50 protein-coding genes (2 of these 50 only partly in view) are annotated in these 56,530 nt (G+C 65.2%); 26 read left to right on the top strand and 24 right to left on the bottom strand.

From position 1 onward, the window contains the following. Positions 1-378: the 5' portion of a MarR family winged helix-turn-helix transcriptional regulator gene (locus BM190_RS09180; protein ID WP_092253743.1), read on the bottom strand. 201 nt of this gene lie to the left of the window's left edge; 378 of the gene's 579 nt are visible here — the first part of the coding sequence; its start codon is at positions 376-378; the stop codon falls past the left edge of the window. A 657-nt stretch (positions 379-1,035) separates the two neighbouring features. Here BM190_RS09180 and BM190_RS09175 point away from each other — a divergent pair. Then, positions 1,036-1,923 carry a dienelactone hydrolase family protein gene (locus BM190_RS09175; protein ID WP_092253741.1) on the top strand — a complete coding sequence of 296 codons (888 nt, stop codon included), beginning with the start codon at positions 1,036-1,038 and terminating at the stop codon, positions 1,921-1,923. 64 nt (positions 1,924-1,987) lie between these two features. On the opposite strand, the gene BM190_RS09170 is transcribed toward BM190_RS09175, so the two are convergent. Continuing rightward, positions 1,988-3,256, bottom strand: coding sequence for a serine hydrolase domain-containing protein (locus tag BM190_RS09170; protein ID WP_092253739.1), 1,269 nt, complete (start codon positions 3,254-3,256; stop codon positions 1,988-1,990). Positions 3,257-3,376: 120 nt separating this feature from the next. Further along, positions 3,377-4,225, bottom strand: coding sequence for an SDR family oxidoreductase (locus BM190_RS09165; protein ID WP_092253737.1), 849 nt, complete (start codon positions 4,223-4,225; stop codon positions 3,377-3,379). A 146-nt stretch (positions 4,226-4,371) separates the two neighbouring features. On the opposite strand from BM190_RS09165, the gene BM190_RS09160 reads away from it, so the two are divergent. Next, on the top strand, positions 4,372-5,115 hold the full coding sequence (locus BM190_RS09160) for an HAD family hydrolase (RefSeq protein WP_092254002.1): 744 nt from the start codon (positions 4,372-4,374) through the stop codon (positions 5,113-5,115). A 24-nt stretch (positions 5,116-5,139) separates the two neighbouring features. On the opposite strand, the gene BM190_RS09155 is transcribed toward BM190_RS09160, so the two are convergent. Both BM190_RS09155 and BM190_RS09150 read right to left on the bottom strand, forming a co-directional pair. After that, positions 5,140-5,547 (bottom strand): nuclear transport factor 2 family protein, encoded by a 408-nt coding sequence (locus BM190_RS09155; RefSeq protein ID WP_018318475.1) that lies wholly within the window; start codon positions 5,545-5,547, stop codon positions 5,140-5,142. Positions 5,548-5,645: 98 nt separating this feature from the next. After that, positions 5,646-7,130, bottom strand: a complete 1,485-nt coding sequence (locus tag BM190_RS09150) for a mannitol dehydrogenase family protein (RefSeq protein WP_177236978.1) — start codon at positions 7,128-7,130, stop codon at positions 5,646-5,648. A 144-nt stretch (positions 7,131-7,274) separates the two neighbouring features. Between BM190_RS09150 and BM190_RS09145 the strand changes: the two genes are divergently transcribed. From BM190_RS09145 to uxuA, 6 genes are all read left to right on the top strand, one after another. Next, positions 7,275-8,087: a FadR/GntR family transcriptional regulator gene (locus tag BM190_RS09145; RefSeq protein ID WP_092253733.1), complete on the top strand. Its 813-nt coding sequence runs from the start codon at positions 7,275-7,277 to the stop codon at positions 8,085-8,087. Between the two features lie 82 nt (positions 8,088-8,169). Continuing rightward, the gene (locus BM190_RS09140; protein ID WP_409362392.1) at positions 8,170-9,135 is read left to right on the top strand and encodes a sialic acid TRAP transporter substrate-binding protein SiaP; all 966 of its coding nucleotides are present in this window, start codon (positions 8,170-8,172) and stop codon (positions 9,133-9,135) included. A gap of 132 nt (positions 9,136-9,267) precedes the next feature. Beyond that, a complete protein-coding gene (locus BM190_RS09135; RefSeq protein WP_092253731.1) occupies positions 9,268-9,846 on the top strand; it encodes a TRAP transporter small permease in 579 nt (192 codons plus the stop codon). A gap of 4 nt (positions 9,847-9,850) precedes the next feature. Beyond that, positions 9,851-11,257: a TRAP transporter large permease gene (locus BM190_RS09130; RefSeq protein ID WP_018318480.1), complete on the top strand. Its 1,407-nt coding sequence runs from the start codon at positions 9,851-9,853 to the stop codon at positions 11,255-11,257. Beyond that, positions 11,254-12,303, top strand: a complete 1,050-nt coding sequence (locus BM190_RS09125) for an L-idonate 5-dehydrogenase (protein ID WP_092253729.1) — start codon at positions 11,254-11,256, stop codon at positions 12,301-12,303. The genes BM190_RS09130 and BM190_RS09125 overlap by 4 nt, the downstream gene beginning before the upstream one ends. A 72-nt stretch (positions 12,304-12,375) precedes the next feature. After that, on the top strand, positions 12,376-13,566 hold the full coding sequence (gene uxuA, locus BM190_RS09120; RefSeq protein ID WP_092253727.1) for a mannonate dehydratase: 1,191 nt from the start codon (positions 12,376-12,378) through the stop codon (positions 13,564-13,566). A 33-nt stretch (positions 13,567-13,599) separates the two neighbouring features. Here uxuA and BM190_RS09115 read toward each other — a convergent pair whose 3' ends face one another. Next, on the bottom strand, positions 13,600-14,289 hold the full coding sequence (locus BM190_RS09115) for an aspartate/glutamate racemase family protein (protein WP_092253725.1): 690 nt from the start codon (positions 14,287-14,289) through the stop codon (positions 13,600-13,602). Between the two features lie 1,142 nt (positions 14,290-15,431). On the opposite strand from BM190_RS09115, the gene BM190_RS09110 reads away from it, so the two are divergent. From BM190_RS09110 to BM190_RS09095, 4 genes are read left to right on the top strand one after another with little or no spacing between them, the layout of a single operon-like run. Next, entirely contained in the window at positions 15,432-17,093 is a 1,662-nt protein-coding gene (locus tag BM190_RS09110; RefSeq protein WP_092253723.1) for a thiamine pyrophosphate-binding protein, read from the top strand. A 3-nt stretch (positions 17,094-17,096) separates the two neighbouring features. Continuing rightward, complete coding sequence (locus BM190_RS09105) at positions 17,097-18,362, top strand: NAD(P)/FAD-dependent oxidoreductase (protein WP_092253721.1); 1,266 nt, start codon at positions 17,097-17,099, stop codon at positions 18,360-18,362. A gap of 9 nt (positions 18,363-18,371) precedes the next feature. Further along, positions 18,372-19,115: an aspartate/glutamate racemase family protein gene (locus tag BM190_RS09100; protein ID WP_092253720.1), complete on the top strand. Its 744-nt coding sequence runs from the start codon at positions 18,372-18,374 to the stop codon at positions 19,113-19,115. A 39-nt stretch (positions 19,116-19,154) separates the two neighbouring features. Then, the gene (locus tag BM190_RS09095; RefSeq protein ID WP_092253718.1) at positions 19,155-19,934 is read left to right on the top strand and encodes an SDR family NAD(P)-dependent oxidoreductase; all 780 of its coding nucleotides are present in this window, start codon (positions 19,155-19,157) and stop codon (positions 19,932-19,934) included. 4 nt (positions 19,935-19,938) lie between these two features. Here BM190_RS09095 and BM190_RS09090 read toward each other — a convergent pair whose 3' ends face one another. From BM190_RS09090 to BM190_RS09080, 3 genes are read right to left on the bottom strand one after another with little or no spacing between them, the layout of a single operon-like run. Beyond that, positions 19,939-20,733 (bottom strand): IclR family transcriptional regulator, encoded by a 795-nt coding sequence (locus BM190_RS09090; RefSeq protein WP_018318488.1) that lies wholly within the window; start codon positions 20,731-20,733, stop codon positions 19,939-19,941. 17 nt (positions 20,734-20,750) lie between these two features. Next, entirely contained in the window at positions 20,751-22,484 is a 1,734-nt protein-coding gene (locus BM190_RS09085; protein ID WP_092253716.1) for an FAD-dependent oxidoreductase, read from the bottom strand. Positions 22,485-22,491: 7 nt separating this feature from the next. After that, entirely contained in the window at positions 22,492-23,706 is a 1,215-nt protein-coding gene (locus BM190_RS09080; protein WP_092253714.1) for an ABC transporter substrate-binding protein, read from the bottom strand. Between the two features lie 386 nt (positions 23,707-24,092). Between BM190_RS09080 and BM190_RS09075 the strand changes: the two genes are divergently transcribed. The 3 genes from BM190_RS09075 to BM190_RS09065 all read left to right on the top strand — a co-directional run bounded on the left by BM190_RS09075 (position 24,093) and on the right by BM190_RS09065 (position 26,826). Next, the gene (locus BM190_RS09075; protein WP_092253712.1) at positions 24,093-25,394 is read left to right on the top strand and encodes an MFS transporter; all 1,302 of its coding nucleotides are present in this window, start codon (positions 24,093-24,095) and stop codon (positions 25,392-25,394) included. Positions 25,395-25,503: 109 nt separating this feature from the next. Then, entirely contained in the window at positions 25,504-26,295 is a 792-nt protein-coding gene (locus tag BM190_RS09070; RefSeq protein ID WP_092253710.1) for a fumarylacetoacetate hydrolase family protein, read from the top strand. Between the two features lie 147 nt (positions 26,296-26,442). Then, positions 26,443-26,826 carry a hypothetical protein gene (locus tag BM190_RS09065; RefSeq protein WP_049814890.1) on the top strand — a complete coding sequence of 128 codons (384 nt, stop codon included), beginning with the start codon at positions 26,443-26,445 and terminating at the stop codon, positions 26,824-26,826. 46 nt (positions 26,827-26,872) lie between these two features. On the opposite strand, the gene BM190_RS09060 is transcribed toward BM190_RS09065, so the two are convergent. Continuing rightward, complete coding sequence (locus tag BM190_RS09060) at positions 26,873-27,724, bottom strand: HpcH/HpaI aldolase/citrate lyase family protein (protein ID WP_177236977.1); 852 nt, start codon at positions 27,722-27,724, stop codon at positions 26,873-26,875. Further along, the gene (locus BM190_RS09055) at positions 27,724-28,227 is read right to left on the bottom strand and encodes a MaoC family dehydratase (RefSeq protein WP_338313716.1); all 504 of its coding nucleotides are present in this window, start codon (positions 28,225-28,227) and stop codon (positions 27,724-27,726) included. Before BM190_RS09055 ends, BM190_RS09060 begins: the two co-directional genes overlap by 1 nt. Before the next feature lie 181 nt (positions 28,228-28,408). Between BM190_RS09055 and BM190_RS09050 the strand changes: the two genes are divergently transcribed. Beyond that, on the top strand, positions 28,409-29,575 hold the full coding sequence (locus tag BM190_RS09050) for an acyl-CoA dehydrogenase family protein (RefSeq protein ID WP_038951120.1): 1,167 nt from the start codon (positions 28,409-28,411) through the stop codon (positions 29,573-29,575). 33 nt (positions 29,576-29,608) lie between these two features. On the opposite strand, the gene BM190_RS09045 is transcribed toward BM190_RS09050, so the two are convergent. The 3 genes from BM190_RS09045 to BM190_RS09035 all read right to left on the bottom strand — a co-directional run bounded on the left by BM190_RS09045 (position 29,609) and on the right by BM190_RS09035 (position 32,659). Further along, positions 29,609-31,180, bottom strand: a complete 1,572-nt coding sequence (locus BM190_RS09045; RefSeq protein ID WP_092253706.1) for an AMP-binding protein — start codon at positions 31,178-31,180, stop codon at positions 29,609-29,611. 33 nt (positions 31,181-31,213) lie between these two features. Then, complete coding sequence (upp, locus tag BM190_RS09040; RefSeq protein WP_092253704.1) at positions 31,214-31,849, bottom strand: uracil phosphoribosyltransferase; 636 nt, start codon at positions 31,847-31,849, stop codon at positions 31,214-31,216. A gap of 69 nt (positions 31,850-31,918) precedes the next feature. Continuing rightward, complete coding sequence (locus BM190_RS09035) at positions 31,919-32,659, bottom strand: crotonase/enoyl-CoA hydratase family protein (protein WP_092253702.1); 741 nt, start codon at positions 32,657-32,659, stop codon at positions 31,919-31,921. An 86-nt stretch (positions 32,660-32,745) separates the two neighbouring features. On the opposite strand from BM190_RS09035, the gene BM190_RS09030 reads away from it, so the two are divergent. Then, positions 32,746-33,327, top strand: coding sequence for a TetR/AcrR family transcriptional regulator (locus BM190_RS09030; RefSeq protein ID WP_092253701.1), 582 nt, complete (start codon positions 32,746-32,748; stop codon positions 33,325-33,327). On the opposite strand, the gene BM190_RS41595 is transcribed toward BM190_RS09030, so the two are convergent. Genes BM190_RS41595 through BM190_RS09020 form a run of 3 tightly spaced genes read right to left on the bottom strand, consistent with a single transcriptional unit; the run spans position 33,324 to position 34,144 of the window. Next, entirely contained in the window at positions 33,324-33,452 is a 129-nt protein-coding gene (locus BM190_RS41595) for a hypothetical protein (RefSeq protein WP_256375091.1), read from the bottom strand. The genes BM190_RS09030 and BM190_RS41595 overlap by 4 nt on opposite strands. A gap of 5 nt (positions 33,453-33,457) precedes the next feature. Continuing rightward, positions 33,458-33,649 (bottom strand): hypothetical protein, encoded by a 192-nt coding sequence (locus BM190_RS09025; RefSeq protein ID WP_092253699.1) that lies wholly within the window; start codon positions 33,647-33,649, stop codon positions 33,458-33,460. 27 nt (positions 33,650-33,676) lie between these two features. Next, positions 33,677-34,144 (bottom strand): hypothetical protein, encoded by a 468-nt coding sequence (locus tag BM190_RS09020; RefSeq protein WP_092253697.1) that lies wholly within the window; start codon positions 34,142-34,144, stop codon positions 33,677-33,679. A gap of 326 nt (positions 34,145-34,470) precedes the next feature. Between BM190_RS09020 and BM190_RS40320 the strand changes: the two genes are divergently transcribed. The 7 genes from BM190_RS40320 (at position 34,471) to BM190_RS08990 (ending at position 42,791) form a co-directional block, all read left to right on the top strand. Then, a complete protein-coding gene (locus BM190_RS40320) occupies positions 34,471-34,629 on the top strand; it encodes a hypothetical protein (protein ID WP_177236946.1) in 159 nt (52 codons plus the stop codon). A gap of 11 nt (positions 34,630-34,640) precedes the next feature. Further along, positions 34,641-34,730, top strand: a complete 90-nt coding sequence (locus tag BM190_RS09015; protein ID WP_049814895.1) for a K(+)-transporting ATPase subunit F — start codon at positions 34,641-34,643, stop codon at positions 34,728-34,730. Between the two features lie 112 nt (positions 34,731-34,842). Then, positions 34,843-36,546 (top strand): potassium-transporting ATPase subunit KdpA, encoded by a 1,704-nt coding sequence (gene kdpA / locus BM190_RS09010; RefSeq protein WP_092253695.1) that lies wholly within the window; start codon positions 34,843-34,845, stop codon positions 36,544-36,546. Between the two features lie 18 nt (positions 36,547-36,564). After that, positions 36,565-38,679 (top strand): potassium-transporting ATPase subunit KdpB, encoded by a 2,115-nt coding sequence (kdpB, locus tag BM190_RS09005; RefSeq protein WP_092253693.1) that lies wholly within the window; start codon positions 36,565-36,567, stop codon positions 38,677-38,679. A gap of 56 nt (positions 38,680-38,735) precedes the next feature. Next, positions 38,736-39,341, top strand: coding sequence for a K(+)-transporting ATPase subunit C (locus BM190_RS09000; protein ID WP_092253691.1), 606 nt, complete (start codon positions 38,736-38,738; stop codon positions 39,339-39,341). A gap of 40 nt (positions 39,342-39,381) precedes the next feature. After that, positions 39,382-42,105 carry a DUF4118 domain-containing protein gene (locus BM190_RS08995; RefSeq protein WP_092253689.1) on the top strand — a complete coding sequence of 908 codons (2,724 nt, stop codon included), beginning with the start codon at positions 39,382-39,384 and terminating at the stop codon, positions 42,103-42,105. After that, positions 42,102-42,791 (top strand): response regulator, encoded by a 690-nt coding sequence (locus BM190_RS08990; protein WP_092253687.1) that lies wholly within the window; start codon positions 42,102-42,104, stop codon positions 42,789-42,791. Before BM190_RS08995 ends, BM190_RS08990 begins: the two co-directional genes overlap by 4 nt. A 135-nt stretch (positions 42,792-42,926) precedes the next feature. On the opposite strand, the gene ku is transcribed toward BM190_RS08990, so the two are convergent. Continuing rightward, a complete protein-coding gene (gene ku, locus BM190_RS08985) occupies positions 42,927-43,811 on the bottom strand; it encodes a non-homologous end joining protein Ku (RefSeq protein WP_018318512.1) in 885 nt (294 codons plus the stop codon). A gap of 118 nt (positions 43,812-43,929) precedes the next feature. Between ku and ligD the strand changes: the two genes are divergently transcribed. Next, positions 43,930-46,617, top strand: coding sequence for a DNA ligase D (ligD, locus tag BM190_RS08980; protein WP_092253685.1), 2,688 nt, complete (start codon positions 43,930-43,932; stop codon positions 46,615-46,617). 139 nt (positions 46,618-46,756) lie between these two features. On the opposite strand, the gene BM190_RS08975 is transcribed toward ligD, so the two are convergent. Then, entirely contained in the window at positions 46,757-46,921 is a 165-nt protein-coding gene (locus BM190_RS08975; RefSeq protein ID WP_018318514.1) for a DUF3309 family protein, read from the bottom strand. Between the two features lie 180 nt (positions 46,922-47,101). Between BM190_RS08975 and BM190_RS08970 the strand changes: the two genes are divergently transcribed. Continuing rightward, entirely contained in the window at positions 47,102-47,419 is a 318-nt protein-coding gene (locus BM190_RS08970; RefSeq protein WP_092253683.1) for a polyhydroxyalkanoic acid system family protein, read from the top strand. Positions 47,420-47,421: 2 nt separating this feature from the next. Here the strand turns inward: BM190_RS08970 and treY are convergent, their stop codons facing one another. The 5 genes in view from treY to treS are tightly spaced (at most 3 nt apart) and all read right to left on the bottom strand, a layout consistent with a single transcriptional unit that may run on beyond the window. Continuing rightward, positions 47,422-50,208: a malto-oligosyltrehalose synthase gene (gene treY, locus BM190_RS08965; RefSeq protein ID WP_092253681.1), complete on the bottom strand. Its 2,787-nt coding sequence runs from the start codon at positions 50,206-50,208 to the stop codon at positions 47,422-47,424. A gap of 1 nt (position 50,209) precedes the next feature. Then, positions 50,210-51,958: a malto-oligosyltrehalose trehalohydrolase gene (treZ, locus tag BM190_RS08960; protein WP_092253679.1), complete on the bottom strand. Its 1,749-nt coding sequence runs from the start codon at positions 51,956-51,958 to the stop codon at positions 50,210-50,212. Then, positions 51,955-54,033, bottom strand: coding sequence for a glycogen debranching protein GlgX (gene glgX / locus BM190_RS08955; protein WP_092253677.1), 2,079 nt, complete (start codon positions 54,031-54,033; stop codon positions 51,955-51,957). Before glgX ends, treZ begins: the two co-directional genes overlap by 4 nt. A 3-nt stretch (positions 54,034-54,036) precedes the next feature. Continuing rightward, positions 54,037-56,184 (bottom strand): 1,4-alpha-glucan branching protein GlgB, encoded by a 2,148-nt coding sequence (glgB, locus tag BM190_RS08950; protein WP_177236976.1) that lies wholly within the window; start codon positions 56,182-56,184, stop codon positions 54,037-54,039. Beyond that, positions 56,177-56,530, bottom strand: the final stretch of a protein-coding gene (gene treS, locus BM190_RS08945) for a maltose alpha-D-glucosyltransferase (protein WP_092253673.1). Its footprint extends 2,940 nt past the window's final position; 354 of the gene's 3,294 nt are visible here — the last part of the coding sequence; its start codon lies off the right edge, out of view — the gene reads right to left on this strand; the stop codon is at positions 56,177-56,179. Before treS ends, glgB begins: the two co-directional genes overlap by 8 nt.

Raw genomic sequence — 56,530 nt, 5'->3', positions numbered from 1 at the left:
GAACGTGTCGCGGAAACGGATCTTGACCTCGTCGTCGAGGACGGCAATCGCCTCGATGAGAACACTGACGGGGTCGCGTACCAGGAACTTCTTGCCCTGCTGCGTCACGCTCAGCATCACCGAGCGCTTGTCGGTGGCCGAGCGTTTTCGCTCGATGTAACCCAGCCGCTCGAGCTCCCCGATGATGAACGAGGCAGTGCCGCGCGTGGTGCCGACGTAACTTGCGAGCGCCGAAGGCGTCCGGGAAAAACGGTTGGCGCGGGAGAGGAAGCGCAGCGCCATCCACTCGCGGTCGCGCAAGCCGTGCTTGGTGCCTTCGAACCACAGGATTCGTGCGACTTGCTCCAACAGTTCAATCGATTCGCGAGCCAAATTCATTTCAATTCCAGATCGGATAAAGCTTTATTCAATTGAGCCTTGGGGTGCGCAATCTGTGTGGACGAGAATGAAGTCCTCGCGTGACCCTTGGTCCGTTGCCGGACGGCGGACCGCGCGTGGGGAAGAAGCTCTCGTTGCAGAGATGGAACTTCCGGCCGTGGAACTAGGGCGTCACAAAGAAAGTTCGAGTAAATCGCACGGCTCAAGTCCGCTGAAAATTTCAATCAAATGACGACGGCTCGCACGTGATTGACGGTGATGTGCCGATGCGCGAGCAACATGATGTGTCATTATTGCCGCTGCGGTGTCCATTTGTTGCGGGTGAGCGCGTCGAATGCGCGCACATGCGCATCAGCCGCGGCAATTGGCGGTGCGGGCAGCCGTGAGAGAACCGTCTTTTTCGGTTAATGGATGTTGCGATGCAGTGCAGCTAGACGGTTAAGTCCGGCGCACGAGCGATGGGAATGTCAGAGTGTCGTTTGGACTCGAAATAGTCAGCGCCATTCAACGTCGTGCAGCATTGGCAGCCACGGTCGCCTGGCACGGTCTGGCCTGAAAGCGCGCGTGCTCGCAGGCTGGTGATTTGCATCTCGCCGGCAACTATTGGCGAATGCGTCGCCCCCGGGGGCATCAGTACAGGCAGCAAGGGATAGACCGATGAGCTTCGAAACCACCATGACATCCGACGTCGTCGGGTTGACGAAAGCCGCCCCGGTTTCGCGCCGCGGATTCATGAGCGCCACCGCGGCCGTCGCCGCCGGCTACACGCTTGCGGCCGGGCCCGTGCGCGCCGAGGCGATCACGACCGACGCCAATGGTCTTCAGGTCGGTGACGCCAGGATCAAGGTCGGCTCCGAAGAGATGCCCGTCTATTTCGCCCGTCCTGCCGGCAATACCAAGGTGCCGGTGATCATCGTGGCGATGGAGATCTTCGGCTTGCACGAATACATCAAGGACGTGACGCGGCGCCTCGCCAAGCTTGGTGCGTTCGCAATCGCGCCTGACTATTACTTCCGCAAAGGCATCGATCTGACCAAGGTCGCCGAGGTCAAGGATCTGTTGCCGGTGGTCAATGCCAAGCCGGACGCGGAGCTCATGTCCGATCTCGACGCGACGGTGGCATGGGCAGGATCGCAGGGCGGTGACACGGTCAAGCTCGGCATCATCGGCTTCTGCCGGGGCGGTCGCACGGTCTGGGAATATGCCGCCCACAGCGGCGCGCTCAAGGCCGGCGTCGCCTTCTATGGCACCTTGGTCGACCCCGAAAATCCGCTGTTGCCGAAGAGCCCGATGCAGCTCGCCCCCGAGATGAAGGCGCCGGTGCTCGGCCTTTATGGTGGCGCCGATACCGGCATTCCCGTCGCCCAGGTCGAGCAGATGAAGGCCGCGCTCGAGCAGAGCAAGAAGACGGCCGAATTCAAGATCTACCCCGAAGCGCCGCACGGCTTCCATGCCGACTACCGCGGCAGTTACCGCAAGGACGCCGCGGAAGATGCCTGGAAGCAGGCGCAGGCCTGGTTCAAGAAGTACGGCGTGTTGAGCTGAGCGCTGGGTCAGAACAAAAGGGCGGCCCGATCGGCCGCCCTTTTTCGTTCAGTGCGCGCCGATCTCACTTCACCATCGCACCATAGACGATGTCCTGAACCTGCTCGCGATAATACTTTCTGAGCTCGCCCGGCGCAGCCGTTCCCACCACGACGACGAGACGCTCCTTCGGGTCGCAGAAGAATTGCGTTCCGTAGGCGCCGTTCCAGGTGAACTCGCCGGGATTGCCGGGGACCGACGACAGCCCTTCGCTGGTGCGAACCGCGACCGAAAGGCCGAAGCCGAAGCCGCCGCGATGCGGCTCGACATTGGCCACGTTGTTCTTGATCTCGGGGCCAAGATGGTTGGTCGTCATGTGATGCACGGTCTTCGGACCGAGGATGCGCTGGCCGTCGAGCTCGCCGCCGTTGAGCAGCATCTGCCCGAAGCGGGCGTAGTCGCCGACCGTCGCAAACGAGCAGGCGCCGCCGCAGTCGAACTTGGTCGGGGTGTCGAGCAGCTTGATCGCCTGCGGCTTGCCGGTCAGCGGATCGTTGGCAAACGGGCGGGCGAGGCGAGGGCGCTGCGCGTCGGTCGGATGGAAAGTCGCGTCCTTCATGCCGAGCGGCTGCCAGACATTGGCGGCGAGATACTCGCCGAGCTTCTGCTCGCTCACCTTCTCGACGACGGCGCCGAGCACGTCGATCGAAAAACCGTATTCGAACTCGGTCGAGGGCTGATGCGCCAGCGGCAGCTTGGTGATGCGGTCGATGAAGGCCTGGGTGTCGCCTTCGATCGCGGGCGCGACGCCGTCAGGATATTGCCGGGCCACCGGGCTCGAACTGTCTGGCCGGCCGCCATACATCAATCCGGAGGTGTGCCGGTAGAGATCGTGGATGAAGATCGGCGAGGCCTGCGGCTCCAGCTTGAGCGAACCGTTGGCCTCGGTCACGCCGACCTTCATGTCGGCAAAGCCGGGATAGTAATCGGACAGCTTGGCCTGGAGGGGCAGCCGACCCTGCTCCATCAGCGTCAGGCCCGCGACCGCGGCCATCGGCTTGGTCATCGAGGCCAGCGCGAAGATCGCATCGATCGGCATCGGCGTGCCCTTGTCCGGATCGAGCATGCCGTAAGCCTTGTAGTGCACGAGCTTGCCGTCGCGCGCGATGGCGACCACCGCGCCGGGGACGCGCTTGGCGGCGATCTCGCGAGCGAAGAAATTGTCGAGGCGCGCAAGGCCCTGACTGGAGAAGCCGACATCGTCGGGTTTGGCTTCGGGCAGCGGCGCGGCGATGGCCGTGCTGAATGTGATGACGGCAGCCGCCGCCGCGATCATGGCGATCGTCTTGTTCATTATGTCCTCCCGCACGAGCTCGTTGTGTGAGCGGCTCGTTGCACGCCTAGATCACGACTGCACCGGCGCGAAGTCAAGCGCGGGCAAAGCATGTCTGGGACGCGCCGGGACGCCGGAACCCTATCGTGCTTCGCCTGCATGCCACAGCGCATCGAGGCCGTGCCGATAGGTCGGGTGGACAAGCGTGACGCCGAGCTCGCGCTTTAGTCTCGCATTGGAGACGCGGGCGCTGCTGGCATAGAAGCTGCGCGCCATCGCCGACATCTCGGCGGTGGCAAACGCCTCTTCCGGCGGCGGCGCAACGCCCATCAGTTTCGCCGCATAGGCGATCACGTCCTGCGGCGGTGCCGGCTCGTCGTCGCAGACGTTCCAGGTCCCGCCGCCCCTGTGCTGAATCGCGGCCATGATCGCGCTCGCGATGTCGTCGACGTGGATGCGGTTGAAGACCTGGCCGGGCTTGATGATGCGACGCGCCGTTCCCGCTCGAAATGTCGCCAGCGCGTTGCGGCCGGGGCCGTAGATGCCCGCAAGCCGCAGGATCGCGGCATCGCCGTGCGCAATGTCCATCCAGGCCTGCTCGGCAGCAATCCGCATGCGGGCGCGGTCGAGCGTTGCCTGCGGCGGGGTACTCTCGTCGACCCAGCCGCCGCCGTGATCGCCGTAGACGCCGATGGTGGAGAGATAGACGATCTTGCGGCGGCCCGCCGCCAACACGTCGCCGAACGCCGTGATGGCGGGATCGCCGCCGCTACCGGGCGGGATCGACACCACAAGGACGTCGGCATCGCGGACCTGCTCGGTCGTCTCGCGTGCGAGGGGCTCGCCGGAGAAGGCGTGGACCTCGATGTCGGCAAGGCCGTTCCGCTGCGCGGGATCGCGCACGGTGCCGGCGATATGCGAGAAGCTGCCGCGATGTTTGCGGACGAAATGCCGGGCACTATAGCCGAGGCCAAGGATGAAGAGCCGCATGCGTCTCCCGTGCAGGTCGAAAGTTCCCGTCCGCGCCGTCGCGCGTCGTTTGCTCATAAGAGATTTTTGGGTCCGGCAAAAGATATTGCGATTTGTCTCGCCTTCTGCCTCGGGCGATGTTCGCCTGTCACAGGGAGGCATCGATCATGCAGGCAGAGGCGCTCGCTTTCGCCCCGGCGGATGCGCTGATCCGGCGCGCGGCCGCGCTGATCTTCGACGTCGACGGCACCCTGGCCGAGACGGAGGAACTGCATCGGCAGGCCTTCAACCATGCCTTCGCCCGCCACGGTCTCGACTGGCAGTGGGACCGCGCTCTCTATAAGGACCTGCTGCGGGTGACCGGCGGCAAGGAGCGCATGCGCGCTTACCACGAAAGATTAGGGATCAGCCCGTCATTGCCGGACGAGGCCATCGCCGCGCTTCACCACATCAAGACCGCGCACTATGCCGGGCTGATCGAGACCGGTTGCTGTCCCTTAAGGCCGGGCGTGACGGAGCTGCTCGCTGCGGCGAAGGCGCGCGGCCAGCGGCTGGCGATTGCGACCACGACCTCGCACGGCAACATCGATGCGCTGCTGTCGCAGGCGCTGGGGGCGAACTGGGCTGCCGAGTTCGACGCCATCGTCGCCGGTGACGATGTCAGGCACAAGAAACCGGCACCGGACGTCTATCTGGAAACGCTGGCGCGGCTGCAGCTCGGCGCGGCCGACTGCGTGGCAATAGAGGATTCCGCCAACGGGCTGATGGCGGCCTCACGCGCCGGCATTCCGGTTCTGATCACCCGCAGCATGTTCTTTGCGGATGATGATTTTTCCGCGGCGCGGGCCGTGCTGGATGACCTGTCGGAACTGGCCAAACTAGAAACTGAAAAACAACCCCATGCACAGTAGATCACGCTCGTGTGTCCGCCGCGTTCAGTGGACCCGGTGGCTCGTTCTATCGTCTTCAGCCTGCTCGACAATCTGCGCGATCGGGCTCGACTGATGGTGCACCAGGCGCCACTCGTCCCCGACGCGGCGAAAATGGTTCGCGGCGGCCAGGGCGGTGCCGTCGACGATCTCGATGCAGAGCACGCGGGCGCTATCGCCGTCGACGATGACCTGCGGCTCGGCGCAGACGATCTGCGGCCGCTCCGGGCTTTGCAGGATGTCGCGCCAGCTTCCGATCACCGTCGCGCGCCCGATGATGGCCGGCCAACCGGGATGGATGCAGGAGATCCCGTCGTCGTCCGCCCACATCCGTTCCATGCCGTCGAAGTCGCCGGTCGAAAACGCGGCGTAAAAGGCCGCGTTGGCGGCGATGATCTTGCTGTCCTTTGCCATCGCTCTCGGGTGGGGCAAGGACAGGCAAAAATCAAGCGCGACTTCCGTTCGACCTTGTGTCCGATTTAGACCGCAGTGCAGCATTGCCCGCTCAGTGGTCAGGCCGAGACGAGCGTCTCCACGGCCCGCCGCGCACCTTCCGTGTAAAGACGGCCGAGCGCCGTGGTCACGGCCTCGCGCAGGCGCGGATCAGCACCCAGCGGCCCGAACACCTTCTGAACCCCGAGCAGTGCAGGCGCGAGCCGCTCGGCAACAGGCCCCGCCTCGCGCGCCAGCGCGGCGAATTCGGCGGCAAGGGGATCGCGCACGTCGATGGTGCGACCCTGCTCGTCGAGGCCGCTGACATAGCGCATCCAGCCGGCCACCGCGAGCGCATGCGTTGCGATCGGCAGGCCCCTCGCGAGGCGATCCTGCATCGCGCCGAGCAGCCGCTGCGGCAGCTTCTGCGAGCCGTCCATCGCGATCTGCCAGGTGCGGTGATGCAACGCCGGATTGGCAAAGCGCTTCAGCAGCGAGGCGCGATAGGCAGCAAGGTCAGTGCCCGCAGGCATCGTCAGCGTCACCGCGGCCTCCTCCATCACCTGTGCGGCAAGCCGCGCGAAATGCGGATCCGGCATGGTGCCGGCGATGGTCTCGTAGCCTGCGAGATAGCCGAGATAAGCCAGCGCCGAATGGCTGGCGTTGAGCAGCCGCAGCTTCATCAACTCGAACGGCTTGACGTCGGCGACGAGCTCGACGCCCGCTGCAGCAAGGTCGGGCCGGCCCGCGGTGAAACGATCCTCGACCACCCATTGCGTGAACGGCTCGGTCATGACAGGCCAGGCATCGCGCATGCCGAGCGCGTTCGCGACCGCATCGCGGTCGGCATCATTCGTCTCCGGAACGATACGGTCGACCATGGTTGAGGGGAAAGCGGCATTGTCCACGATCCACTTGCCGAGTTCCCTGGAGCGGAGCGCGGCGAACTGCGTCACGATCCGCTGCACGGTGTGGCCGTTGGCGGCGAGATTGTCGCAGCACAGCACGGTGAACGGCGGGGCCCCCAGCGCGCGCCGCCGCGCCAGCGCAGCGACGATGAAGCCGGGCGCCGAGCGCGGCGCGTCGAAATTGTTGAGATCATGCACGATGTCAGGATGCCGCTCGTCGAGATCGCCGGTCTGCGGCGTGTGGCAATAGCCCTTCTCGGTGACCGTCAGCGAGACGATACGAATGGCGGGATCGACCATCCGCTCGACCAACGCTGCCGGGCTTTCGCGTGCGACGACGCTGTCGAGCAGCGCGCCGATGACGCGGTGCTCGGTGCCTTCGGCGGCGCGCACGGCAACGGTATAGAGATGATCCTGCGGGGCGAGGGCGTCGCGCGTATCCGGGCTGCGCAGGCTGGCGCCGACGATGCCCCAGGACGCGGCTCCTGCGGCAAGACAATCGTCGATGACGACGGCCTGATGCGCGCGATGAAACGCGCCGAGGCCGAGATGCACGATGCCGGGCGTGATGCGCGACCGGTCGTAGGCCGGGCGGCGGACAGCTGGCGGCAGCCGGCCGAGATTGGCGCGGCCAAGGCGCATTGAACCTGGGCGCATGGACGTCTCCCCTTTGCTTTGCCGCTGCTTGACATGGCGCCCGTATCAGGTCAATGCTCCGGTCAATTGGTAAGACCAATTTTCCAAAATTGGCGGGCCGCGGGCATTTCGAGTGCCCCGCGCGACCCTTTCGGGAGGACCAGCGTGCCGCTGGAAGCTGTGGAGGCGAGACGGCTTTATCGCCAGGTCGCCGATCAATTGCGAAGCCTGATCGACAGCGGCGAGTACGCGGTCGGCAGCCGCTTGCCGACCGAGCGCGAGCTCGCCGAGCAGCTTAGGGTGTCCCGGCCGACCGTGCGCGAAGCCTTGATTGCGCTCGAGGTCGAGGGCCGCCTGCGCATCCGCGTCGGCTCCGGCATCTATGTGATCGAGCCCGCCGCAATCGCCGCGCCCGCGGCCGCGTCCGTCATCGAGGGGCCGTTCGAGCTGCTGCGCGCCCGCGAATTCCTCGAAAGCGCCATCGCCGAACAGGCCGCGCGCGTCGCGACCAGGGACGACATCGCCCGCATCGACGCCTCGCTCATCGCGATGGAGAACGTCGAGCATCCCGGCGAGGCCTCGATGGTGCATGACCGCGCGTTTCACGTCGCGATCGCCGGCAGCCTCGGCAATGCCGTTCTGGTGCGCGTGGTCGGCGAGCTGTTCGACCAGCGCCTCAATCCCTATTTCGCGCAGCTCGCGCATTATTTCGAAAGCCCGGGCACCTGGCGTACCGCGCTCGACGAGCATCGCGCCGTGCGCGAGGCGATCGCGGCGCATGATCCGCAAGCCGCGCGCGATGCGATGCGCGCGCATCTGGCGCGGTCGCAGGAGCGCTTCGCGCAGAATTTCGGCGCCGAGAAAGCGGCGGGATCATCTTCGGGGCGGAGCCGCACCGTCCGATCCCCGGCGAAGCCGGCGGTGCCAAAGCGACCACCGAAGAAGCGGGCCAAGAGCGGCAGCGCGCGGCAGCGATGAGATTGTACGGCCCGCATCCGTGCCGGGGCGGGCGAACAAGAAGCAGACTTGAACGATGGAGGAAAAGTCGATGTTGAAGAAAATGACGATTGCAGCAGTGATGTCCGCCGCCACGCTATTGGCTGCCACCCAGGCCAGTGTGGCGCAGACCAAGCTCAAATGGGCCCATGTCTACGAGACCTCGGAGCCGTTCCACACCGCCTCGGTCTGGGCCGCGCAGGAGATCGGCAAGCGCACCAACGGGCGCTATGCGATCGACGTCTATCCGGCCTCTCAGCTCGGCAAGGAAGCCGACATCAACCAGGGCCTCTCGCTCGGCTCGGTCGACATCATCATCTCCGGCTCGAGCTTCGCGGCCAAGAGCTTCCCGCCGATCGGCGTGACCTATTATCCCTACACCTTCCGCGACGCCGATCATCTGCTCGCCTACACCAAGAGCGACATCTTCAAGGAGCTCGCCAAGGGCTATGAGGACAAGAGCGGCCACCACATCGTCGCGGTGACCTATTACGGCGTGCGCCAGACCTCGTCGAACAAGCCGATCAAGACCTGCGCCGACATGAAGGGCCTGAAGATGCGCGTGCCGGACGTGCCGGCCTATCTCGCGATGCCGCGCGCCTGCGGCGCCAACACTGCGCCGATCGCCTTCGCCGAAGTCTACCTCGCGCTCCAGAACGGCACCGTCGAGGCGCAGGAAAACCCGCTGACCACGATCGAGGCCAAGAAGTTCTACGAGGTACAGAAGCACATCGTGCTGACCGGCCACATCGTCGATCACCTCAACACGGTGGTTGCGGGCGCGCTGTGGAAGAAGCTCTCCGACGAGGACAAGAAGATCTTCACCGACGTCGCCCAGGAAGCCGCCGCCAAGGCGACCGCGGAGATCAAGCAGAACGAGGCCAAGTTGGTCGCCTTCTTCAAGGAGAAGGGCCTGAGCGTGACCGAGGTCGACAAGAACGAGTTCCGCGACACCGTGCTGAAGAACGTCGCGTTCGAGACCTTCGGCTATCGCAAGGCCGACTGGGAAAAGATCCAGGCGGTGAAGTGACGACGTAGTCGTCATCCCGGGGCGGTCCGTAGGACCGAACTACGGTGCGCAATTGCGCACCTGAGAATCTCGAGGTTCCGGGTTCGACGCGGACGCGTCGCCCCGGAACGACGATTTGGAGAGAGGTAACCCATGTCCACCGCCGAAATACACCGGCAGATCACCGCGGACGAGATCGCCCATACCTTCGAGGAGGAGGCGACGCCGAAGGTCGACCTCGGCATCTACGCGTTCGAGGACTGGGTGGCGCTCGCGATCTTCTGGGTGATGGCGCTCGCCGTCTTCCTCCAGTTCTTCACCCGCTACGTGCTCAACGACAGCTACGCCTGGACCGAGGAGATCGCGACCTATTGCCTGATCGGCGTCGTCTTCATCGGCGCCTCGATGTGCGTGCGGCTGTCTCGGCACATCCAGGTCGATCTCGTCTACCGCTATCTGCCACATCTCGTGGCGCGCGCTCTGTCGACGTTGATCGACCTGATCCGGATCGCCTTCTTCGGCTACGCCACCAAGCTGGTCTGGACTTACATCCAGATCATCGGCGACGAGCAGATGACGACGATCAATTTTCCCAAGAACTACGTCTATTACGCCGTGCTGCTCGGCTTCGTACTGATGTTCCTGCGCTCGGTGCAGGCGGCGCTGCAACACTGGCGGCAAGGCTACTCGGTCCTCGAACGACCCGGCGCCTACGACGGATCGGAGATTTGACATCATGCTGCTGCTGCTCGGAGGCTTTCTCATCCTGATGCTGCTCGGCGTTCCCGTGGCGATCGCCATGGCCGCGTCGTCGCTGCTCTACATCCTGGTCAGCGGCGTGACGCCCGACGTCACGCTGGCTCAGCGCATGATCGCCGGCGTCGAGAGCTTTCCGCTGCTCGCGGTGCCGTTCTTCATCCTGGCCGGCAACCTCATGAACATCGCCGGCGTCACCGGCCGCATCTACAAATTCGCCGTCGCCCTGGTCGGCTGGATGCGCGGCGGCCTCGGCCACGTCAACATCATCGGCTCGGTGATCTTCTCCGGCATGTCCGGGACCGCGATCGCGGACGCCGCCGGTCTCGGCACCATCGAGATCAAGGCGATGAAGGATCACGGCTATTCCACCGAGTTCTCGGTCGGCGTCACCGCGGCCTCGGCGACGCTCGGCCCGATCATCCCGCCGTCGCTGCCCTTCGTGATCTACGGCATGATGGCCAACGTCTCGATCGGCGCGCTGTTCTTGGGCGGCGTCATCCCGGGCGTCGTGCTGACGCTGTTCATGATGGCGACGGTCACCTATTTCGCGCACAAGAACAAATGGGGCAGCGACACGCCGTTCTCCTGGCCGCAGCTCGGCTCGGCCGGCCTCGAAATCCTCATCGTGCTGTCTTTCCCGATGGCGATCTGGCTGATGGTGCTGGCCGGCCTCTCGGTCAACGTCGCCGTGGTGATCGGCCTCGGCACGTTGCTGGCAATCGACTGGTACTTCGACTTCTCGGCGGTGATGGCGCTGATGGCGCCGGTGATCCTGATCGGGGGCATGACGCTCGGCTGGTTCACGCCGACGGAGGCCGCGGTCGCGGCCGTAATCTGGTCGCTGTTCCTCGGCCTCGTCCGCTACCGCACCATGACGCTGCAGACGGTGGCGAAGGCGACGTTCGACACCATCGAGACCACGGCCTCGGTGCTGTTCATCGTCACGGCAGCCTCGATCTTCGCCTGGCTGCTGACGGTGTCGCAGGCGGCGCAGACGCTGTCGGACTGGATGCTCAGCGTCACCCACAACAAATGGGTGTTTTTGGCGCTCGCCAACGTCTTGATCCTCTTCGTCGGCTGCTTCATCGACACCACGGCGGCGATCACCATCCTGGTGCCGATCCTGCTGCCGATCGTGCTCAAGCTCGGCATCGACCCGATCCATTTCGGCCTGATCATGACGCTGAACCTTATGATCGGCCTGCTGCATCCGCCGCTCGGCATGGTGCTGTTCGTGCTCGCCCGCGTCGCCAAGCTCTCGGTCGAGCGCACCACGGTCGCGATCCTGCCCTGGCTGGTGCCGCTGATGCTCGCGCTGATCGCGATCACCTACATTCCCGAACTGACCCTCTGGCTGCCAAAATACATGGGACTCTCCAAATGACCTCCGTTGCTCTCGCCGCTACCCTGTTCGGGCCCGAAGATCTGCGCATGATCGAGCATCCGCTCGACAAGCTCGCAGACGGCATGGTGCGCATCCGCTTCGGCGCCGGCGGCATCTGCGGTTCGGACATGCACTATTTCCGCCATGCCCGGACCGGCGATTTCGTGGTGAAGTCGCCGCTGGTGCTCGGCCACGAGATCTCGGGCGAGGTCGTGGAGATCTCCGGCGCGGCTGCGAACCTGAAGGTCGGCGACCGCGTCGCCGTCAATCCCTCGCGCTGGTGCGGCCATTGCGTCGCCTGCCGCGAGGGCCGGCCGAACCTGTGTGAGAACATCTACTTCATGGGCTCGGCCTCGAAGACGCCGCACATGCAGGGCGGCTTTGCCAATTACTTCGACGCGATCCCCGCGCAGTGCGTGAAGATTCCCGACCATGTGTCCTACCAGGCCGCGGCGCTGGCCGAGCCGCTTTCGGTCTGCCTGCACGCGGTCGCGCGTGCCGGCAATATCGAGGGCAAGCGCGGCATCATCTTTGGTGCCGGCCCGATCGGGCTTCTGACCATGCTCGCCGCCCACCGCGCCGGCATGGCCGATATCACGGTGGCCGACATCGCGCCGGCCCCGCTGGCCTTCGCGACCAAGCTCGGTGCTTCGCATGTCGAGAACGTGTCGGCCGGGGAAGAGGGCCTGAAGGCGCAGGCCGCGTCGCGTCCCTACGACGTCGCGTTCGAGGTCTCGGGAACGGCCGCGGGCCTTGCGAGCGCCATCGGCATCGTCAGGCGCGGCGGCATCGTGGTGCAGATCGGCAATCTGCCGGGCGGCCAGATTCCGACGCCGTCGAATGCGGTGATGGCGAAGGAGATCGACCTGCGCGGCTCGTTCCGCTTCGGCTTCGAATTCTCAACCGCGGTGGAACTGATCTCCAATGGCAGCGTCGACGTGCTGTCGCTGGTCACCGCCGAGCGTCCGCTGTCGACCGCGCCGGATGCGCTCAGGCTGGCGCTCGACCGCTCGCAGAGCGTCAAGGTCGTGCTGACCGCGAATTGACTCTTGTTTTGACGCGTTTTCTTCACGCGAACCGATACCCACTTCGCTCGAAAACGCTTTAGGAGATTGCGCATGATGCTCGAAGGCTGGCGCTGGTACGGGCCCGACGATCCTGTCTCGCTCGACGATGTCAGGCAGGCCGGGGCGAGCGATATCGTCTCGGCGCTGCATCAGGTGCCGATTGGCGAAGCCTGGACGCGCAAGGCGGTGGAGGAGCGCAAGAACTTCATCGAGCGCGGCCAGCCCGGCCGCTCGCAGCTGACCTGGTCGGTGGTGGAATCGATTCCGATCCCAGACGACGTCAAGCGGCTCGGCGGCAAGGCGACCAAGTCGATCGAGGCCTGGATCGCGAGCCTCGAAGCCGTCGCGGCTTCCGGCATCAAGATCATCTGCTACAATTTCATGCCGGTGGTCGATTGGTGCCGCACCGATCTGGAATGGGAGCTGCCGAACGGCGCCCGCGCCATGCGCTTCGATCAGGACCGCTTTGCCGCTTTCGAGCTGCATATCCTCAAGCGCCCTGCGGCCGTGCAGGACTATTCGCCCGAGCAGCAGGCGCGTGCGAAAGCGCTGTTCGAGCAGATGAGCCAGGCCGATATCGACTATCTCGTCATGGTGATCGCCAGCGCGCTGCCCGGCTCGACCACCGAGCCGATGACCATCCCGCAATTCCGCGATCGGCTGGAGACCTATCGCGACATCACGCCAAAGATCCTGCGGCAGCATCTCGTCGAATTCCTCGGGCGCGTGACGCCGGTGGCCGAGCAGCTCGGGGTGTCCTTGACCCTGCATCCGGACGACCCGCCGCGGCCGCTGTTCGGCCTGCCGCGTATTGCCTCGAGCGCCGACGACTACCAGGCGCTGTTCGACGCCGTGCCGTCCAGGGCCAACGGCATCTGCCTGTGCACGGGCTCGCTCGGCGTGCGCGCCGAAAACAATCTGCCTGAAATGGCCGAACGCTTCGGCCCGCGTATTGCGTTCGCCCACCTCCGCGCCACCAAGCGCGAGGCCGACGGGCTGTCGTTCTACGAATCCGATCATCTCGACGGTGACGTCGACATGGTCGCGGTGCTCAAGGCGCTGCTCAAGGAGAACGCCAAGCGTTCGCCCGACAAGCAGATCGTGTTCCGTCCCGACCATGGTCACCGCATGCTCGACGATCTCGCGGCGACCAAGCGCACCAATCCCGGCTACACCGCGATCGGCCGCCTGCGCGGTCTCGCCGAGCTTCGCGGCGCGATTCGCGCGATCGAGCATCGGTGATAGAGGCGGGGCTCGGCGACGGCCGACATCGCATCACCCGATGGCGAAATCCGCCGCCGTCTCGGCGTGAATGGCCGTCGTGTCGAACGTCTCCACTGATGTGTCGTCAGGGCCGACCAGCATCGTGATCTCGGTGCAGCCGAGGATGATGCACTCGGCGCCGGCGGTGACCAGCGCTGCCATCACCTCCTGATAGCGGCGGCGCGAGGGATCGGCGACGATGCCGAGGCACAGCTCGTCGTAAATGATGCGGTTCACGTCGGCGCGCGCCTCAGTGGGAGGAACCAGCACGTCGAGATCATGCGCGCGCAGCCGGTCGATGTAGAAGTCCTCCTCCATCGTGAACTTGGTGCCGAGCAGCCCGACCTGCCGATAACCTTTCGCCCGGATCCGCTTGGCCGTCGCGTCGCCAAGATGGGTGAACGGAACGGTCACGCTGGAGATGATGTCGGGCGCCAGCTTGTGCATCGTGTTCGTGCACAGCACGATCGCCCGCGCGCCGGCGCCTTCAAGACGCCGGGCGACCTCCGCCAGGCTGGCCGCCGCCTCGCGCCAGCGGCCGGCGTACTGCATCTGCTTGATTTCCTCGAAATCGTAGGAATACAGCAGGAGCGGCGCCGAATGCAGCTTGCCCATGCGGTCGCGGACCCGCTCATTGATGAGCTTGTAGTAGAGTGTCGTGCTCTCCCAGCTCATGCCCCCGATCAAGCCGATGGTTTGCATTCCGGTGTCCTCGACGATGTGGTTTCGGCCGGATCGTAAACGAAGACGTCGAAGCCCGGTAGCCATCGCTTGATTGCGGCTTGATGCACCGTCAGGCCTAATTATTTCAGCGCTCGTAGCCCGGATGGAGCGTTAGCGTAATCCGGGGCCTTCGCCCGGCATCTCACACCGTCCCGGATTACGCTGGCGCTCCATCCGGGCTACGCCATCGTCCTGTGTCGCCCTCTGTCAATCCAGAAGTGCAAAAATATTCCACTTTACCGAAATTCGGTTTCGGCGTATGTGTCGGCCATCCTGATCCGGCGAAAGGGGCGGTCGTACGTCGTCACGAGCCGCGGATCGGGGAGCGGTGGACGCGGCGGCGTCGTGCACGAGAGGCGGGAGCAGGGCGGGAGAACCCCGTGAGGTCCCGGCGGCGTGCGGACGAACGGCGCTTGAAGCGTACGGCCAAATCGCGTGGTCCTGGCTGTCGTTGCTACAGCCAAGCCTTGCGGAGGTGCGCCGAGCCCGACCGGGCGAAGCGCGCCGCCAATCCGCGGGGTGACGGAGGCAAGCAGGAACTCGTCTCCGGGGAGAGCGCGCCATAGGCCGTCAAACATCGCGCAGGGAAGGCCGGATGATCGGCTGCCCTGTGTCTCCCTCGTGCATTGCGTGTGCAATGTCTTCGCACGGGGGTCTTGCGGGTGCCAGCCGGCACCCGGCCTTCCCTGCGCCCTTTTTCTTCGGAGAGGGCGTGAAGCGGACAGCAAAGCTCGGGCGGAAGCGCCGCGAGAAGGTGGAGGCATGTCTGCGAGTCACAACCGATATCGTAGGGTGGGCAAAGCGCAGCGTGCCCACGCTCTTGTTGCTTATGGAGGGAGATCGTGGGCACGGCGCAAGTCCGCCTTTGCCTACCCTACGGCACTGGATTGCTTCGTCGCACCAGCGCAAAATTGCTACGCAATTCTGTCGCGGGCTCCTCGCAATGACGTGCCAACCGCAATCCCTGCACCAAGCCCGACGAACAGGCGTCGTGCAAACGGCACCGACGGGCATGACCTCTGCGCAGGCTGCGAGAAGCCTTTCGATCTTGCGCGCCCTCTCGGCCTGTCCTACGCAGTCTCCGAATAATAGCGCATCGCCAGAGCCTTGAGGGAGCCGTCATGACCATCCGCAACACCCGCACCGGGGGCCAGATCCTGATCGATCAGCTCGTGGCCCAGGGCGTCGAGCGCGTCACCTGTGTGCCGGGCGAGAGCTATCTGGCCGCGCTCGATGCGCTGCATGACAGCCCGATCGACGTCATGATCTGCCGTGCCGAAGGCGGCGCGGCGATGATGGCGGAGGCCTACGGCAAGCTGACCGGGCGGCCCGGCATCTGCTTCGTCACCCGCGGCCCCGGCGCGACCAATGCCAGCCACGGCGTCCACATTGCGATGCAGGATTCGACGCCGATGATCCTGTTCGTCGGCCAGGTCGACACCGGCATGCGCGAGCGCGAGGCGTTCCAGGAGCTGGACTACAAGGCGGTGTTCGGCACCATGGCGAAGTGGGCGGTCGAGATCGATCGTCCCGATCGCATTCCGGAGCTGGTGGCGCGCGCCTTCCGCGTCGCCATGCAGGGCCGCCCCGGTCCCGTCGTGATCTCGCTTCCCGAGAATATGCTGACCGAGACCGCCGCCGTTGCCGATGCCATGCGCATCGAGCCGGCCGTGAGCTGGCCCACGCCTGCGGATATCGAGAAGCTCGGCGCGTTGCTCGCGAGCGCCAAGGCGCCGCTCGTCATCCTCGGCGGCTCGCGCTGGACGGATGGGGCGACCAGGAGCATCGCCCGCTTTGCCGAGCGCTTCGACCTCCCTGTCGCGACCTCGTTCCGCCGGGCCTCGCTGATCGATGCCGACCATTCGCATTATGCCGGCGATCTCGGCATCGGACCGAGTCCGGGGCTGAAGGCGCGCATCGACAACGCCGATGTCGTGCTCCTCGTCGGCGGCCGCATGTCGGAGATGCCGTCCTCGTCCTACACGCTGCTCGATATTCCGACCCCTCAGCAGAAGCTGATCCATGTGCATCCGGGCTCCGAAGAGCTCGGCCGGGTCTATCAGCCGGCGCTCGCGATCCAGGCGACGCCCGCCGCGTTCGCCGCCGCCGTCGAGACGCTGAAGCCTTCAGGCGCGGTGGCCTGGAAGGGCGAGGCCGCCAAGGCGCATGCCGATTATCTCGCCTGGACCGAGAAGGCGCGCGAGCTGCCGGGCACGTTCCAGTACGGCCAGGTCATGACCTGGCTGCGCGACCGGCTGCCGAAGGACGCCATCGTCTGCAACGGTGCCGGCAATTATGCCGGCTGGATCCATCGCCATCATCGCTTCCACAGTTTTGCCGCGCAGCTGGCGCCGACCTCGGGCTCGATGGGCTACGGCGTGCCGGCGGCGGTTCTCGCCAAGCGGCAATATCCGGATCGCACCGTCGTCGCCTTCGCCGGCGACGGATGCTTTCTGATGAACGGTCAGGAATTCGCGACCGCCGTGCAGTATGACGCGCCGTTGGTCGTGATCGTCGTCGACAATTCGCAGTACGGCACCATCCGCATGCATCAGGAACGTGACTATCCCGGCCGCGTCGTCGGCACCCAGCTCAAGAACCCTGATTTCGCGATGTACGCGAAGGCATTCGGCGGCCATGGCGAGCGCGTCGAGCGCACCGAAGAGTTCGCGCCGGCGTTCGAGCGTGCGCTGGCCTCCGGCAAGCCGTCGATCCTCCACTGCATCATCGACCCGCGCGCGATCTCAGTCGGCAAGGACTTTGCGCCCGCGGTGAAGGCGTAAGCGATGACGACCGGTCGCCACGTTGCGATCATCGGAGCCGGCGCGGTCGGTGTCATCAGCGCCATCGAGGCCTTGCGCGAGGGCCATCGCGTCACGCTGATCGATCCGGGCGAGCCAGGCGGCGAACAGGCGGCGAGCTATGGCAATGCCGGCTGGCTGTCGTCGCATTCGGTGATCCCGCCGGCGGAGCCGGGCATCTGGAAGAAGGTGCCGGGCTATCTGATGGACCCGCTCGGGCCGCTCGCGATCCGCTGGTCGTATTTGCCGAAGGCGGTGCCCTGGCTGGTCAAATATCTGCTCTCGGGCTGGACCGAGGCGCGGGTCGAGACAACGGCGTTTGCCCTGCGCGACCTGTTGAAGGACGCGCCGCTGCTGCACCGGAAGCTGGCGGAAGAAGCGGGCGTTTCTGAATTGATCGAACGCAATGGCGTGATGCATGTGTTTCCGTCGCGCGGCAATTTCGATAACGATCTCGGCTGGCGCCTGCGCAAGAAGGTCGGCGTCGAATGGATGGAGCTCAACGCCGACGAGATGCGCCAGCGTGAGCCTGATCTGCATCCGCGCTACACCTTTGGCGTGGTGGTGGAGGAGGCCGGGCGCTGCCGCGATCCCGGCGCTTATGTTGCGGCGCTTGCCAACCACGCGCTGGCGAGCGGCGCCAAGCATGTGCGCGCCAAGGCGACTGGCTTGAGGCTGAACGGCGACAAGCTCGTCGCTGTCCTCACCGAGACCGGCGAGATCGCCTGCGATGCTGCCGTCGTTGCGGCCGGCGCCCGATCAAAACAGCTCACCGCATCGGTCGGCGATCCCTTGCCGCTCGAGACCGAACGCGGCTACCATGTCATGATAGAGAACCCGGAGTCAGGTCCGCGCAGCTCGATGATGGCATCCGACGCCAAGATGGTGGTGAACTGGACCGACAAGGGCCTGCGCGCCGCCGGCACGGTCGAGATCGCCGGCCTTCAGGCCGAGCCGAACTGGAAGCGCGCCGAAATCCTGCGCAACCACCTTGTCAGCATGTTTCCAAAACTGCCGAAAGACATTCCGGCCTCGCGCATCAAAACCTGGTTCGGCCATCGGCCGAGCATGCCGGATGGACGTCCCTGCATCGGCTATGCGCGCGCCTCGCGTGACATCGTCTATGCCTTCGGCCACGGCCATGTCGGGCTGGTCGGCTCGGCCCGTACCGGCCGGCTCGTCGCGCAGTTGCTCAGCGGCAAGCCGCCCGAGATTCCGCTGGCGCCGTTTGCGCCCGAACGTTTCCTCTGAGGTCGCAGCATGACCCATTCAGCCAATTCGTTCTCCCGCATCGCCCGTGGCGGCAGGGCCATCTATGGCGCGCCGCTCGGCATCTTGATGCTGGAAGCGCGCTTCCCCCGCATTCCCGGCGACATGGGCAACGGCACGACCTGGCCATTCCCCGTGCTCTATCGCGTGGTGAGCGGGGCTTCGCCGGAGAAGGTGGTGCTGAAGAGCGCGGCCGGCCTGCTGCCCGACTTCATCGATGCCGCCAAGGATCTGGTGCGGCTCGGCGCTGAAGCCATCACCACCAATTGCGGCTTCCTCTCGCTGTTCCAGAAGGAGATCGCGGCCGCGGTCGGCGTTCCCGTTGCGACCTCGTCGCTGATGCAGGTGCCATGGGTGCAGGCGACCTTGCCGCCGGGCAAGCGCGTCGGCCTCGTCACGGTGTCGGGCTCGACCTTGACGCCGGCTCATCTCGAGGGCGCCGGCGTGCCGCTCGACACGCCGCTGGTCGGCACCGAGAACGGCAAGGAATTCTTCCGCGTCCTGATCAAGGCCGAGAAGGACGATATGGACATCGCGCAGGCCGAGCGTGACGTGGTCGAGGCCGGCAAGGAGCTTGTCGCCAAAAATCCCGATGTCGGCGCGATCGTGCTCGAATGCACCAACATGCCGCCTTATGCGGCAGCGTTGCAGGCCGAGGTCGGGTTGCCGGTCTACGACATCTATTCCATGATCACCTGGTTTCACGCCGGACTGCGCCCGCGCGTCTTTGCGTGAACGCGTCCGTGAGATCGTCACAAGTCCTGGAGCGAGCCCATGAAGTTATCCGGCAAGGTCGCCGCCATCACTGGCGCGGCGCGTGGCATCGGCAAGGCCTGCGCGAAGAGATTTTTGGATGACGGCGTCAAGGTCGTGATCTCGGACGTCGATGCCGAGGGCCTCGCCGCGACAGCCGCCGAGCTCGCCCGGCCGGATGCCTTGCGCACAATCGTCGGCAATGTGGCCAAACGTGCTGACGTGGATCAGCTCGTCGCCACCGCCGCGAAGGAATTCGGCCGGCTCGACATCATGGTCAACAATGCCGGCGTCGCCCGCAACCGGGACATCCTGGAGATATCCGAGGAGGAATTCGACGAGATCATCGGCATCAATTTGAAGGGCGCATTCTTCGGCGTGCAGGCAGCGGCGAAGCAGATGATCGCGCAAGGCGGCGGCGGGGTCATCATCAACATGTCCTCGGTGAACGCGCTGCTGGCGATCCCGGCGCTGGCGACCTACGCGATGTCCAAGGGCGGCATGAAGCAGCTGACCTCGGTCGCCGCGGTCGCGCTCGCTCCGCACAACATCCGCGTCGTCGCGGTCGGACCGGGCACGATTTTGACCGACATGGTGGCGTCGTCGATCTACACCTCGGAGGATGCCCGCAAGACCGTGATGTCACGCACGCCAGCCGGCCGCGGCGGCGAGCCGAGCGAGGTGGCGTCCGTCGTCGCGTTCCTGGCGAGCGACGATGCGTCCTACATTACCGGGCAGACGATCTATCCGGACGGCGGAAGGCTGGTCCTGAACTACACGGTGCCGGTGAAGGAGAAGTAGGCCCTCACTCCGCCGCGACCGTCATCCCGTAACCGAGCCGCTTCGAGATGCCGCCGGCACAATCCCGCAACGCATGCGCGATCGGGCTGTCCCAGCGCGCATCGAACGTGCCTTCGGGTCCCATCGCCGTGATGACTAACGCGACATGGCCGGAATGATCGAACACGGGAGCCGAGAATGCATTGACGCCGGGCAGGGGATCGCCGAGCGCGCGGGCGAGACCGTGCTTGCGGACCTCCGTCAGCATCTCGGCGACCTTGGCGCCCTTCACGGTGCGCTTCGGATTGTAACCGACGCCGTGACGATCGAGGCCGCTCTCCAGCGCGGCGTTGATGGTCTTCTCCGGCAGGAACGCCGCAAAGGCGCGGCCGGTGGCCGTCTCCAGCAGCGCCATCACCGAGCCCGCGCGCATCACGATGTGGACCGGCTGGGCCGGCTCTTCGAGCTGGACGACGGTCGGGCCGTACGTGCCCCAGACTGCCAGTGAGACCGCATGTCCGATCTGGCTCGCGAGCGCGGCGATCTTCGGCCTTGCGATGCGCACGCCGGAGAGGCGGCGCAGGCTGATCAGGCCGAGCTCCAGCGCCAGCGCGCCGATCTCGTAGCGGCCGGTGGTCTCGTCCTGCTCGATCAGCCCGATGCGGGAGAAGCTGGCGAGATAAGGGTGCGCCTTGGCCGGCGACATGCCGGCCTCGCGCGCGAGATCGCGCAGCATCATCGGCTCGCCGCACCTTGCGAGCGCGCGGAGCAGCTCTCCGCCGACCTCGATGGACTGGATGCCGCGGCTTTCCCTCTTCATGCGCCTCCTGGCGTGGCTTACGCCGCGTCGCGCTTGGCGGCGCTGTCGGCAAGGTGTCGCCCGGCAATGTAGCCGAAGGTCAGCGCCGGCCCAAGCGTGATGCCGGCCCCGGGGTAATTGCCGCCCATGATGCTCGCCATGTCGTTGCCGGCGGCATAAAGCCCGGGAATGACCCGGCCCTCGGCATCGAGCGCCCGGGCGTTCGCGTCGGTGACGATGCCGGCATAGGTGCCGAGGTCGCCGACCACCATCTTGATGGCATAGAACGGCCCGCTCTCGATCGGCGCGACGCAGGGGTTGGGGCCGTGCATCGCGTCGCCCTGGTAGCGATTATAGGCCTTCGAGCCCTTGCCGAAGGCGGCGTCATGGCCTTGCGGCGCGGTGGCATTGAACTGCTTGACCGTCTCGGCGAATGCCTTGGCGTCGATGCCGGCCTTCGCCGCCAGCGCCTCCAGCGTGTCGCCGCGCATGAGATAGCCGGTATTCAAGTGATGACCCAGCGGCATCGGGAACGGCGGCACGCAGCCGAGGCCGTATTTGCGCAGCGTTGGGTGATCGCAGACCAGGAAGGCGGCGATCTCCTCGCCGGGCTTGGCGGCCTTGATCATGGCCTGGACGAAGTCGTGATAGGAATTGCCCTCATTGGCAAAGCGCTTGCCGTCGCGCATCACCGCGATCACGCCGGGCTTGGCGCGGTCGATGAAGTGCGGCATCACGCCCTTGGAACCGTCCTTGCGCGTGGTCAGCGACACCGGCACCCAGGCCGCCGCGTTCGGCAGCCGGTCCTCGATATGTCCACCGGCGCGCTCCGCAAGACGCAGTCCGTCGCCGGTATTGCCTGATGGCCCCGGCGAGAAATGCTCGTTGCCGGTCGGGGCGTGCGGAAACATTTTCTTGCGCCGCTCCACATCATGCGGGAAGCCGCCGCAGGCGAGCACGACGCCCTGGCGCGCGAGCACGCGCACCTCGCGTCCCTCGCGCGACACGATCGCGCCGGTGACCGCGCCGTTCTCGACCGTCAGCTCGCGCACGGGCGAGGACAGCCACATCGGAATCTTCAGGTCCTGGGCGGATTTCGCGAGGCGCCCGGCCAGCGCATTGCCGTTGGTCAACGTCATGCCGCGGCCGTAGCGCAGCACGTCCATCAGGTGACGCGACAAGCGCTTGGCGACATAGACCGCGGAAGTCAGCGACTTGGTCACGCGCATGAAGTGGATGATCTCCTTGCCGCTTCCCAGCATCATGCCGAACACGGTGAGCTCGGGCAGCGGCATGCCCAGCGACTTGATGAGGTCGCCGAGCTCGCGGCCGTCGAACGGGCGCGTCACCATGGAGCGACCGCCTTGTGCGCCGCCGGGTGCTTCGGCGTGATAGTCGGGAAATACCAGCGGCATGTCGAAGCGGAGCGCGGTCTTGGTGGTGAAGAAATCGACAGCCTCGGGACCGGCCGAGAGAAATGCATCGACGCGTGCCGCGTCGTAATTGTTGCCGGCCTCGTGCCGCAAATAGGTGCGGGCCTGCTCCGGCGCTTCCGCGATGCCGTAGGCCTTTGCCAGCGAGGTGCCGGGAATCCAGAGCCAGCCGCCGGAGCGGGCGGTGGTGCCGCCAAAGCGCGGCTCCTTCTCGACGATCAGCACGTCGAGGCCGCGATGGCGCGCGGTGATCGCGGCCGACATGCCGGAGCAGCCTGATCCGGCCACGAGCACATCGCACTCGTAAGTCTCAATTGCGCTATGCTCGCTGCCGGTCATCTGGGCCTCACTTCTTCAGGAGCGGACATTTGGACTCGGAGACCGGGCGGAAGGCGTCCTCGCCCTTCACGGTCTTGACGATGTCCAGGTAATCCCACGGCTCCTTCGACTGCTCGGGCTTCTTCACCTTGGCGAGATACATGTCGCGAATGACACGGCCGTCCTCGCGCAACTTGCCGCCATGGACGAATGTATCCTCGATCGGCAGCTCGCGCATCTTGGTCATCACCTTGGCGGAATCGTCGGTGCCGGCCGCCTTGATGGCCTTCAGATAGTGCAGCACCGAGCCGTAGACGCCGGTCTGGATCATGGTCGGCATCACCTTGGTGCGCTCGTAGAACTTCTTCGACCAGGCGCGCGTTGCCTCGTCCATGGCCCAGTACGAGGCCGTGGTCATGTAGGTGCCCTGCGCGGCCTTGAGGCCGATCGCGTGCACGTCGGTGTCGAACATCAGGAGGCCGACGAGCTTCTGGCCGCCCTGGACGAGGCCGAATTCGCCGGACTGCTTGATCGCGTTGTCGGTGTCCTGGCCGGCATTGGCGAAGGCGACGACGTCGGATTTCGAGCTTTGCGCCTGGAGCGCGAAGGAGGAGAAGTCCGCGGTGTTGGTCGGATGCTTGACGCCGCCCAGGACCTTTCCGCCCATCTCGTTGACGAAGCGCGTGGCGTCCTTCTCGAGCTGCTGGCCGAAGGCGTAGTCCGCGGTGATGAAGTACCAGGACTTACCACCCTCCTTGATCACGGCGGAGGCCGTCACCTTCGACAGCGCGTAGGTATCGTAGGTGAAGTGCACGGTGTTCGGGCTGCACAGCTCGTCGGTCAGCGAGCTTGCGCCGGGGCCGGAAAGCAGCGCGACCTTGCCCCGCTCGCGCACCATGTTGTGGACGGCGATCGCGATGCCGGAATTGGGGATGTCGACGACGGCGTCGACCTTGCCGTTGTCGAACCAGCCGCGCACGATCTGCACGCCGACGTCGGTCTTCATCTGGTGATCGGCGCTGATGATCTCGATCGGCTTGCCGAGCACGGTCGGCCCGAATTCCTCCACCGCCATCTTCGCGGCCTCGACCGAGCCCGGCCCTGAGTTGTCGCGGCCCCAGCTCGACAGATCCGTCAGCACGCCGATCCGCACCGCGTCGTCGGAGACTTGCGCGGTGGCGACTGTGGTCATGGCTGCCGAAGTCATGGCCGCGAGCATGGCGCAGGCCAGAAGCCCTCTCATCGTTGTTTCCTCTCTCTTATTGGCCGCATGGCGCGGCTGTTCTTGAGATAAATTAGATATATGCAAATAAGTTTGTCAATGGTGAATTCGACGTCGAGATGAGTTCCTCTCGGCGGGTGGGACGACAGGGGGCACCGCTGCTTCAGCGCCTGTGATTGCGAGCGCAGCGACTTGTCCGCCGAAGCCTTGGCGAAGGCGGAAGCAATCCAGACTCTCTCCCGGAGGCAGCCTGGATTGCTTCGTCGCAAGAGCTCCTCGCAATGACGGATGTTGCGAAAGCTGCGAACAAAATCCCGCGTTGTTATCCTGTGAGAGCCATCACCCCTGCAGGTTGCAACCCTCGGCACGATTGGCCATGATGCTCGCGGGAATCTCTGGGGCAGGGCATGACGGCAGCAACGGGAGTCTCCGCGGCGGCGGAGAAATCGACGACGGCGCATGTGGTGTGGGCGAGCGCGCTCGGCACCGCCATCGAATGGTACGACTTCCTGATCTACGGCACGGCGGCGGCGCTGGTCTTCAACAAGCTGTTCTTCCCGAGCTTCGATCCCTTCGTCGGCACGCTGGCGGCGTTCTCGACCTATGCGGTCGGTTTCGTGGCGCGGCCGATCGGCGGCGCCATCATCGGCCACTACGGCGACCGGCTCGGCCGCAAGACCATGCTGGTCGCGACCATGATCGCGATGGGGCTCGGCACCTTCCTGATCGGCTGCCTGCCGACCTACAGCCAGATCGGCGTGTGGGCGCCGATCCTGCTCATCGTGCTGCGCTTCGTCCAGGGCATCGGCCTGGGCGGCGAATGGAGCGGCGCGGTCGTCATGGTGATCGAGCATGCCGGCAATCGCCGCGGCTTCTATGGCAGCCTGGTGCAGATCGGCTTTCCCGTCGGCGTTGCCGCTTCGACCGGCATTTTCGGCCTGATGACCAAGCTGCCCGAAGCCGATTTCCTGAGCTGGGGCTGGCGCGTGCCGTTCCTGATCAGCATCCTGCTCGTCGGTGTCGGCTTCATCGTGCGGCTCAAGCTCGCGGAGACGCCGCACTTCAAGGAAGTGGTCGAGCGCAAGGAGGTGCTGGCGCAGCCGGTGCTGGAAGTGCTCCGCCGCGACTGGCGCAGCTTTCTGCTGGCGATCGGCATCACGGTGTCGGAGGTTGGGCTTGCTTATCTCCTCACCGTCTTCACCGTGGTCTATGCCACGACGAAGCTCGGGCTGCCGCGCCAGGTGATCCTGGATGCCGTGGTCTATGCCGCCCTCGTCGAGTTCGCGACGTTGCCGCTCGCCGGCTGGCTGTCCGACATCTTCGGCCGCAAGGCTCTATACCTTGCCGGCGGCGTGTTCTCGGTGGCGCTGGCGTTTCCGTTGTTCTGGTTCCTCGATACGAAGGAGCCGGCGCTGATCACGCTGGCGCTCGTCGTCACGATGACGCTGACCCATGCACTGCTATTCGGGCCGAAGGCCGCGTTCATGCCGGAGTTGTTCCGCACCCAGGTGCGCTACAGCGGAGCCTCGCTCGGGGCCAATGTCGCGGCGGCGCTGAGCGGCGGCTTCTCGCCGCTGATTGCGACTGCGCTGCTGGCGTGGGCCGGCTCGTACTGGGCCGTGTCCGTCTACATCATCGCCCTCTCCATCATCACGATCGTCGCTACGCTGATGGCGCCGGAGACGGCGCGGAGTTCGCTGAAATCCTGATGTCGATCGTCTCGCGACTCAAGATGCAGCAGCCGGGCCATTGGCCTGCGGACCGTTTGGTTCTAAGAACGCCCTCGAGGAAACTTCCCCCAAGCCAGGGAACAGAACCATGACGAAGACGTCTCGACGTGACGTGCTCACTGCCGCGGCCGCGATGACCGCGGCGGGGATAGCCGAAGCGGCGCCGGCCGCAGCGCAGGCCGGACCGAAGCCGGTCTTTCCGGTGCCGATGGTGACGATCCCGATCGTCGGCGAGAGCCAGGTGTTTCAGGTCCGCCGTATCTACTGCATCGGGCGCAACTACGCCGCGCACGCGATCGAGCGCGGCTCGGACCCCAACCGCGAGCCGCCGTTCTTCTTCCAGAAGCCGACGGACGCGATCCAGAACGTCGCGGTCGGCGAGGTCGCCGATCATCCCTATCCGTCACTGACCAAGAACTATCATCACGAGGTCGAGCTTGTCGCCGCCCTGAAATCAGGCGGCACCAATATCCCGGTCGATAAGGCGCTCGACCACGTCTATGGCTACGCGCTCGGCCTCGACATGACCCGGCGCGACCTCCAGAACGGCATGGCCGCGGAGAAGAAGCCCTGGGAGATCGGCAAGAGTTTTGACCACGCCGCGGTGATCGGCCCGATTCACCCGGCCAGCAAGACCGGCCATTTCGAGAAGGGTGCCATTTCGCTGGCGATCAACGGCACGGTGAAGCAGAACTCGGATCTCAGCAAGATGATCTGGAACGTGGCCGAGCAGATCGCAAAGCTGTCGGAAGCCTTCGAATTGAAAGCCGGCGATATCATCTATTCCGGCACGCCGGAGAATGTCGGTCCCGTCGTGAAGGGCGACGTGCTGCTGTGCAAGCTCGAGGGCTTGCCTGATATGTCGATCAAGATCGTGTAGTTCCACGCCGCCGTCGCAACCGCCGGTTGGCGGCGGCAGCCCTGCGCCAGGGGAGTTCCACCCGCCGATTGCCATTTGTTGGCCGGCAAGCGAACCTCCTGTGGCCATATTTGGGAACGAGTGATTTCCCGCGAGGGAGGCGCTCCGATGACCAAGGCTCTGATTACTGCTGTCGCAATGCTGGCGTGTGTGCCCGTGAGCGCGGTTGCGCAGGAGCGCGCCGGCGATGCAGCACTCGGTGCCGTCTCCGGCGCGGTCGTGCTGGGCCCGGTCGGGGCGGTTGCCGGAGCCTTGATCGGCTACACTGCCGGACCTTCGATCGCTCGGTCCTGGGGTATGAGAGGTTCGCACTCGGCAGGACATCGGCCGCCGCCGCGCCGCGCGGCCGCGACCAGGAGCCCGACGCGCACCCGCGAGGCGATGGCAGCCAACGGTCAGATGCGAGCTGCTGGCAATCCGGCTCCGCCGGTTCAGGCCGCTCCCGCCGCTCCGGCGCAAGCCTCGGCGCCGCCGGTTCAGGGGTTCGACTAAGGCCGCAGCTTCGAGCCGACGCCTTCGGCCGCAGCCCCCGGCTGCCCTAGGGCTGGCCGAGGATCTTCTTCGCGGCGCGAAGATGCGGCTTGTCGATCATCTGGCCGTCGAGCCGCAGCGTTCCGGAATTGGGATTGCTGGCAAACGCCGCGATCACTTTCTCCGCCCAGGTGCGTTCGGCTTCGGTCGGCGCGAAGGCGGCGTTGACGACGTCGACATGCTTGGGATGGATCAGCGCCTTGGCGGAAAACCCGTCGCGGCGCGCCGCGCGTGTTTCGGCTTCCAGGCCGGCGAGGTTATCGATGTCCGTATAGACGGTATCGATCGGCGCGACCTCGGCCGCGGCCGCCGCCATCAGGCAGAGATCTCGCGCGAGACGATAGGGGCTATGGAACACGCCGCCGGACGCCTTTTCGGTGGCGCCGAGCGAAGCCGAGAGATCTTCCGCGCCCCACATGAGGCCGGCGAGGCGAGGGGAGCAGCCCTTGTAGCTGCCGAGGCCGAAGATCGAGCCCGCGGTTTCGGTCGCCACGCAAACGATGCGGGTTGAGCCCAGCTCCGTGCCGGCCGCGGCTTCTAGGGCTTCGAGCCAGGTTGCGACCTGCCTTACGTCATCACCGCCCTGCGATTTCGGCAGCACGATGCCGTCGGGCTTGCCCGGCATCACCGCGGCGAGATCGGCGAGCGTCATGCCGGTGTCGAGCGCGTTGACGCGGACATAGAGCTGGTGCGGGCCGGGGCGGCCCTTCAGCATCGTGAGCGTCAACCCGCGCGCCTCCGCCTTCTTCTCGGTGACGACGGAATCCTCGAGGTCGATGATCAGCGCGTCGGCCTTGCCTTCGCTCGCCTTCTCGAATTTGCGCGGGGAATCGCCCGGCACGAACAGCATCGAACGCATCAGACCGGCCTCTTGTGCATCATCGCCATGCGGCGGCATTTGCCGACGATCTCGTCGTTCTGGTTCAAGGCATGGTGCTCGAACTCGACGATGCCGGCCTTGGGCCGCGATTTGGATTCCCGCACCGAGAGCACCTTTGTCGTCGCCCGCAACGTATCGCCATGGAAAACCGGTTTTGGAAAGGTGACGTCGGTCATGCCGAGATTGGCAACGGTGGTCCCCATGGTCGTATCATAGACCGTCATGCCGATCATGATGCCGAGGGTGTAAAGGCTGTTGAAAATGCGCTGACCGAATTCGGTCTTTTCGGCGAAATGCGCGTCGATATGCAGCGGCTGCGGATTGAGCGTCAGCAAGCTGAACATGGTGTTGTCCATCTCCGTGACGGTCCGGGTCAGCGGATGCCTGAACTCCTGGCCTACGGAAAAGTCTTCGAAATAAAGTCCGGCCATCGCGGTTTCCTCCCTGCGAAATAACGGCGCGCTCATCGCTTTACGTCGCATGACCCTATGCATGGTAGACACAGTTGATAGACAAATTCACGTATCTGTACGCGGTTTTTCGAGCTAAGAACCCAGGCAAGGGCACGTCAGGGCGCGACGCAAGCGGCCACGGCCTTTGAGCGGGGAACGCGAAGAGACGGGAGATGGCGCGGTCGCGGCTCCCAAGACGGAGATCAAGATCATGGATTTCGCGCTCACCGATCAGCAGGAAGCCATTCGCGACGCCATCGCCAAGATCTGCGAAGGCTTTCCGGATGCCTATTGGCTGAAGAAGGACCACGACGGCGGCTTCCCGCACGATTTTCATAAGGCGCTTGCCGACGCCGGCTGGCTCGGCATCTGCGTGCCGGAGGAATATGGCGGCTCGGGGCTCGGCATCACCGAAGCTGCGATCATGATGCGCACCATCGCCGAGTCCGGCGCCGGGATGTCTGGCGCATCCGCCGTGCACATCAACGTGTTCGGCCTCAATCCGGTGGTCGTGTTCGGCACCGAGGAGCAGCGAAGGCGCATGCTGCCGCCGATGGTGGAGGGCCGCGAGAAGGCGTGCTTTGCCGTCACCGAGCCCAACACCGGCCTCAACACCACGCAGCTGAAGACCCGTGCGGTCGCCAAGAACGACCGTTACATCGTCAACGGCCAGAAGGTGTGGATCTCGACCGCGCAGGTCGCGCACAAGATCCTGTTGCTGGCCCGCACCACGCCGCTGGAAGAGGTACGCTCGCCGACCCACGGCCTCAGCCTGTTCTACACCGATTTCGACCGCACCAGAATCAAGGTCCACGAGATCGAGAAGATGGGCCGCAAGATCGTCGATTCCAACGAGCTGTTCTTCGAAGATTTTGAGATCCCGATGGAGGATCGCATCGGCGAAGAGGGCAAGGGTTTTCAGTACATCCTCGAAGGCATGAACCCCGAGCGCATCCTGATCGCGGCGGAGGCGGTTGGCCTCGGCAAGCTGGCGCTGGCGCGCGCCACTGAATATGCCAAGACGCGCGTGGTGTTCAATCGGCCGATCGGCAAGAACCAGGGCATCCAGCATCCGCTCGCGGTGAACTGGGTCGAGCTCGAGGCGGCCTGGCTGATGGTGATGTCGGCGGCCTGGCAATATGACAAGGGCATGCCCTGTGGCGCCGCGGCCAATGCCGCAAAATACCTTGCGGGCGAAGCGGGCTTCTCGGCCTGCGAGCAGGCCGTGATGACCCACGGCGGCTTCGGCTACGCCAAGGAATTCCACGTCGAGCGCTATTTGCGCGAGGTGCTGATTCCGCGCATCGCGCCGGTCAGCCCGCAGCTCGCGCTCAGCTTCATCGCGGAGAAGGTGCTGGGGCTCGCGAAGTCGTACTGAACGAGCCTTGTGGCGCAAAGCAAATGGGCCCGCCTATTCGGCGGCGATCCGCTCCATCGCCATGGCGCGAAGCCTGGCGCGCTGGATCTTCATGCCGTTGGCGCTGTCGGTGACCGGGAAGGCCTCCACTACATAGATCCGGGCCGGGACCTTGTAGCCGGCGAGCCGCTCGCGCAGGCGCGCGACCAGCGTCTCCTGCATTGGCGGCTCCTTCGCCGGGATCACGAAGGCGACGCAGCGCGCCTGACCCTTGAGATCGACTGCAACCACTTGGGCGTCGGCCACACCGGCACATGATTTGAGCTCGTCCTCGATCTCGCCGGGCGCGACGAGGAAGCCGCCGAGCCGCATGGCATCGCCCGCGCGGGTCTCGTAGACGAAGGAGCCGTCGCCCCGCAGCCGGCCGATGTCGCCGGTGCGGAAGAACCCGTCCGCGGTGAGCGCATCGCGCGTCGCATCCGGATTGTTGAAATAGCCGAGGAAACTTGACGGCGCGTTGATCTCGATCTCGCCGGAAATGCCGCTAGCCGCAAGCTCGCCGGTCTCGGTGTCGCGCACGCGTACCTTTGCGTCGGCCGACATCGGCCAGCCGCCGCCCTCGATGCGGTCGGCGAAGGCATCGATGGGGCGGGCGATCGAGAATAGGGCCTGAACCTCGCTCGACCCGTAGAGGCCGAACAGCGGCAGGCCGCGCGCCTCGGCCTCCGCGGCAAGCTCGCGCCAGCCAGGCTGGAACGCGGCGAAGCCGCAGACTTCCAGATGCGGAAACGGCCGGGGTGCATCGGTGAGGGCGAGGATGCGCCGGAACATCTCGTCGGAGCCGAAGGCGTGCGTGATCTTGTGCTCGCCGAGGATCTTCAGCGCCGGCGCCGCCTCGAAGGCGTCGAGCACGTGGACGGTCGCACCCGCCGCGACGAAGCCGAGCAGGCTCGTCATGCCGAAGGTGCCGCAGAACGGCAGCATGGCCAGCAGCGAATGACGCTGCGGATGAAGCTGCAGCGCGCGAGCAACGCAGCTCGCGTGCGTGGTGAGCGTCCGCTGCGAATGCGCGACGAGCTTCGGCCCCTTGGTGGTGCCCGATGTCGTGTAGAGCAGCACCGGCAGGTCGATGTTGTCCTGGGCCAGCGGGACGGGCGGATAAGGCCTGTCGAAAGCATCGAACCGCACACAGGGCCAGTGCGCCGGGATCGCATCCGCGCCGATCACCGCGAGCCGTTGCAGCGCGGGCACGTCCTTGGCGATGTCGGTGAGGATCGCGGCAAAATCCACCGAGCGGAATGCGGCCTCGACCACCATCAGCCTGGCGCCGGACAAACGAAGCAAATGCGCGACTTCCGCGCTCCGGTAGCGTGTATTGACGGCCGCGACGATCGCGCCACATCTTGCGGCGGCGAATAGCAGCGCGACCCATTCGATCCGGTTGACCAGCCAGACTGCGACCACGTCGCCCTTGCCGATGCCTTGTGCCGCAAGCCAGGCCGCGGTCGCCTCGATCTTGGCTGCCAATTCCGCGCGCGAGACTGGCGTGCCGTCGCATACGAAGGCGGGATTGGCGGCGGCCTCGGTCCGGATCAGCGATTGCAGCGAAGACGCATTGGCACTCATGGCAAGGGGAGTAACCCGATCGCGCCAACCTGTCTACTTGGTGCCGAACATCCGGTCGCCGGCATCGCCCAGGCCCGGCACGATGTAGCCGTGGTCGTTGAGCCGCTCGTCGATCGCGGCGGTCCAGATCGGCACGTCCGGGTGTTCGCTCTGGAACTGGGCGATGCCCTCGGGCGCGGCCAGAAGGCACACGAAGCGGATGTCGCGGGCGCCGCGGGCCTTGAGCAGGGAGGCACCGGCGCAGGCCGAGTTGCCGGTCGCCAGCATCGGATCCATCAGGATCACGGCGCGGTCGGACAGGTCCTGCGGCGCCTTGAAGTAATATTCCACGGCCTGCAACGTCTCGGGGTCGCGGTAGAGCCCGATATGGGCGATGCGCGCCGAGGGCATCAGCGCCAGCATGCCGTCGAGGAAGCCGACGCCGGCGCGCAGGATCGGCGCCAGCGTGAGCTTCTTGCCGGCGATCTTGGGCGCCTGCATCGGTGCGATCGGCGTTTCAATATCGACCAGCTCCAGCGGCAAATCACGCGTCACCTCGTAGCCGAGCAGCATCCCGATCTCGTTCAGGATCTCGCGAAAGCTCTTGGTCGAGCGATCCTTCTCCCGCATCAGCGAGAGCTTGTGCTGGACTAGGGGGTGGGCGACGACGTTGACGGTGCTGATGCTCATGAAACCGCTCTACACGTTTCCCTGGAATTGCGCCAGATCGGCCGGGTCTTTTCCGTCGGACAGGCGGCGTCAACCGGGCATCGCCACCGCGCTGCGCGCCCGGTTGCTCGCCTCATAGGCAGCCATGGTCAGTTCACGGTCGATCGCAATCCGCATCGCGTCCGTGGCCGGTTGGCGCAGGCGCTGCTTCGCGGTCGCATGCGACGGCTTGTGGATCGCGCGCAACGCCGCGACGATCTCCTCAAGGGCTTTGTCGACGGCTTCGGGCGCAACCACCCGATCGAGGAAGCCGGCGGTCAACGCCTCCTCGGGCTCGTACATCTCGCCGAGCGTGACGGTGCGGCTGAGCCAGGCCGGATGCAGGCGGCTGCGCGCGAGCTCGATGGCAAAGCTCGGCGGCGCGATGCCGATCGCGACCTCGTTCAGCCCCATGCGATGCGGTCCGCGCGCGCCCAGCCTGACGTCGCAGGCGAGCAGCAGGAACGCCCCCATCGGAAAGGCGTGACCTTCCATCACGCCGACGATCGGATGCGGAAACGACATCAGCCGCAGCGCAAGCTCGGCGCCGGCGCGGACCATCTCGAGGCTCTTGGCGGCATCGCCCGAGGCGAACACTTTGAGATCGAAGCCGGCCGAGAAGATGCCGGGCCGCGCCGAGCGCAGCACCACGATCTCGGCTTCCTTTTCGGCCCGGTCGAAGGCCGCGCCGATCTCGCCCAGCATCGTGGTCGACATCACATTGACCTTGCCGTCGTCAAGCCCGATCCGCGCGACGCCGTCGCTCACCTCAAAACTCACTCCCATTGGCATTTGCCTCTCCTGTCATGAACCAGGCTTGACTGTCGGAGGCTGATGTAGACCAATCAATATAATTTCGTGCGAGGGGGGAGAGCGCCATGCCGGCCGTGCCAAAACACCGCCAGCCCATCATCAATGCCGCGGTGACACTGTTCCGCCGCCAGGGCTATGCCCGGACCGGGCTGAACGACATCGTCGACGTCAGCGGTGCGCCGAAGGGCTCGCTCTACCATTACTTTCCGAATGGAAAGTCCTCGATCGCGGTGGCGGCCGTGGAGGAGGCGGGCCGCCGCGTCGCGGCGACGGTCGCCAGGCTCGCGGAAGAGTGCGGCTCGACCGCCGACCTCTTGCGAGCGCATGCAAGACTATTGGCGGGCTGGATGCAGGGCTCCGGCTTTCGCAACGGCTGCCCGATTACGACCGTGCTGCTCGAGCTTGCGCCGCGCGAGCGCGCCTTGTCCGATGCCGGCCGCAAGGCCTATGCGGCGCGACTGTCGATCCTGCGCGACAAGCTTGTCGCTGACGGCTTCGTCAGATCTCGCGCGGAAACGCTTGCGGTGCTCTGCACGTCGGCGCTCCAGGGCGCGTTGATCCAGGCCCGGGTCGAGCGCAGCGGCCGGCCGATCGAGGTCACCGCGGCGGAATTGGCGCGGCTGATCGAGCGGGAAGCGAGGAACTAGACGCCGAGCCCGCGCGCGACAAGCGTGATCACGAGCGTCAGGATCGCGCCCCAGATCAGGCTCAGCGTCATGGTCAGGATGGTGATTGTGACCACATGCTCGAGATTTCCCTTGAGGAGCGGCATGGTGGTCAATCCCCGAGATGCCAGAAATAGATGGCGGCTCTTAGCGCGATCAGGGCGGTGAGAACGCTGCCCATCGAGAGTACGGTCAGCGCATGCAGCGCGAGGCGCTCGAGCCGGGCTCTGCGCATCTTCGAGAGCCCTGACTGGCGTTGGGCCCAGTGAAGCGATTGTTCAAAGCGATGTGTCAGCATCGGCATTTTCCGGGATCCTTCTGTCAGGAGGCTTCAACTGAAATTGTCGCAGACGGCTGGCTCGCACAGCGGATCCAGCAGGGGACGAACGGAAGGAACGCTTGGCCGCGGCACGTCCGCAGCCGATGTCCGGACCTCGATGAAGGCCGACAGCAGAGCCAGCGCGAGGTCGGAATGGCGCGCCTCGACAGCGGCATCCAGCCAGTCCGGCAGCTCGCGTTCGCGCGACAGCGCACAATGCCATTCGCCCTCGTCATAGGCGAGGCGACGGACCTGCCACATCGGCAGCTCGAGCTCGATCAGCGCCAGCGCCACATCGGCCCAGGCTTCAACGTCGATCAGGCGCATGATGCGTGCGGCGCGTTCGCCTTGGCCGAGTGAGGGGACGCGCCGGCAGGCGTGCGCAATGATGTCGAGCATCAACGGCCGGGTCATCGCCGGTGCCGCGCGAAGCTGCTGGTCGAGGGAAGGTGGGGCGAGGCGTCGGAGAGGGGCGGTCATGTCAGGCCTCCTGGAATTGGTGTCGGTCAGTCGGCCGGCATTGCCAGGATGGGCCCCAAAGGCATTTGAAAACGAGATGGGGAAGAGGGGGGAGATATAGGGATTTCATAAGTGCGGGAGAGGCGGGGTGGCTCGCCATTCTCCACCGTCGTCCCGGATCTGCGTTTCGCTTGTCCGGGACGACAGTGAGGTTGCCTCGCGAGCAGCACCGCCGCTTTTATGAGATTCCTATATCTTCGCCATAGGCCTCATCTCGAAAACCTATGCCTGCGCTGGCATTTCAGCACGGTCAAAAGTCCCGGCTGTCATGCGTGGACGTGCCTTCCATGTCCTTCGCGAGCCAGCCGGGTCACCGAGAGAAGGTTGCGCCGGACTTAAGCGACGCAACGAGGAGCAATCCGATGATGGACATTCTGATGCTGGCGCTGGGCTTCGTCTTCTTCGCCCTCGCCATCGGCTACACCTACGCCTGCGAACGGCTGTGACGGAGCAACCCATGATCTTCGATTATGCGCTCGCCGGTGCCGTCTCGTTCGGTCTGCTGCTCTACCTCACTTACGCGCTGCTGCGGCCCGAGCGGTTCTGACCCGTGCTGCTGCTCGTCGAATTGCTGCTGGCGGACACTGTGCTCGTCGCCTGCCTGCTAACGGTGCTCCTGCCCCTGTTGCGCCGGACACCAAGCCTGAAGGGTTGATTCCATGACTGTGATCGGTTGGCTCCAGATCATTCTGTTCTGCGCCATTATTGTTGCGCTGACCAAGCCGCTCGGCTGGTACATGACGCGCGTATTTAACGGCGAGCGGACGTTCCTGTCGCCGGTGCTGCGCCCGATCGAGGCCGGCGTGTACTGGATTTCCGGCGTTGACGAGAAGCGCGAGCAGCATTGGCTGACCTACACGGTCTCCATGTTGCTGTTCCATGTTGGCGGCTTCCTCGTCATCTACTGCGTGATGCGGCTTCAGGCCGTATTGCCCTTCAATCCGGCCGGGCAGGGCGCGGTCGCCGAGGATCTTTCCTTCAACACCGCGGTCTCCTTCATCACCAACACCAACTGGCAGAACTACGGCGGCGAGAGCACGCTGTCCTATCTCGTCCAGATGCTCGGCCTGACGCACCAGAACTTCCTGTCGGCCGCAACCGGCATCGTGCTGGCGATGGCCCTGATCCGCGGCTTCTCGCGCGCCTCGATGCGCACAGTCGGCAATTTCTGGGTCGACGTCACCCGCTGCACGCTCTACGTGCTGCTGCCGATCTGCGTCGTCTACACGCTGTTCCTGGTCTGGCAGGGCATCCCGCAGACGCTCGGCCCGTATATCGAGGCGACCACGCTCGAAGGCGCCAAGCAGACCATTGCGCTCGGCCCGGTCGCTTCCCAGGTGGCGATCAAGATGCTCGGCACCAATGGCGGCGGCTTCTTCAACGCCAACGCGGCGCACCCGTTCGAGAATCCGACCGCGCTGTCGAATTTCGTGCAGATGCTGTCGATCTTCGCGCTCGGCGCCGCAATGACCAACGTGTTCGGCCGTACGGTCGGCAACCAGCGCCAGGGCTGGGCGATCCTGTCCGTGATGGGCGTGCTGTTCGTCGCAGGCGTCGCCATCACCTATTGGGCGGAAGCGAACGGAACCTCGATGCTCCATGCGCTGGGCCTGACCGGCGGCAACATGGAGGGCAAGGAGGTCCGCTTCGGCATCGTCGCGTCCTCGCTGTTCGCGGTCGTCACCACCGCCGCGTCGTGCGGTGCCGTCAACGCCATGCATGACAGCTTCACCGCGCTCGGCGGCATGATCCCGCTGATCAACATCGAGCTCGGCGAGATCATCGTCGGCGGCGTCGGCGCCGGCATGTACGGCATGCTGCTGTTCGTCATCCTCGCGATCTTCGTCGCCGGACTGATGGTCGGCCGCACCCCGGAATATGTCGGCAAGAAGATCGAGGCCCGCGAGGTCAAGATGGCGATGCTGGCCATCCTGGTGCTGCCGCTGATGATCCTCGGCTGGACCGCCGTCGGCGTGGTCTATCCGGCGGCCGTCGCCTCGATGGCGAATGCCGGCCCGCATGGCTTCACCGAAGTGCTCTATGCCTTCACCTCGGCGGCCGGAAACAACGGCTCGGCTTTCGCAGGCCTCACCGGCAACACCTTCTTCTACAACCTCACGCTCGCAAGCGCGATGTTCGTCGGCCGCTTCTTCATGATCGTCCCCGCCATGGCGATCGCGGGCTCGCTCGCGGAGAAGAAGTCGATCCCGCCGTCGACGGGCACGTTCCCGACCACCGGCGGCCTGTTCGTCGGCCTCGTCGCCGGCGTCATCCTGATCATGGGCGGCCTGACCTTCTTCCCGGCGCTCGCGCTCGGCCCGATCGTCGAACATCTGGCGATGAACGCCGGCAACCTCTTCTGATTGTCTGGAGTGACCTCCATGGATACGATGAAACTGCAAAAACGTGCTGCCGTTTCGGCAATGCTCGACCCTGGGATCGTGATGCCTGCGATCCGCGCCTCCTTCACCAAGCTCAGCCCGCGGCTGATGGTGAAGAACCCCGTGATGTTCGTGGTCGAAATCGTGGCCGCGCTGACGACGGTGATCTTCCTGCGCGACGTCGTCACCGGCGGCTCAGGCCTCGGCTTCACCTTCCAGATCATCGTCTGGCTCTGGTTCACGGTGCTGTTCGCCAATTTCGCCGAAGCGGTGGCCGAAGGCCGCGGCAAGGCGCAGGCCGACTCGCTGCGCAAGACCCGCACCGAGAGCCAGGCCAAGCTCCTGACGGGTGTCGGCCGGGCCTTCGAGCTGGTACCGGGTACGAGCCTGAAGGTCGGCGACATCGTGCTGGTCGAGGCCGGCGACACCATTCCCTCCGACGGCGAGGTGATCGAGGGCGTCGCCTCCGTCAACGAGGCCGCCATCACCGGCGAGTCCGCGCCCGTCATTCGCGAATCCGGCGGCGATCGTTCCGCGGTGACCGGCGGCACGCAGGTGCTGTCCGACTGGATCCGAGTCCGCATCACGGCGGCCCAGGGCTCGACCTTCATCGACCGCATGATCAAGCTGGTCGAGGGTGCCGAGCGGCAGAAGACGCCGAACGAGATCGCGCTCAACATCCTGCTCGCCGGCCTCACCATCATCTTCGTGTTCGCCACCGTCACCATTCCGAGCTACGCGGCCTATGCCGGCGGCTCGATCTCGGTGATCGTGCTGGTCGCGCTGTTCGTGACGCTGATCCCGACCACGATCGGTGCGCTGTTGTCGGCGATCGGCATCGCCGGCATGGACCGCCTGGTGCGCTTCAACGTGCTGGCGATGTCCGGCCGCGCCGTCGAGGCTGCCGGCGACGTCGACACGCTGCTGCTCGACAAGACCGGAACCATCACGCTCGGCAACCGCCAGGCGACCGCCTTCCGCCCAGTGCGCGGCGTGACCGAGCAGGAGCTCGCCGACGCAGCTCAGCTCGCCTCGCTTGCCGACGAGACGCCGGAAGGCCGTTCCATCGTGGTGCTGGCAAAGGAGAAATACGGCATCCGCGGCCGCGACATGGCGGAGCTTGGCGCGACTTTCATCCCGTTCACGGCGCAGACCCGCATGAGCGGCGTCGATGCCGGCGGCTCGTCGGTGCGCAAGGGCGCGGTCGATGCGATGCTGAACTATGTCGGCGGCGGCGCACCGATGGCGGTCGCCTCCGGCAACACCGCGCGGGCGATCCAGCCGGCGGCATTGTCGGACCTCGGTCGCGAGATCCAGGCCATTGCTGATGAAGTATCGAAGTCCGGCGGCACGCCGCTGGCGGTCGCGAGGGACGGCAAGCTGCTCGGCGTCATCCAGCTCAAGGACATCGTCAAGGGCGGTATCCGCGAGCGTTTTGCCGAGCTGCGCCGCATGGGCATTCGCACCATCATGATCACCGGCGACAACCCGATGACGGCGGCTGCCATCGCAGCGGAGGCAGGGGTCGACGACTTCCTGGCGCAAGCCACCCCCGAAGACAAGCTCAAGCTGATCCGCGACGAGCAGGCCAAGGGCAAGCTGGTTGCGATGTGCGGCGACGGCACCAATGACGCGCCGGCGCTTGCGCAGGCCGACGTCGGTGTCGCCATGAACACCGGCACCCAGGCCGCCCGCGAGGCCGGCAACATGGTCGATCTCGATTCCAACCCGACCAAGCTGATCGAGGTCGTCGAGATCGGCAAGCAGCTTCTGATGACGCGCGGCGCGCTGACGACGTTCTCGATCGCCAATGACGTCGCAAAGTATTTTGCGATCATTCCGGCGATGTTTTTGGCATTTTATCCCCAGCTCAACGTACTCAACGTCATGAACCTGTCGAGCCCGCAGAGCGCCATCCTGTCGGCGATCATCTTCAACGCACTCATCATCATCGCGCTGATTCCGCTGGCGCTGAAGGGCGTTGCCTACCGCGCGGTCGGTGCCGGCGCGCTGCTCCGGCGCAACCTCCTGATCTACGGCCTCGGCGGCATCGTCATTCCCTTCATCGGTATCAAGGCAATCGACCTCGTCGTCACCGCCTTGCACCTGGCTTGACCGTCCTGGCGCGGCGCAAGGCGCCGCGCGCCATGACGAAGACTTAGGAGACCAACATGCTCAGAGAAATCCGCCCCGCCATCGTCCTCTTGCTGGTGCTCACGGCCATCACCGGCCTTGCCTATCCGCTGGCGATGACGGCCATCGCCGGCGCGCTCTTCCCTGCGCAGGCCCAAGGCAGCCTGATCGAGAAGGACGGCAAGGTGATCGGCTCCGCCTTGATCGGGCAGGAGTTCAGGGACGACAAATACTTCCACGGCCGTCCCTCGGCGACGGTTGCGCCGGACCCCAATGATTCGACCAAGACGGTGCCCGCGCCCTACAACGCCGCCAATTCGGGCGGCGCCAATCTCGGCCCGACCAGCAAGGCGCTGGCCGACCGGCTCAGGGAAGATGTAGACAAGCTCAAGGCCGAGAATCCGAGCGCTACCGTGCCGGTCGACCTGGTGACGACGTCGGCCAGCGGCCTCGATCCTGATATCTCGCCGGAAGCGGCGCAATTCCAGGTGCCGCGCGTGGCCAAGGCGCGGAATATGCCGGAGGATCAGGTCAAGCAGATCGTGACCGCCAATACCGAAGGCCGCTTGCTCGGTCTGATTGGCGAACCCAGGGTTAACGTTCTGGCACTGAATCTCTCGCTGGATCGCGCCGCCGCCAAGTAGCGGTCTAGGCTCGCGTCACGCAGTTGATTATATTGGAAAAATGGTCCGAGAGCGCCGCGATCCCGAACAACGTCCGTCGCCCGAGGCGCTGCTGGAAGCGGCGCGGCGGGAAGGGAGCGCGAGCGGCAAGCTGAAGATCTTTGTCGGCGCCGCCCCCGGCGTCGGCAAGACGTACGAGATGCTGCAAAGCGCTCACGCCAAGCGCAAGTCCGGCATCGACGTCGTGGTCGGCTTCGTCGAGACCCACGGCCGCGCCGAGACCGAGGCGCTGGTGCGCGGGCTCGAGATGGTCCCGCGCAAGCGGCTGGACTATCGCGGGCAGATCGTCGAAGAGATGGACCTCGATGCGGTGATCGCGCGTCGGCCGCAGATTGCTTTGGTCGACGAGCTCGCCCACACCAATGCGGCGGGCAGCCGCCATCCCAAGCGCTATCTCGACGTCGAGGAGTTGCTGTCCCACGGCATCGACGTCTACACCGCCGTCAACATCCAGCACATCGAGAGCCTGAACGACGTCGTCGCGCAGATCACCCATGTCAGGGTGCGCGAGACCGTGCCGGACTCGGTGTTCGATCGCGCCGACGCGATCGAGCTGATCGACCTCACGCCCGACGATTTGATCCAGCGCCTCAAGGAGGGCAAGGTCTATGTGCCCAAGCAGGCCGAGCGTGCTCTGGAGCATTATTTCTCGCCGGGGAACCTGACGGCGTTGCGCGAGCTCGCTTTGCGCCGCACGGCGGAGCGGGTCGACGAGCAGCTCCTCAACCACATGCAGGCCAATGCGATTCCCGGGCCCTGGGCTGCGGGCGAGCGCATTCTCGTCTGCGTCAGCGAGGATCCGCGCGCGGCCGGTCTCGTCCGCTACACCAAGCGGCTGGCCGACCGGCTGCATGCGCCATTCACCGCGGTTTCGATCGAGACGCGGCGATCGCTGCAATTGTCCGACGAGCAGCGCGACCGGCTGGCCGATACGCTGCGGCTCGCGGAATCGCTCGGCGGCGAGGCGTTGACGATTCCGGCGGTCGGTCGCCGCATCGCCGATGACGTCGTCAGTTTCGCGCAAGGCAACAAGGTCACCCAGATCGTGATCGGCAAGTCGACCCGCTCGCGCTGGTTCGAGATGACACGCGGCTCCGTCGTGCACGATTTGGTGCGCCGCGCCGGCAACATCACGGTTCATGTCATCGCCGGCGACGAGCTGCCGGGCGAAGCGGCGCCCAAGACGGCGGTGCAAACCGCCGTGCGGTCCGAGCCGTTCAATCCGTTGCCATATCTGAAGGCGCTCGGCATCGTGCTGATCGGCCTTGGCGCCGCCGAGCTGATTCAGCCGCGGTTCGGCATCGAGAACGTCGACCTCGTGCTACTCACGGCGGTGGTGGCGGTCGCGGTCCGCTACGGACTATGGCCGTCGCTGCTGGCGACTGTCGCAGCCTCGCTCTGTTACAATTTCTTCTTCCTGCCGCCGATCCACACCTTCACGATCACCGACCCGACCAACGTCGCCGCCTTCGTGCTGTTCATGGTGGTCGCGATGATTGTCTCCAATGTCGCGGCGCGCGTGCGCACCCAGGCCGATGCCGCCATCGGCCGGATCAGGATGAGCGAGCAGCTCTACGCCTTCAGCCGCAAGCTCGCCGGCACCGCGACGCTCGACGATGTGCTGTGGGCGACGGCCTACCAGATCGCGTTGATGCTGAAAGTCCGGGTGGTGTTGCTGCTGCCGGAAGAAGGTCTGCTCACGGTGAAATCCGGCTATCCGCCCGAGGACGAGCTCGATCAGGCCGATCTTGCCGCCGCCAACTGGGCCTGGAGCAACGACCGCCCCGCCGGCCGCGGCTCGGATACGCTGCCGGGTGCAAAGCGGCTGTTCCTGCCGATGCGCACCGGGCGCGGCCCGATCGGCGTCATCGGCATCGACGACGACCGTACCGGTCCGCTGCTGACACCGGACCAGCGCCGCCTGCTTGACGCGCTGGTCGATCAGGGCGCGCTGGCGGTCGAGCGCGTGCTGCTGGTCGAGGACATGGACCGCGTCAAGCGCACCGTCGAGTCCGAGCGGCTGCGCTCGGCGCTCCTGACCTCGATCTCCCATGATCTGAAGACGCCGCTCGCCTCGGTGCTGGGGGCGGCCTCCACCATGCGCGATCTCGCCGGCGCCCTCTCCGACACCGAGAAGCGCGACCTGCTCGCGACCGTGATCGACGAATCCGAGCGGCTCAACCGCTTCATCGCCAACCTGCTCGACATGACCAAGCTCGAATCGGGCGCCATCGTGCCCAACGCGGCGCTACATGATCTCAGCGAGATCGTGGGTAGCGCGCTGCGGCGTGCAGCCAAGATTCTCACCGCGCACGAGGTCGAGCTGGTGCTGGCCGCCGATCTGCCGATGCTGCAGCTCGATGCGGTGCTGTTCGAGCAGGTGCTGTTCAACCTGCTCGACAATGCCGCGAAATATTCGCCACCCGAGACCACCATCTCGATCCGCAGCCGGCGTGACAGCGATCATGTCGTGCTCGAGATCGCGGACGAGGGGGCCGGCATTCCGCCTGACGAGCTCGATAGCGTGTTCGACAAGTTCTACCGTGTGCAGAAAGGCGATCATGTCCGTCCCGGCACGGGGCTCGGGCTCGCCATCTCGCGTGGCTTCGTCGAGGCGATGCGGGGCACGATCTCGGCCGCCAACCGCAGCGACCGCAGTGGCGCTGTCCTCACCATCCGTCTTCCCGTTCCGGCAGAGAGCCGCGCATTGGATACCGCCGCATGAGCGCTGCGCCGATCAAGGTCCTGGTCATCGACGACGAGCCGCCGATCCGCAAATTGCTGCGGATGGGGCTGACGACGCAAGGCTATGAGATCCTGGAAGCGTCGAACGGCAAGATCGCGCTGGAGAAGCTCGTTGAGGAGCCCGCGCTGATCATCCTCGATCTCGGCCTGCCCGACGTGCAGGGACACGAACTGCTGCGCACCATCCGTGCCCGCAACGAAGGCGTGCCGATCGTGGTGCTGTCGAGCCGCGGCGACGAAGCCGGCAAGGTGCAGGCGCTCGATCTCGGCGCCGACGATTATCTGACCAAGCCGTTCGGCATGGACGAGCTTCTGGCCCGCCTGCGCGCCGCGCTGCGGCACCAGCTCCAGGTCCAGGGCGAGCGCCCGGTGTTTCGCAGCGGCGATCTCTCGGTCGATCTCGTCCGCCGCATCGTCAAGGCCGGCGAGCGTGAGATAAAGCTGTCGCCGAAGGAATACGACCTGCTGCGCGTGCTGGTGCAGCACGCCGGCAAGGTGCTCACCCACCGCTTTCTGCTGAAGGAGCTGTGGGACGAATTGACCGACGCGCAGTATTTGCGCGTCTATGTCCGCCAGCTCCGCCAGAAGATCGAAGCTGATCCCGAGCGGCCGCAATATGTGCTGACCGAGACGGGGATCGGGTACCGGTTGAAGGCGGGGGATTAGGCTCCGACTTCGACAGTCGTAGGGTGGGCAAAGGCGCAAAGCGCCGTGCCCACCATTCTCGCGATTTTGATAAAGGTGGTGGGCACGCTTCGCTTTGCCCACCCTACGATATCGAGTGCTGGGCGAGCAGTTTCCTCAACCCGCCTTCCTGTGCCGCGCCGTGGACCGATGCGCCTTCTTCGCGGTTCGCTGCCGTCCGGTCGCGCGGCGGGCATGCGACTTCGCCGCCGTCTTCTTGCCGCCACGCCCCTTCAGGCTCTGCTTCAGCGCATCCATCAGGCTGACGACGTTGCTGGGCCGTTCCTCGGGCTCCGGCAGCTCGATCTTCTTGCCGCTGGCCTTGCGTTTCACCAGCGCCTTCAGCGCGTTCTCGTACTCGTCCTTGAACTTGCCGGGGTCGAAATGGGCGGCCTTGGTCTGGAGGATGTGGCCGGCAAGCTCGACCATGTCCTTGGTGATCTTCGGGCTCTTGATATCGTCGAAGAACTGGTCCTCGTCGCGCAGCTCGTAAGGAAAGCGCAGCGTGGTGCCGAGCAGGCCCTTGCCGAGCGGCTCGATCGCCATGATGTGTTCGCGGTTGGTGAGCACGATCTTGGCGAGCGCCACCCGTTCCTGGTCCTTCATGGCGTCGCGGATCACCGCAAACGCATCGACCGCGGCCTTGCCGTCGGGTGCAAGATAATAGGGATGGTTGAGGTAACGCTGGTCGATCTCATCGCTCGGCACGAAGCTCTCGATGTCGATGGTATGGTTGCTCTCGATCTGGACCGCCTCGAGCTCCTCCGGCTCGATCTCGACATATTTGCCCTTGCGCAGCTCGTAGCCGCGGCCCTTCTGGTCGCTCTCGACGACATCGCCGGTCTCGGCATCGATCATCTGCTGCTTGAGTCGGTTGCCGGTCTCGCGGTTGATCAGGTGAAACCGCGTCTTCTCGGCCGCAGTGGTCGCCGGATAAAGCACGACCGGACAGCTGACCAGCGAGAGCTTCAACGTTCCCTTCCAATAGGCGCGCGGGGCCATTCCATTCTCCAGCGTTTTCAAGGCGTTTTGGAACCCCAACCGCCCCGCGGGGTTTTGGTTCCGGATGGGACTTTGGCCGTGATAGGCTTGAAGCCCCGAAAGAGAAGCGGGACCGGTCGTGCTGCAAAAACTCTCCACCTATCGACAGAAACGTGATTTCGAGAAGACGCCGGAGCCGTCGGGCAAAACGGCGGTGACGCCGTCGAAGCAGCGGCGCTTCGTGATTCAGAAGCACGACGCGAGCCGGCTGCATTACGATCTCAGGCTCGAATTCGATGGCGTGTTCAAGTCCTGGGCGGTGACCAAGGGTCCCTCGCTCGATCCGCACGACAAGCGGCTGGCGGTCGAGGTCGAGGACCATCCGCTCGACTATGGCGATTTCGAAGGCACGATACCGGAAGGGCAGTACGGCGGCGGCACGGTGATGCTGTGGGATCGCGGCACCTGGGAGTCGGAAGATCCCGAACGCGGCTTCAAGAAGGGCGATTTGAAGTTCACCCTGCATGGGGACAAGTTGCACGGAAGCTGGGTCCTGGTCCGCATGCGCAACGACCGTACCGGCGGCAAGCGCACCAACTGGCTCTTGATCAAGCACCGCGACGAATTTGTCCGTGAAGGGGCCAAGAACGACATTCTCGATGAGGACAAGTCCGTCGCCTCCGGCCGCGCAATGGAGCAGATCGCCGAGGGCAAGGGGCGCGCGCCAAAGCCGTTCATGCTGGCCAAGGGTGCGAAGACCAAGGCCGACGCGGTCTGGCAATCCAACCGGGCCGAGGAAGCGAAAGGGCAAACGGTCAAGCCGGCGCCACGCACGGCATTGAAGGGCGGCAAGATCGTCAAGACCAGGACGGCGAGGAAGAAGGCCACAACTGCGACCAATGGCAAGAAGATCGTCGAGATACCGGACTTCGTGCCGCCGCAGTTCTGCACGTCGGTCGAGCGTCCGCCGGCCGGCGAAGGCTGGTGCCACGAGATCAAGTTCGACGGCTACCGCGTGCAGCTCCGGGTCGAGGACGGCAAGGCGACGCTGAAGACGCGCAAGGGCCTCGACTGGACCGACAAGTTCGCCTCGATCGCGAAGGAGGCGGCGGCGCTGCCGGACGTGATGATCGACGGAGAGATCGTGGCGCTCGATCACGACGGTGCGCCGAATTTCTCCTCGCTCCAGGCCGCGCTGTCGGACGGCAAGACCGAAGAGCTGATCTTCTTTGCCTTTGACCTCCTGTTCGCGGAGGATCTCGATTTTCGGCGTCTGCCGCTCGGCGAGCGCAAGGCGCGGCTGAAGCAGCTGCTGGGAGCGCGCAAGCGGAAATCGACTCAGATCCGCTATGTCGAGCATTTCGAAAGCGGCGGCGATGCGGTGCTGCAATCGGCCTGCAAGCTTGAGCTGGAAGGCGTGGTGTCGAAGAAGCTGGACGCGCCCTATCGCTCCGGCCGCACCGAGAGCTGGACCAAGGCAAAGTGCCGCGCCGGCCACGAGGTCGTGATCGGCGGCTACAAGACCACCAACGGCAAATTCCGCTCGCTGATGGCGGGCGTGCATCGCGGCGATCATCTCGTCTTTGTCGGCATGGTCGGCACCGGCTTTGGCGCCGACAAGGTCAAGCGCATCATGCCGTCCCTGAAGGCCATGGAGGCCAAGGAGAGCCCCTTCGGTGGCAAGAACGCGCCGAAGAAGAGCCGCGAGGTGCACTGGCTGAAGCCGGAGCTCGTGGCCGAGATCGAGTTCGCCGGCTTCACTGCCGACGGCAATATCCGCCAGGCCGCGTTCAAGGGCTTGCGGCAGGACAAGCCCGCCGAGGAGGTCGAGGCGGAGACGCCTGTCGATACCGAGCTTGCCGAGCCCACGCCCCGCAAGCGCGCGGCGAAGACAGCCAAGCGATCGAAGGACACCGGCACCGCCGAGGTGATGGGCGTCGTCATCTCCAAGCCTGACAAGGAGCTGTGGCCCGACGGAGGTGACGGCGAGGGCGCGACGAAGCTCGATCTCGCGCGCTACTTCGAGGCGGTCGGCGACTGGATGATCGAACATCTGAAAGGGCGCCCGTGCTCGATCGTGCGTGCGCCCGACGGCATCGGCGGCGAGACGTTCTTCCAGCGTCACGCGATGCAGGGCACCTCGAATTTGCTTGAGCTGGCCAAGGTCTCGGGCGATCGCAAACCCTATTTGCAGATCGATCGCGTCGAAGGGCTTGCCGCCGTCGCGCAGATCGGCGGTGTCGAGCTGCATCCCTGGAATTGCGCACCTGATGCCTACGATACGCCGGGCCGGCTGGTGTTCGATCTCGATCCGGCGCCGGATGTGGAGTTCGCCGATGTCGTCGAGGCCGCCAAGGAGATGCGGCAGCGGCTGGCCGATGTCGGCATGGAGAGCTTCTGCAAGACCACGGGCGGCAAAGGCCTGCATGTGGTGGTGCCGCTGCTTCACGGCGCGCGCGACAAGGTGAGCTGGAAGGAAGCCAAGGCCTTCGCGCAAGGCGTCTGCCAGTGGATGGCCGACGACGATCCAGAGCGCTATCTGCTCAACATGTCGAAGAAGCTGCGCAAGGGGAAGATCTTCCTCGACTATCTCCGCAACGACCGGATGTCGACGGCGGTGGCCCCGCTGTCGCCGCGGGCGCGCGCCGGGGCAACGGTCTCGATGCCCGTCACCTGGGCGCAGGTGAAGAGCGATCTTGATCCGAAGCGCTATACGCTGCGGACCGTGCCGGGCCTGCTGCCGCGGTCAAAGGCGTGGGAGGACTATGACGATGCGGCCGCCTCGACCAAGGCGGCGATCAAGAAGCTTGCGGGGAAAAGGAAGTAGGTCGCGCTCCGGGCACCGCGCCCGTAGGGTGGCAAAGCGAAGAGTGCCCACGTTCTTTTCGTTGTAACGAATCTTTTTCATTACGACGAATAGGTGGGCACGGCGCAAGAGCGCCTTTGCCCACCTACGAGTTCTCGTCCTAGATCCGTCCCATCAGCAGCAGGATCAACAGGATGACGATGACCAGCCCGAGGCCGCCGCCGCCGTAATAGCCGGTGCCGTAGAACGGGCCGCCGCCGATGCCGCTGAAGCCGCCGAGCAGGGCGATGACCAGAATGATCAGAATGATCGTACCGATTGACATGCGAATCTCCTCAGCCCTTTGTTGAAAGGGTCGTTTGCACCTGTCCCCTTGTGCGAGGGCAACTTGCCGCAGGTTTTTAAGTTCCGGGTTTGAAACAGGGCCACAGGTCCAAGTTGCATGGAACCTTTGCCGCTTCGTCCGGCATGACTATGTGAGGATTGATCATCACGGGGCAGGGCCATGTCAGCACCGCTTGTCGTTTCTATTCCGCACCGTCTCGGCCGCGAGGAGGCGGTGCGCCGGCTCAAGACCGGGCTCGGCCGGGCGGCAGCCAGCATTCCGGTGATGCAGGTCGAGGAGGAGCGCTGGACCGGCGACAGCATGGCGTTTCGCATTCGCGCGCTCGGGCAGATCGCGACGGGTCAGGTCGACGTCGCTGAAGACCATGTCAAGGTCCAGGTGGTGCTGCCCTGGCTGTTGCAGCGCTTTGCCGAGATGGCGCAGGCCACGATCAAGAAGCGCGGGCAGTTGCTGCTGACCAAGGACGACGGAAAGTAGCTTCAGGCGCGCACGCGCGGCCGCGCGGGCCTGATGGCGCTTGCCGTGCGGGCCTCGATGACAGCGGCGGGAAAATCGCGGAAAGCCTGGGTGACCGGCAGTTCGTGGCCCTCAAGGCCCGTCGCGGCATAGCCTGTGATATCGACGGCCGCGTCAAATCCCTCCAGCGTGGGCCATTCCCGGCCGGCTTGGGTGAACGGCGCGAACTGACGCCCGACCACGACGATCGCCGCAGCGCGGCCATGACGGCGGGCGAAGGCAATGACATGGTCGGCATGTGCGCCGCGCACCGCCAGCGGCTGATAGTCGCCTTGAGCGAAGACGTCGGCGAGTTCATTGCGCAGCTTGAGAAGACGCCGTGTCCAGGCCAGCTTGAGCAGGCCGTCGGGCCAGCTCTTGATCAGGCCACGCCAATCCGGATCGTCCAACGAATCCAGCGCCGCGTGCCGCGCGCCAAAGTCGACCGGGCGACGGTTGTCGGGGTCGACCAGCGACAGGTCCCAGAACTCGGTGCCCTGGTAGAAGTCGGGCACGCCGGGCAGCGTCGCCTTGAGGGTGAGCTGGCTTAGAGAATTCAAGGCGCCGAGCAGCGCCACGCGTCGGGCCAGCGTTTGCAGCGAATCCAGGAATTCCCCTGACAGTGCAGGATCGAGGATCTTGTCGATAAAGCTCTTGATGCCGTTCTCATAGGCTTCATGCGGGTTGAGCCAGCTCGTCTCTTCCTTGCCCTCGCGCGCGGCCTTCAGCGCATAGGCCTGGATGCGCTCGACGAAGCCGGCATCGACCGGCCCGTGCAGCGGCCAGGCTCCGAGCAGGGTTTGGTAGAGCATGTATTCGAACGTCGCCGACGGCGCGCGGTAATTGCCGTGGAGCGTGAGGTGCGGCGCGTTCAACACCTTCCAGCGCGCCACTGCGCTGGTCCATTCGCCGGGAATCTCGCTGAGCGCCGCGATGCGCGCGCGGGCGTCCTCGCCGCGCTTGGTGTCGTGGGTGGCGGTCGCCGTCATTCCCAGCGGCCATTCCCTGGCGCGGGCCTGCATGGTCTCGTGGAAGGCGGAAATCGTGAGCCCGGTGCTGGCGGGATCGCCGCCGACCTCGTTCAGCGCGAGCAGCCGGTGGAATTGATAGAACGCGGTGTCCTCCAGCGACTTCGCCATCATCGGTCCGGTGAATTGCTGCACCTTCAGCGCGAAACGACGCACGCGCGGGGCGCTGTGCGGGGGGCGGCCAGGCTTGAGCAGGTCCATGGTCAGCGCGTCGCGCAGGAAGTCGAAGATGCCTTCGTCCGCGGCGAACCATTCCGCGCGGGCGCGCGCGATGGTGTCGTCGATCAGCTTGCGGTCGGGCGCGGTCGGGCCGCTGTTGGTCAGATAGGTGCGGTACACCGGGAAATGCAGCACATAGAGCTCGAGCGCCTGCCGCAGGCTGTCGGCGGAGAAATCGCGCGTCGAGTAATGCCCGTTGGCGATGCGCGCGAGCAGGCGGGTCAGCACGGTGAATTCGCTGGTGAGCAGCGTCTCCAGCACGCGCCGCTTGGCGTCCTTGACGTAAGGCGCAAGCCGCGGCGGCCGGTTGCTGACCTGCCGCCAGGTCTCGTCCAGCGCCCCCAGTCCCCCGGCCTCGACCAGCGCATGGGTGATGACGTTCATCCATTCATAGCCGGTGGTGCCCTGAACCCCGGCGAAGTGCGGCAGGCGTTCGTGCTCGCACAGGATCTTTTCGATCACCGTATAAAACGGCTTGGTATTTCCTTGGGCGTCGCGCACCAGCCGGCGCAGCCGCTGGCAATATTGCGCGGGATCGCGCAGGCCGTCGATGTGATCGAGCCGGATGCCCTGCAGCTTGCCGCTGGCGATGAGCTGCTTCACCAGCCGGTGCGTGGCGGCGAAGGTGCTCGCGTCCTCGACGCGCAGACCGGCGAGCCCGTTGACATCGAAGAAGCGGCGATAGTTGATATCGCTGGAGGCAAGCCGCCAGTGCCCGAGCTTATAGTGCTGGCGTTCGAGCAGATGATGCAGCGCCAGCGTCTGCGCGGGACGGTTCTTGGCGGCACGATAGGCGGCAAGGCCCCGTGCGATGACTTCGGCAGCACCAGGGATCTCCCTGAGCTCGGCCTTGAACGCGGGGGCTTCCTTGCGGTTGGGGCGGCGTAATCCGGTATAGCGCGCTGCGAGCGACAGCAGGCGCTTGCCGGCCTCCGTCTCGGCGGCACCCGCTTCCTTGACGATCATGCGCAGCATCTCGCCATAGCGCTCCGGCGCGACGGGCAGGCGATGTTCGAAATACCAGGCGGAAAAGCTTCCCTGGTCCGGATCGTAGCGCAGCTCGATGTCGCCGCGCTCGAGCGCCTCGCCATAGGACGCCCCCAGGATCGGCAGCAGCACGCCGCCGCGGGCGCGGTAGGCGAGCTGATCCCAATCGATGTCGAAGGAGACCGCGTGGGGCGAAGCCTGGCCCCATTCCAGCACGTCGAGCCACCAGGGATTGTCGGCGAAATGCACGCCGACATGGTTGGGCACGAAGTCGATGATGAGGCCGAGGTCGTGCCTGGTCAGCGCCTCGCTCAGCCGGGCGAAGCCGGCTTCGCCGCCAAGCTCCGGACTGAACTGGCTGTGATCGACGGTGTCGTAGCCGTGGGTCGAGCCCTTGCGCGCCTTCATCACCGGCGAGGCATAGAGATGCGTAATCCCCAGCGCTTTCAGATAGGGCACCACCGCGGCGGCCTTGTCGAAATCGAAATCCGCGGTGAGCTGAAGCCGGTAGGTCGCGAGCGGAATGGCGGGAGGCATCCTAACCTCCGAGGCGCCAGACCACCGACCAGGGGGCAAGCCGGTCGCCGTCGCCGCCCCAGATCGGCGTACCCGCGCTGACATTGGAGATGATTTCTTGGTCCGACAGGTTGGCGGACAGGCGAAGCACCGTGCCGTCGCCCATGCGCCAATGCGCGGTGAGCAGGCCGCTGTCGGCCGCCTCGGCCTCGCCGAAGCTCGCGCCCCTCAGCCGCGGCATGATCTCCTTGCGGCGAAGCGCGAGCAGCTCCCGGACCAGCGCGAGCCGCGCGTCCTGCTGCGGCGTGCGGCCGGTCCAGTCGAGCACGGCTGATTGCAGCGTTGCCGGATCGAGCGGGTCGGGCACCTCGTCGCCGTACTTCTCGTAAGCCCAGGCATATTCCTGCTTGCGCCCCTTGCGGACGGCATCGGCGAGTTCGCCGTGGAAATCGCAGAAGAACGGGAAAGGCGCCGTGGAGCCCCATTCCTCGCCCTGAAACAGCATCGGCACCATCGGCGCGAGTAGTGTCACTGCAAGCGCCGCTTCGATCTGCTGCGATGATGCCAGGCTCTCGAGCCGGTCGCCGAGCGGACGGTTGCCGATCTGGTCGTGGTTTTGCACGAAATTGACGAAGGTCGCCGGCGGCAGCTTGCCGCTCGGCTCGCCGCGCGGCTTCTTGCCCCAGAACTCCGAAACCTCGCCCTGGTAGACGAAGCCGGAGGCCAGCGCGCGGGCGAGATCGAGCCGCGGCGTTTGATAATCCGCGTAGTATCCGGCGAGCTCGCCGGTCAGCATCACGTGCCAGACGTGGTGATAGTCGTCGTTCCACTGTCCCCGATATTTGCCGTTCGGCGGCTCCTGCGCCGCGTCGAGCAGGCTGGCGCGATTGTCGCCGTTCTCCAGCACGAGATGGATGTGCCGCCCCGTGGCCTTGGCAAGCTCGCCGGCGGCGACGCTGAGGTCCTGCAGCATCGATTGCTCGCCGGGGATCGCCATGATGTGATTGGCGGCATCCAGCCTCAGGCCGTCGAAACGGTAGTCGCTGAGCCAGGACAGCGCATTCTCGACCGCGAATGCGCGCACCTGCGGCACGCGATAGTCGATCGCACTGCCCCAGGGCGTGTGGGCATCGGTGAAGAAGGCCGGCGCATAGCGGCCGAGATAATTCCCCTCGGGCCCGAAATGATTGTAGACGACGTCGAGGAACACCATCAGGCCGCGCAGATGCGCTTCGTCGATCAGCGTCTTCAGGTCCTCGGGCCGGCCATAGGCGCTGTCGGGCGCATACCAAAGCACGCCGTCATAGCCCCAGCCGCGGCGCCCGGCGAAATCGGCCAGCGGCATCAATTCCAGCGCGGTGATGCCGGTTGCGACGAGATGATCGAGCTTGTCGATCATGGCGCGGTAAGTGCCTTCGGAGGTGAAGGTGCCGACATGGGTCTCGGTCAGCACCGTCTCTTCCCAGGGGCGGCCGCGCCAATCGCGCGCACGCCACGAAAAGGCGTCGTGATCGATCACCTGGCTCGGCCCGAACACATCCTCGGGCTGAAAGGCCGAGGCGGGATCGGGTACCTCGATCTCGTCATCGATCCTGAACTTGTAGGGACTGCCGGCGGTGAGGCCGGAAATCTCGGCCACGTACCAGCCATCCTGCCGGCGCTGCATCGCGTGTCTTCGGTCGAGCAGGAGGTCGACACGCCGCGCGCCAGGCGCCCACAGGCGGAACGACACGCCGTCCTTTGTCGGCCTCGCCCCGAAGGATGGCCTCATAGCGCCCCCGCGAAGGCGAGCACCGAGCGCGGCGGCGCCTTGCTGTCGCTCCCGGGCGGGAACTCGACCGTATTCAGCTTGGCATCGGTCGTGTTCAAGATCTGCTGCCAGCTCTTGTATTCGGTCATTTTGGGCAATTTGAATGCGATCTCTTCGGGGGCGGCGTTCAGTACGATAAAGATCGCGGCCCCACCCGGTTCCACCGGGCCCATCACATAGGAGAGGAATCTTCCCTCCGGGAATTTCCAGTCGTTCTCCGTCATTTCGTCGCCCGCAGGTGTCAGCCACAATGCGCCGTACGACACGCCGTCTGCGGGGCGGCCGTCGAGCCAGCGATGGCTGCGAAGCTGCGAGAACCGGCGGCGGATGTCGGCGAGATGGCCAACGAAATCGACCATGTCGTCGCCCTCTTTGCCGAGATTGTCCCAGCCGACCCAGCCGATCTCGTTGTCCTGGCAATAGGCGTTGTTGTTGCCGGATTGCGAGTTGCCGACCTCGTCGCCGGCGAGGATCAGCGGAACGCCCTGCGCCAGCATCAGGCAAGCCAGCACGTTCTTGCGAAGCTGACGGCGCAGGGCGAGGATCTGAGGATCATCGGTCGGCCCCTCGACACCGCAATTGTTGCTGTGGTTGTCGTTGGAGCCGTCGCGGTTGTCCTCGCCGTTGGCCTCGTTGTGCTTCTCGTTGTAGCTGAAGAGATCGGCGAGCGTGAAGCCGTCATGGACGGTGATGTGATTGATGCTGGCGCGCGGCCGCCGTCCGTCATGGTTGAACAGGTCGGACGATGCCGTCATCCGGCTGGAGATGTCGCCGATCAGGCTGCCTTCGCCGCTCCAGTAGCGGCGCATGGCGCTGCGATAGCGATCATTCCATTCCGACCATTGCGAGGGGAATGCGCCGACCTGATAGCCGCCAAGGCCGAGGTCCCAGGGTTCGGCGACGAGCTTGACGGCCGCAAGCACCGGATCCTGGCGGATCGCGGTCAGGAACGAGATGCCGCGATCATAACCGTTCGGCCCGCGCGCGAGCGTGGTGGCGAGGTCGAAGCGGAAGCCGTCGACGTGGCAGACCTCGACCCAGTAGCGCAGGGAATCCATCACCATCTGCAGCACGCGCGGATGGGTGAGATTCACCGATGAGCCGCAGCCGGTGAAGTCATCGTAATAGCGCGGGTTCTCGCGGTTGAGCCAGTAATAGGAGGCGTTGTCGATGCCGCGGTAGCACAGCGTCGGGCCGAGATGGTTGCCCTCGGCGGTGTGGTTGTAGACGACGTCGAGCATCACCTCGATGCCGGCATCGTGCAGGCGCGCCACCGTGGTGCGGAAGGAGTCGAGCGCATTGTCCTGGGCGTAGCGCAACTCCGGCGCGAAGAAGGAGAGTGAGTTGTAGCCCCAGTAGTTGGCTAGCTTCTTCTCGACCAGGATGCGGTCGTCGACGAAGCTGTGCACCGGCAGCAGCTCCACCGTGGTGACGCCGAGCTTCTTCAGGTGCTCGATCATCGCCGGCGAAGACAGCCCGCCATAGGTGCCGCGCAGGTTCGGCGGCACGTCGTCGCGCTTCTGGGTCAAACCCTTGACGTGGGCCTCGTAGATGACGGTGTCTTCCCAGGGGATGTTGGGACGGATCTCGCGGCGGCCCCAGTTGAAAGTCTCGTCGACCACGACGGCCTTGGGCATGCCGCGGGCATTGTCGCGCCGGTCGAAGGACAGATCCTCGCGCGGGCTCCCGGTGCGGTAGGCAAAATGCGCATCGCTCCAGACCAGGCGTCCCGCGAGCCGCTTGGCATAGGGATCGAGCAGCAACTTGTTCGCATTGAACCGGTGGCCGTGCTCGGGCTCGTAGGGGCCGTGCACGCGATAGCCGTAGAGCTGGCCGGGCGAGACGTCGTTGAGATAGCCGTGCCAGACATCCTCGGTTCTTTCCGGCAGCTCGATGCGCTCGAGCTCGCGGCGGCCTTGCGTGTCGAACAGGCAGAGTTCCACCTTCTGTGCGTTCGCGGAGAACAGCGCGAAATTGGTGCCGCGTCCGTCCCAGCTTGCGCCGAGGCGTGCAGGCGATCCAGCAGTCAGGCGCATGTGTCAGCTTTCCGGAACGAGAAAGATCGCGGCGAGCGGCGGAATGGTGAGGCGGAGCTCGGGCGCCTTGCCTTCAACGGCATGAACCTCGCCGATGTTCCCGACATTGCTGCCGCCATAATGGGCGGAGTCCGAATTGAACACTTCCTTCCACTTGCCGGCAAAGGGCACGCGAACGCGATAGTTGCGATAGACATTGGGTGAGAAGTTGATGATGACGAGACACCGCGCCTGCTCGTCGAATCCCTTGCGCAGCCAGGCGAACACGTTGCGGTTGGCGTCATCCGTGATCAGCCATTCGAAGCCGGCCTGGTCGCAGTCCATCTGGTGCAGCGCCGGCACCGCGCGATAGAGCCGGTTGAGGTCCCGGATCAGTGACTGAATGCCGGAATGATACTTGTATTCGAGCAGGTGCCAGTCGAGCGACTGGTCGTGATTCCATTCGCGGCTTTGGGCGATTTCCGCGCCCATGAACAACAGCTTCTTGCCGGGATGGCCGAACATGAAGCTGTAATAGGCGCGCAAATTCGCAAAGCGCTGCCACTCGTCGCCGGGCATGCGGCCGAGGATCGAGCGCTTGCCGTGCACGACCTCGTCGTGGGACAACGGCAGGATGAAGTTTTCCGAGAACGCGTAGTGCAGGCCGAACAGGATCTCGCCGTGATGGTGCTTGCGGTGAACAGGGTCCTTGCTGATGTAGTTCAGCGTGTCGTGCATCCAGCCCATGTTCCACTTGTAGCCGAAGCCGAGCCCGCCGAACTCGACGGGGCGCGAGACCTGCGGCCATGCGGTGGACTCCTCGGCCGCCGTGGTCGCCTGCGGGAAGCGCGCGAAGACCTCGGTGTTGAAGCGGCGCAGGAAGTTGATCGCCTCGATGTTTTCGCGGCCGCCATACTGGTTCGGGATCCAGGCGCCGGGCGGCCGGCTGTAGTCGAGATAGAGCATGGACGCGACGGCATCGACGCGTAAGCCGTCGATCGCATAGCGCTCCATCCAGAACAGTGCGTTCGACACCAGGAAGTTAGTCACTTCGGTGCGGCCGTAATTGTAGATCAAGGTGCCCCAGTCGAGGTGGCGGCCCTGGAGCGGGTTGGCGTGCTCGTAGAGCGCGGTGCCGTCGAAACTGCCGAGCCCGTGCGGATCGTCGGGGAAGTGACCGGGCACCCAATCGAGCAGCACGCCGACACCCTCGCGGTGGCAGGCATCGACGAGGGCGGCAAAATCCTCCGGCGTGCCGAAGCGGCTGGTCGGCGCATAGAGGCCGGTCGGCTGATAGCCCCAGGAGCCATCGAAGGGATGCTCGCTCACGGGCAGGAATTCGAGATGGGTGAAGCCCATGTCGCGGGCATAGGCCGGCAACTGTTCGGCCAGCTCGCGATAGGTCAGCCATTCATCGCCGTTCTTGCGACGCCACGAGCCGAGATGCACCTCATAGATCGACATCGGCGCCGACAGCGCGTTGATGCCGTCAGGCGCCGGGCGTGGCCGTGGCAAATGCGTTTCGTCGAGCACGATGGAGGCCGTCTTCGGACGGACTTCGCTGGCAAAGGCCATCGGGTCTGATTTCAGCGGAAGCAGATGGCCGTGCGGCCCGATGATCTCGAACTTGTAGTGATCGCCGGCTTTGGCATGCGGAATGAACAATTCCCAATACCCGGCGCCGCGCACCCGCATCGGATGGCGCCGTCCGTCCCAGAAATTGAAATCGCCGACCACGGAAACGCGGCGTGCGTTCGGGGCCAGTACCACGAAGCCGATGCCGTCGATGCCCTCGAGCCGCATCGGATGCGCCCCGAGCTTGTCGTAGAGGCGCTGATCGGTGCCTTCGCCGAGCAAATAGAGGTCGAAATCGGTCAGGATCGGCGGAAAGCGGTAGGCGTCCTCAAACTCGACGACGTTGCCGCCGAATTTTGCGCGCAGCTGATAGTGCTTCGAGCCATTGGGCAGGGCGCCGATGAACAGGCCGGAATCATGCACGCGGTCGAGCGGAGCGACTTCGCCATGCTCGCCAACTGCCTCGACATTTGAGGCCTCGGGGAGAAAAGCGCGCACCACGCTTTTATCGCCTTCGGGGTGCAGCCCGAGATAGTGGAAGGGGTCGGAGTGGCGGCCCTCGATGATCGCATAGGCCTCGGCAGGCAGTTTAGGCATGGGCTTCGCTCCCGGCACTGGACAGAATGCGAAGCAGTCCGGTCAGCGGCGCATGGAGCCCCTCAGGCCGGTTGGACAGCTCGTACTCTACTTCATCGAAGGCTTGATCAAGCAGGAAAAACCTTAACAGGCCTTCCGCGGATTGCCGATCCTCCGGCCACAGCCGTCGATCGGTCATGGCTTCGCGATAGGCGGACAGGAAGGTTGCGGCGGCTCGCTCGCGCCATTCGTCGAGCGCGGCGGTGATCCGGCCCTGCTCGTCGGAAGCGCCCGTGAGCGCACGGCTCAGCGCCGCGTTAACCGAAAGATCGATCGAGCGGATCAGGCCGGCGACGTCGCGCGCGGC

Origin of the sequence: Bradyrhizobium sp. Rc3b (genome assembly GCF_900114915.1) — a bacterium.
In the GTDB taxonomy this organism is placed as follows: Bacteria; Pseudomonadota; Alphaproteobacteria; order Rhizobiales; family Xanthobacteraceae; genus Bradyrhizobium.
This window is presented reverse-complemented; position numbering and strand designations above follow the sequence as displayed.

Bases quoted from the DNA above. Each gene is read 5' to 3' on its own strand.
- BM190_RS09175 (WP_092253741.1), top strand. From the start codon at position 1,036: ATGAGCTTCGAAACCACCATGACATCCGACGTCGTCGGGTTGACGAAA.
- BM190_RS09170 (WP_092253739.1), bottom strand. From the start codon at position 3,256: ATGAACAAGACGATCGCCATGATCGCGGCGGCGGCTGCCGTCATCACA.
- BM190_RS09165 (WP_092253737.1), bottom strand. From the start codon at position 4,225: ATGCGGCTCTTCATCCTTGGCCTCGGCTATAGTGCCCGGCATTTCGTC.
- BM190_RS09160 (WP_092254002.1), top strand. From the start codon at position 4,372: ATGCAGGCAGAGGCGCTCGCTTTCGCCCCGGCGGATGCGCTGATCCGG.
- BM190_RS09155 (WP_018318475.1), bottom strand. From the start codon at position 5,547: ATGGCAAAGGACAGCAAGATCATCGCCGCCAACGCGGCCTTTTACGCC.
- BM190_RS09150 (WP_177236978.1), bottom strand. From the start codon at position 7,130: ATGCGCCCAGGTTCAATGCGCCTTGGCCGCGCCAATCTCGGCCGGCTG.
- BM190_RS09140 (WP_409362392.1), top strand. From the start codon at position 8,170: ATGACGATTGCAGCAGTGATGTCCGCCGCCACGCTATTGGCTGCCACC.
- BM190_RS09135 (WP_092253731.1), top strand. From the start codon at position 9,268: ATGTCCACCGCCGAAATACACCGGCAGATCACCGCGGACGAGATCGCC.
- BM190_RS09130 (WP_018318480.1), top strand. From the start codon at position 9,851: ATGCTGCTGCTGCTCGGAGGCTTTCTCATCCTGATGCTGCTCGGCGTT.
- BM190_RS09125 (WP_092253729.1), top strand. From the start codon at position 11,254: ATGACCTCCGTTGCTCTCGCCGCTACCCTGTTCGGGCCCGAAGATCTG.
- uxuA (WP_092253727.1), top strand. From the start codon at position 12,376: ATGATGCTCGAAGGCTGGCGCTGGTACGGGCCCGACGATCCTGTCTCG.
- BM190_RS09115 (WP_092253725.1), bottom strand. From the start codon at position 14,289: ATGCAAACCATCGGCTTGATCGGGGGCATGAGCTGGGAGAGCACGACA.
- BM190_RS09110 (WP_092253723.1), top strand. From the start codon at position 15,432: ATGACCATCCGCAACACCCGCACCGGGGGCCAGATCCTGATCGATCAG.
- BM190_RS09105 (WP_092253721.1), top strand. From the start codon at position 17,097: ATGACGACCGGTCGCCACGTTGCGATCATCGGAGCCGGCGCGGTCGGT.
- BM190_RS09100 (WP_092253720.1), top strand. From the start codon at position 18,372: ATGACCCATTCAGCCAATTCGTTCTCCCGCATCGCCCGTGGCGGCAGG.
- BM190_RS09095 (WP_092253718.1), top strand. From the start codon at position 19,155: ATGAAGTTATCCGGCAAGGTCGCCGCCATCACTGGCGCGGCGCGTGGC.
- BM190_RS09090 (WP_018318488.1), bottom strand. From the start codon at position 20,733: ATGAAGAGGGAAAGCCGCGGCATCCAGTCCATCGAGGTCGGCGGAGAG.
- BM190_RS09085 (WP_092253716.1), bottom strand. From the start codon at position 22,484: ATGACCGGCAGCGAGCATAGCGCAATTGAGACTTACGAGTGCGATGTG.
- BM190_RS09080 (WP_092253714.1), bottom strand. From the start codon at position 23,706: ATGAGAGGGCTTCTGGCCTGCGCCATGCTCGCGGCCATGACTTCGGCA.
- BM190_RS09075 (WP_092253712.1), top strand. From the start codon at position 24,093: ATGACGGCAGCAACGGGAGTCTCCGCGGCGGCGGAGAAATCGACGACG.
- BM190_RS09070 (WP_092253710.1), top strand. From the start codon at position 25,504: ATGACGAAGACGTCTCGACGTGACGTGCTCACTGCCGCGGCCGCGATG.
- BM190_RS09065 (WP_049814890.1), top strand. From the start codon at position 26,443: ATGACCAAGGCTCTGATTACTGCTGTCGCAATGCTGGCGTGTGTGCCC.
- BM190_RS09060 (WP_177236977.1), bottom strand. From the start codon at position 27,724: ATGCGTTCGATGCTGTTCGTGCCGGGCGATTCCCCGCGCAAATTCGAG.
- BM190_RS09055 (WP_338313716.1), bottom strand. From the start codon at position 28,227: ATGCGACGTAAAGCGATGAGCGCGCCGTTATTTCGCAGGGAGGAAACC.
- BM190_RS09050 (WP_038951120.1), top strand. From the start codon at position 28,409: ATGGATTTCGCGCTCACCGATCAGCAGGAAGCCATTCGCGACGCCATC.
- BM190_RS09045 (WP_092253706.1), bottom strand. From the start codon at position 31,180: ATGAGTGCCAATGCGTCTTCGCTGCAATCGCTGATCCGGACCGAGGCC.
- upp (WP_092253704.1), bottom strand. From the start codon at position 31,849: ATGAGCATCAGCACCGTCAACGTCGTCGCCCACCCCCTAGTCCAGCAC.
- BM190_RS09035 (WP_092253702.1), bottom strand. From the start codon at position 32,659: ATGCCAATGGGAGTGAGTTTTGAGGTGAGCGACGGCGTCGCGCGGATC.
- BM190_RS09030 (WP_092253701.1), top strand. From the start codon at position 32,746: ATGCCGGCCGTGCCAAAACACCGCCAGCCCATCATCAATGCCGCGGTG.
- BM190_RS41595 (WP_256375091.1), bottom strand. From the start codon at position 33,452: ATGCCGCTCCTCAAGGGAAATCTCGAGCATGTGGTCACAATCACCATC.
- BM190_RS09025 (WP_092253699.1), bottom strand. From the start codon at position 33,649: ATGCCGATGCTGACACATCGCTTTGAACAATCGCTTCACTGGGCCCAA.
- BM190_RS09020 (WP_092253697.1), bottom strand. From the start codon at position 34,144: ATGACCGCCCCTCTCCGACGCCTCGCCCCACCTTCCCTCGACCAGCAG.
- BM190_RS40320 (WP_177236946.1), top strand. From the start codon at position 34,471: ATGTCCTTCGCGAGCCAGCCGGGTCACCGAGAGAAGGTTGCGCCGGAC.
- BM190_RS09015 (WP_049814895.1), top strand. From the start codon at position 34,641: ATGATCTTCGATTATGCGCTCGCCGGTGCCGTCTCGTTCGGTCTGCTG.
- kdpA (WP_092253695.1), top strand. From the start codon at position 34,843: ATGACTGTGATCGGTTGGCTCCAGATCATTCTGTTCTGCGCCATTATT.
- kdpB (WP_092253693.1), top strand. From the start codon at position 36,565: ATGGATACGATGAAACTGCAAAAACGTGCTGCCGTTTCGGCAATGCTC.
- BM190_RS09000 (WP_092253691.1), top strand. From the start codon at position 38,736: ATGCTCAGAGAAATCCGCCCCGCCATCGTCCTCTTGCTGGTGCTCACG.
- BM190_RS08995 (WP_092253689.1), top strand. From the start codon at position 39,382: ATGGTCCGAGAGCGCCGCGATCCCGAACAACGTCCGTCGCCCGAGGCG.
- BM190_RS08990 (WP_092253687.1), top strand. From the start codon at position 42,102: ATGAGCGCTGCGCCGATCAAGGTCCTGGTCATCGACGACGAGCCGCCG.
- ku (WP_018318512.1), bottom strand. From the start codon at position 43,811: ATGGCCCCGCGCGCCTATTGGAAGGGAACGTTGAAGCTCTCGCTGGTC.
- BM190_RS08975 (WP_018318514.1), bottom strand. From the start codon at position 46,921: ATGTCAATCGGTACGATCATTCTGATCATTCTGGTCATCGCCCTGCTC.
- BM190_RS08970 (WP_092253683.1), top strand. From the start codon at position 47,102: ATGTCAGCACCGCTTGTCGTTTCTATTCCGCACCGTCTCGGCCGCGAG.
- treY (WP_092253681.1), bottom strand. From the start codon at position 50,208: ATGCCTCCCGCCATTCCGCTCGCGACCTACCGGCTTCAGCTCACCGCG.
- treZ (WP_092253679.1), bottom strand. From the start codon at position 51,958: ATGAGGCCATCCTTCGGGGCGAGGCCGACAAAGGACGGCGTGTCGTTC.
- glgX (WP_092253677.1), bottom strand. From the start codon at position 54,033: ATGCGCCTGACTGCTGGATCGCCTGCACGCCTCGGCGCAAGCTGGGAC.
- glgB (WP_177236976.1), bottom strand. From the start codon at position 56,184: ATGCCTAAACTGCCTGCCGAGGCCTATGCGATCATCGAGGGCCGCCAC.